The sequence below is a fragment of the Massilia sp. 01N410 genome, assembly GCF_056399665.1.
In genome coordinates, this window is sequence record NZ_JBFTRV010000005.1 from 57,672 (window position 1) to 115,342 (window position 57,671).

Annotated in this window: 45 protein-coding genes and 1 tRNA gene (2 of these 46 cut by a window edge); 23 read left to right on the forward strand and 23 right to left on the reverse strand. The window is 66.3% G+C overall.

Annotation, left to right across the window (positions count from 1 at the left end):
• On the reverse strand, window positions 1–1,219 hold the 5' portion of the coding sequence (dnaE, locus tag AC1DOP_RS08450; RefSeq protein WP_477250756.1) for a DNA polymerase III subunit alpha. 2,276 nt of this gene lie to the left of the window's left edge; the window shows 1,219 of its 3,495 coding nt (coding positions 1–1,219); its start codon is at window positions 1,217–1,219; its stop codon lies beyond the left edge, outside the window.
• 52 nt (window positions 1,220–1,271) lie between these two features.
• Window positions 1,272–2,396, reverse strand: coding sequence for an acyltransferase family protein (locus AC1DOP_RS08455; protein WP_441934794.1), 1,125 nt, complete (start codon window positions 2,394–2,396; stop codon window positions 1,272–1,274).
• A gap of 136 nt (window positions 2,397–2,532) precedes the next feature.
• On the opposite strand from AC1DOP_RS08455, the gene AC1DOP_RS08460 reads away from it, so the two are divergent.
• Window positions 2,533–3,405: a sulfurtransferase gene (locus AC1DOP_RS08460; RefSeq protein WP_441934793.1), complete on the forward strand. Its 873-nt coding sequence runs from the start codon at window positions 2,533–2,535 to the stop codon at window positions 3,403–3,405.
• Window positions 3,406–3,482: 77 nt separating this feature from the next.
• Here AC1DOP_RS08460 and AC1DOP_RS08465 read toward each other — a convergent pair whose 3' ends face one another.
• The 6 genes from AC1DOP_RS08465 to AC1DOP_RS08490 all read right to left on the reverse strand — a co-directional run bounded on the left by AC1DOP_RS08465 (window position 3,483) and on the right by AC1DOP_RS08490 (window position 12,888).
• Complete coding sequence (locus AC1DOP_RS08465; RefSeq protein WP_441934792.1) at window positions 3,483–4,097, reverse strand: DUF4214 domain-containing protein; 615 nt, start codon at window positions 4,095–4,097, stop codon at window positions 3,483–3,485.
• A gap of 217 nt (window positions 4,098–4,314) precedes the next feature.
• On the reverse strand, window positions 4,315–5,703 hold the full coding sequence (locus AC1DOP_RS08470; RefSeq protein WP_477250757.1) for a TolC family outer membrane protein: 1,389 nt from the start codon (window positions 5,701–5,703) through the stop codon (window positions 4,315–4,317).
• Window positions 5,704–5,705: 2 nt separating this feature from the next.
• Window positions 5,706–7,058, reverse strand: coding sequence for an HlyD family type I secretion periplasmic adaptor subunit (locus tag AC1DOP_RS08475; protein ID WP_477250758.1), 1,353 nt, complete (start codon window positions 7,056–7,058; stop codon window positions 5,706–5,708).
• A 3-nt stretch (window positions 7,059–7,061) separates the two neighbouring features.
• Window positions 7,062–8,900 (reverse strand): type I secretion system permease/ATPase, encoded by a 1,839-nt coding sequence (locus AC1DOP_RS08480; RefSeq protein ID WP_477250759.1) that lies wholly within the window; start codon window positions 8,898–8,900, stop codon window positions 7,062–7,064.
• Between the two features lie 249 nt (window positions 8,901–9,149).
• Window positions 9,150–11,162, reverse strand: coding sequence for a DUF4214 domain-containing protein (locus tag AC1DOP_RS08485; protein WP_441934788.1), 2,013 nt, complete (start codon window positions 11,160–11,162; stop codon window positions 9,150–9,152).
• 370 nt (window positions 11,163–11,532) lie between these two features.
• Window positions 11,533–12,888 (reverse strand): FecR family protein, encoded by a 1,356-nt coding sequence (locus tag AC1DOP_RS08490; RefSeq protein ID WP_477250760.1) that lies wholly within the window; start codon window positions 12,886–12,888, stop codon window positions 11,533–11,535.
• Window positions 12,889–13,081: 193 nt separating this feature from the next.
• Here AC1DOP_RS08490 and AC1DOP_RS08495 point away from each other — a divergent pair, with 193 nt between their 5' ends.
• The 14 genes from AC1DOP_RS08495 (at window position 13,082) to AC1DOP_RS08560 (ending at window position 33,701) form a co-directional block, all read left to right on the forward strand.
• On the forward strand, window positions 13,082–15,001 hold the full coding sequence (locus tag AC1DOP_RS08495) for a CHASE2 domain-containing protein (RefSeq protein WP_477250761.1): 1,920 nt from the start codon (window positions 13,082–13,084) through the stop codon (window positions 14,999–15,001).
• Complete coding sequence (locus AC1DOP_RS08500) at window positions 14,998–16,248, forward strand: outer membrane protein assembly factor BamD (RefSeq protein ID WP_441934785.1); 1,251 nt, start codon at window positions 14,998–15,000, stop codon at window positions 16,246–16,248. Before AC1DOP_RS08495 ends, AC1DOP_RS08500 begins: the two co-directional genes overlap by 4 nt.
• Window positions 16,249–16,264: 16 nt before the next feature.
• Window positions 16,265–17,008 (forward strand): Crp/Fnr family transcriptional regulator, encoded by a 744-nt coding sequence (locus AC1DOP_RS08505; RefSeq protein WP_477250762.1) that lies wholly within the window; start codon window positions 16,265–16,267, stop codon window positions 17,006–17,008.
• A 135-nt stretch (window positions 17,009–17,143) separates the two neighbouring features.
• Complete coding sequence (locus tag AC1DOP_RS08510; RefSeq protein WP_477250763.1) at window positions 17,144–17,950, forward strand: ABC transporter permease; 807 nt, start codon at window positions 17,144–17,146, stop codon at window positions 17,948–17,950.
• Entirely contained in the window at window positions 17,950–19,173 is a 1,224-nt protein-coding gene (locus tag AC1DOP_RS08515; protein ID WP_477250764.1) for an ABC transporter ATP-binding protein, read from the forward strand. The genes AC1DOP_RS08510 and AC1DOP_RS08515 overlap by 1 nt, the downstream gene beginning before the upstream one ends.
• On the forward strand, window positions 19,170–20,441 hold the full coding sequence (locus tag AC1DOP_RS08520; protein WP_477250765.1) for an FkbM family methyltransferase: 1,272 nt from the start codon (window positions 19,170–19,172) through the stop codon (window positions 20,439–20,441). Before AC1DOP_RS08515 ends, AC1DOP_RS08520 begins: the two co-directional genes overlap by 4 nt.
• Window positions 20,442–20,443: 2 nt before the next feature.
• Window positions 20,444–24,562 (forward strand): glycosyltransferase, encoded by a 4,119-nt coding sequence (locus AC1DOP_RS08525; RefSeq protein WP_477250766.1) that lies wholly within the window; start codon window positions 20,444–20,446, stop codon window positions 24,560–24,562.
• 49 nt (window positions 24,563–24,611) lie between these two features.
• Window positions 24,612–25,658 (forward strand): glycosyltransferase family 2 protein, encoded by a 1,047-nt coding sequence (locus AC1DOP_RS08530; protein ID WP_477250767.1) that lies wholly within the window; start codon window positions 24,612–24,614, stop codon window positions 25,656–25,658.
• Window positions 25,655–26,032 carry a GtrA family protein gene (locus AC1DOP_RS08535; RefSeq protein ID WP_441934779.1) on the forward strand — a complete coding sequence of 126 codons (378 nt, stop codon included), beginning with the start codon at window positions 25,655–25,657 and terminating at the stop codon, window positions 26,030–26,032. Before AC1DOP_RS08530 ends, AC1DOP_RS08535 begins: the two co-directional genes overlap by 4 nt.
• A complete protein-coding gene (locus AC1DOP_RS08540; protein ID WP_477250768.1) occupies window positions 26,029–26,907 on the forward strand; it encodes a GNAT family N-acetyltransferase in 879 nt (292 codons plus the stop codon). Before AC1DOP_RS08535 ends, AC1DOP_RS08540 begins: the two co-directional genes overlap by 4 nt.
• On the forward strand, window positions 26,897–27,688 hold the full coding sequence (locus tag AC1DOP_RS08545; RefSeq protein ID WP_441934777.1) for a PIG-L deacetylase family protein: 792 nt from the start codon (window positions 26,897–26,899) through the stop codon (window positions 27,686–27,688). Before AC1DOP_RS08540 ends, AC1DOP_RS08545 begins: the two co-directional genes overlap by 11 nt.
• A complete protein-coding gene (locus AC1DOP_RS08550; RefSeq protein ID WP_441934776.1) occupies window positions 27,685–29,766 on the forward strand; it encodes a DUF7024 domain-containing protein in 2,082 nt (693 codons plus the stop codon). The genes AC1DOP_RS08545 and AC1DOP_RS08550 overlap by 4 nt, the downstream gene beginning before the upstream one ends.
• 2 nt (window positions 29,767–29,768) lie before the next feature.
• Window positions 29,769–31,874, forward strand: coding sequence for an ArnT family glycosyltransferase (locus tag AC1DOP_RS08555; RefSeq protein ID WP_477250769.1), 2,106 nt, complete (start codon window positions 29,769–29,771; stop codon window positions 31,872–31,874).
• A gap of 132 nt (window positions 31,875–32,006) precedes the next feature.
• Window positions 32,007–33,701, forward strand: a complete 1,695-nt coding sequence (locus tag AC1DOP_RS08560) for a histidine kinase famiy protein (protein ID WP_441934774.1) — start codon at window positions 32,007–32,009, stop codon at window positions 33,699–33,701.
• A gap of 140 nt (window positions 33,702–33,841) precedes the next feature.
• Here the strand turns inward: AC1DOP_RS08560 and AC1DOP_RS08565 are convergent, their stop codons facing one another.
• Window positions 33,842–35,320 (reverse strand): DEAD/DEAH box helicase, encoded by a 1,479-nt coding sequence (locus AC1DOP_RS08565; RefSeq protein WP_477250770.1) that lies wholly within the window; start codon window positions 35,318–35,320, stop codon window positions 33,842–33,844.
• Between the two features lie 314 nt (window positions 35,321–35,634).
• Between AC1DOP_RS08565 and AC1DOP_RS08570 the strand changes: the two genes are divergently transcribed.
• Complete coding sequence (locus AC1DOP_RS08570; RefSeq protein WP_441934772.1) at window positions 35,635–36,318, forward strand: EF-hand domain-containing protein; 684 nt, start codon at window positions 35,635–35,637, stop codon at window positions 36,316–36,318.
• Between the two features lie 2 nt (window positions 36,319–36,320).
• Here AC1DOP_RS08570 and AC1DOP_RS08575 read toward each other — a convergent pair whose 3' ends face one another.
• Window positions 36,321–37,058 carry an anti-sigma factor family protein gene (locus tag AC1DOP_RS08575; protein WP_441934771.1) on the reverse strand — a complete coding sequence of 246 codons (738 nt, stop codon included), beginning with the start codon at window positions 37,056–37,058 and terminating at the stop codon, window positions 36,321–36,323.
• Window positions 37,055–37,576, reverse strand: coding sequence for an RNA polymerase sigma factor (locus AC1DOP_RS08580; RefSeq protein WP_477250771.1), 522 nt, complete (start codon window positions 37,574–37,576; stop codon window positions 37,055–37,057). Before AC1DOP_RS08580 ends, AC1DOP_RS08575 begins: the two co-directional genes overlap by 4 nt.
• Before the next feature lie 69 nt (window positions 37,577–37,645).
• Here AC1DOP_RS08580 and AC1DOP_RS08585 point away from each other — a divergent pair, with 69 nt between their 5' ends.
• Window positions 37,646–38,935 (forward strand): S8 family serine peptidase, encoded by a 1,290-nt coding sequence (locus tag AC1DOP_RS08585; protein ID WP_477250772.1) that lies wholly within the window; start codon window positions 37,646–37,648, stop codon window positions 38,933–38,935.
• Between the two features lie 111 nt (window positions 38,936–39,046).
• Complete coding sequence (locus AC1DOP_RS08590) at window positions 39,047–40,078, forward strand: hypothetical protein (protein ID WP_477250773.1); 1,032 nt, start codon at window positions 39,047–39,049, stop codon at window positions 40,076–40,078.
• A 29-nt stretch (window positions 40,079–40,107) separates the two neighbouring features.
• On the opposite strand, the gene AC1DOP_RS08595 is transcribed toward AC1DOP_RS08590, so the two are convergent.
• Together AC1DOP_RS08595 and AC1DOP_RS08600 are read right to left on the reverse strand one after the other, a co-directional pair.
• A complete protein-coding gene (locus AC1DOP_RS08595) occupies window positions 40,108–40,725 on the reverse strand; it encodes an LON peptidase substrate-binding domain-containing protein (RefSeq protein ID WP_441934767.1) in 618 nt (205 codons plus the stop codon).
• 42 nt (window positions 40,726–40,767) lie between these two features.
• Complete coding sequence (locus tag AC1DOP_RS08600; RefSeq protein WP_477250774.1) at window positions 40,768–41,244, reverse strand: cupredoxin domain-containing protein; 477 nt, start codon at window positions 41,242–41,244, stop codon at window positions 40,768–40,770.
• Window positions 41,245–41,352: 108 nt separating this feature from the next.
• Between AC1DOP_RS08600 and AC1DOP_RS08605 the strand changes: the two genes are divergently transcribed.
• Window positions 41,353–43,629, forward strand: coding sequence for a CHASE domain-containing protein (locus AC1DOP_RS08605; protein ID WP_477250775.1), 2,277 nt, complete (start codon window positions 41,353–41,355; stop codon window positions 43,627–43,629).
• A gap of 14 nt (window positions 43,630–43,643) precedes the next feature.
• Window positions 43,644–44,903: a cytochrome P450 gene (locus AC1DOP_RS08610; protein WP_477250776.1), complete on the forward strand. Its 1,260-nt coding sequence runs from the start codon at window positions 43,644–43,646 to the stop codon at window positions 44,901–44,903.
• An 8-nt stretch (window positions 44,904–44,911) separates the two neighbouring features.
• On the opposite strand, the gene AC1DOP_RS08615 is transcribed toward AC1DOP_RS08610, so the two are convergent.
• Window positions 44,912–45,361, reverse strand: a complete 450-nt coding sequence (locus AC1DOP_RS08615; RefSeq protein ID WP_441934763.1) for a glycine zipper 2TM domain-containing protein — start codon at window positions 45,359–45,361, stop codon at window positions 44,912–44,914.
• A gap of 190 nt (window positions 45,362–45,551) precedes the next feature.
• Here AC1DOP_RS08615 and AC1DOP_RS08620 point away from each other — a divergent pair, with 190 nt between their 5' ends.
• A complete protein-coding gene (locus AC1DOP_RS08620; protein ID WP_477250777.1) occupies window positions 45,552–46,217 on the forward strand; it encodes an endonuclease III domain-containing protein in 666 nt (221 codons plus the stop codon).
• 61 nt (window positions 46,218–46,278) lie between these two features.
• Here AC1DOP_RS08620 and AC1DOP_RS08625 read toward each other — a convergent pair whose 3' ends face one another.
• From AC1DOP_RS08625 to AC1DOP_RS08660, 8 genes are all read right to left on the reverse strand, one after another.
• Window positions 46,279–46,737 (reverse strand): nuclear transport factor 2 family protein, encoded by a 459-nt coding sequence (locus AC1DOP_RS08625; RefSeq protein WP_477250778.1) that lies wholly within the window; start codon window positions 46,735–46,737, stop codon window positions 46,279–46,281.
• 99 nt (window positions 46,738–46,836) lie between these two features.
• Window positions 46,837–47,271, reverse strand: coding sequence for a nuclear transport factor 2 family protein (locus tag AC1DOP_RS08630; RefSeq protein WP_477250779.1), 435 nt, complete (start codon window positions 47,269–47,271; stop codon window positions 46,837–46,839).
• Between the two features lie 129 nt (window positions 47,272–47,400).
• Window positions 47,401–47,479, reverse strand: a tRNA-Ile gene (locus AC1DOP_RS08635).
• 124 nt (window positions 47,480–47,603) lie between these two features.
• Window positions 47,604–49,811, reverse strand: a complete 2,208-nt coding sequence (gene rpoD / locus AC1DOP_RS08640; protein ID WP_477250864.1) for an RNA polymerase sigma factor RpoD — start codon at window positions 49,809–49,811, stop codon at window positions 47,604–47,606.
• 249 nt (window positions 49,812–50,060) lie between these two features.
• Window positions 50,061–51,863, reverse strand: coding sequence for a DNA primase (dnaG, locus tag AC1DOP_RS08645; protein WP_441934759.1), 1,803 nt, complete (start codon window positions 51,861–51,863; stop codon window positions 50,061–50,063).
• A gap of 163 nt (window positions 51,864–52,026) precedes the next feature.
• The gene (locus tag AC1DOP_RS08650; protein ID WP_441934758.1) at window positions 52,027–52,476 is read right to left on the reverse strand and encodes a GatB/YqeY domain-containing protein; all 450 of its coding nucleotides are present in this window, start codon (window positions 52,474–52,476) and stop codon (window positions 52,027–52,029) included.
• A gap of 136 nt (window positions 52,477–52,612) precedes the next feature.
• Window positions 52,613–52,825: a 30S ribosomal protein S21 gene (gene rpsU, locus AC1DOP_RS08655; protein WP_005665410.1), complete on the reverse strand. Its 213-nt coding sequence runs from the start codon at window positions 52,823–52,825 to the stop codon at window positions 52,613–52,615.
• A 117-nt stretch (window positions 52,826–52,942) separates the two neighbouring features.
• Window positions 52,943–54,169, reverse strand: coding sequence for a BaiN/RdsA family NAD(P)/FAD-dependent oxidoreductase (locus AC1DOP_RS08660; RefSeq protein ID WP_441934757.1), 1,227 nt, complete (start codon window positions 54,167–54,169; stop codon window positions 52,943–52,945).
• 113 nt (window positions 54,170–54,282) lie between these two features.
• Between AC1DOP_RS08660 and AC1DOP_RS08665 the strand changes: the two genes are divergently transcribed.
• Entirely contained in the window at window positions 54,283–55,737 is a 1,455-nt protein-coding gene (locus AC1DOP_RS08665) for a ComEA family DNA-binding protein (RefSeq protein WP_477250780.1), read from the forward strand.
• 2 nt (window positions 55,738–55,739) lie between these two features.
• On the opposite strand, the gene ybiB is transcribed toward AC1DOP_RS08665, so the two are convergent.
• Complete coding sequence (gene ybiB, locus AC1DOP_RS08670) at window positions 55,740–56,714, reverse strand: DNA-binding protein YbiB (RefSeq protein WP_441934755.1); 975 nt, start codon at window positions 56,712–56,714, stop codon at window positions 55,740–55,742.
• A 142-nt stretch (window positions 56,715–56,856) separates the two neighbouring features.
• On the opposite strand from ybiB, the gene AC1DOP_RS08675 reads away from it, so the two are divergent.
• Window positions 56,857–57,671, forward strand: partial view of a 3-deoxy-7-phosphoheptulonate synthase gene (locus tag AC1DOP_RS08675; RefSeq protein ID WP_441934842.1) — the 5' portion only. The gene runs 244 nt beyond the window's last position; only the first 815 of its 1,059 coding nucleotides appear in the window; it begins with the start codon at window positions 56,857–56,859; its stop codon lies off the right edge, out of view.

The window sequence follows — 57,671 nt, forward strand, 5'->3', positions numbered from 1 at the left end:
GGTTCAGGAAGCGCTCGAACAGCAGGTTGTATTTCAGCGGATCGAGGTCGGTGATCTTGAGGGCGTAAGCGACCAGCGAGCCCGCGCCGGAACCGCGGCCCGGGCCGATCGGCACGCCGTTGTTCTTGCCCCACTGGATGAACTCCGCCACGATCAGGAAGTAGCCCGGGAACTTCATCTTGATGATGGTGTTGTTCTCGAACTCCAGGCGCGCTTCGTAGCGCGGGCGTTCCTTTTCGCGCTGCTCCGGATCCGGGAACAGCTGGACCAGGCGTTCCTCCAGTCCCTTCCTGGTCTCGGCGATGAGAAACTCGTCGATGGTCATGCCCGGGGTCGGGAAGTTCGGCAGCTGCGGCTTGCCCAGCGTGAGCGTAACATTGCAGCGCTTGGCGATTTCGACGGAATTGGCGAGCGCGCCCGGCAAATCCTTGAACAGCTCGGCCATCTCGTCCTGGGACTTGAAGCACATGTTCTCGTTGAAGCGGCGCACGCGCTTGGCGTTGGCCAGCATCTCGCCTTCCGCAATACAGACGCGCGCTTCGTGGGCGATGAATTCTTCCTTCTTGATGAACTGCACCGGGTGGGTCGCCACCACCGGCAGCCCGAGGCGGCCGGCCAGCGCCACCGAGTGGCGCACCTGCTGCTCCTGGTTGGGCTGGCCGGCACGCTGGATCTCGACGTAGAAATGGCCCGGGAAGATGCGCGCCCAGCGCTGTGCGCAGGCCTCGGCCTTCTCGATGTCGCCGTTGTCGATGGCCTGGGCGACGTCGCCGAAGGGGCCGCCCGACAGGACGATCAGGGCGTTCGACTGCGGCACGTCCGGCTCCAGGGTCGATACCGACGTCGCCAGAGCTTCCAGCCACTCGACGCGGATTTCCGCCCTGCCCTTGTACTGGTTGGTGAGCCAGGCCTTGGACAGCAGCTCGCACAGCTGCAGGTAGCCGGTCTTGTTCTTGCAGAGGATCAGCAGGCGGAACGGCTTGTCGCGGTTCTCGTCGTTGGTGATCCAGGCGTCGACCCCGACGATGGGCTTGAGGCCCTTGCCGCGCGCGGCCTTGTAGAAGCGGACCAGGGCGAAGGCGTTGGCCAGGTCGGTCACCGCCAGCGCCGGCTGCTGGTCCTTCACGGCCGCAGCCACCAGGTCGTCGATGCGGACCAGGCCGTCGACGATCGAGTATTCGGAGTGTACGCGCAGGTGGGTAAAAGTCGGGGCAGTCATCCCATCATTTTACCGCGCCCGGCCCGCTGCTGCGATGCCAGGTTTCTTTATGTCATTGTGTTGTGGCAATTTCACCAATCCGCGTCGACTTGTCTTTTCCATAATGACGGCGCATGCGCAGGAAGGGTTCTTCGATCGTGTTATAGCTCAGGGTTGCCAGCAGCCAGGTGGCGACATAGGTGATCAATATCATGATGGCCGCATCGATCCAGCCGTTGCCGACCAGCCTCACCATGCCGACTTGGGTTGCCAGCAAATGCAACAAAGCCATGTGCAAGAGGTAGAAGGAAAAGCTGACCTTGCCGCCATGGCAAAGCACGCGTTCGATGGGTGCCGGAAGGCGTGGCTGGAAGGATACCCAGGCCAGGATGAAGATCGCCCAGCCCAGGCTCTCGATCATCGACCAGAAGATCCAGAACACCGATTTCGGCGTCGCCCCGAAGGGTGCGATACGGTGCAGCGCGGCGGTGTCGCAGACCACCAGCGCAAAGGAAATCAGCAGCAGCCAGGGCGAAAAAGCGTGCAGGCGTCCGCGGATCCGCGGCTGCTGGTACAGCATGGCGGCCAGCATGCCGATCAGGAACTGGTCGAAACGGCCGACGAAGGTGCAGAAATACATCAGCGTGCTGTTTTCGTTGACGGTATAAGCGCTGAGTTTAAAAAAGAACATCAGCAACAGCAGATTGAGCAGATAGCCCGGACCGCGTTCCATGGCAAAGCGCGCCAGGAAGGGGAATACCATATAAAACAGGAATTCCAGCGAAATGGTCCAGGCCGCGCCCGTGATCGGCGTGCCCGAGGTCGGCGCGTGGCCGAGATTGGTCGCGAACACGTACAGCAGGTCCTGGGGCTGGAAATTGTCGCGCCCGATCGAGGTGGCGACCAGGAAGATGGTCAGGAACAAGGGAAAGATGCGCAGCACGCGGTTGCGCACGAAGTCGCCGTAGACGATCCCTTTCTGATGCAGGGCGATCTGCATGAACAGGAAGCCCGACAGGGTGAAGAACAGGCCGACCCCGGTATGCCCTTCCGTGATCAGGCCGGCCCACGGCGTCACCAGCGCCGGCCCGCCGAGGCCCCGGTACTCGAGTTGAAAATGAAACAGGAAGACAATGGTCGCGGCCAGCCAGCGCAATTGATCGATGCGCGGGTTGTACTGCAGATTGAGCGAGTTCATAAGGGCCGGCTGAGGTTGCGCAAAAAATAGCATTTTAATTCGAACTACCGCGAAACTACACCTTATCCACATCCCGGCTGACCTCACGCCGGCACTGTCTTATAATTGCTGGCTGTCTTCCTGTATTTGCTCCCCAATGAACATGCACGTCAATATCGCCGCCTACAAATTCGTCACCCTCGAGAACCTCGAAGAGATGCGCCAGCAATACCAGGCGCTGTGCAATGAGCTCGGCTTGAAAGGCACTGTGCTGCTGACGCCGGAAGGCATCAATATGTTCGTCTCCGGTCCGCGCGAGAACATCGACCAGTACCTGGCCTGGGTACGCAGCGACGCCCGCCTGGCCGACCTGGAATGGAAGGAAAGCCTGTCGGAGGAACAGTCGCACCGCCGCATGCTGGTACGCATCAAGAAGGAAATCATCACGATGCGCATGCCCCTCATCAAGCCGGAACTGGGCCGTGCGCCCTCGGTGGCGCCGAAGACGCTCAAGCGCTGGCTCGACCAGGGACATGACGACGACGGCGTGCCGGTGGTGATGATGGAAACCCGCAACGCCTTCGAAGTGGACGTCGGCACCTTCGAGAACACGCTCGACTACCGTATCGACAAGTTCAGCGAGTTCCCGGACGTCGTCGCCAGGCACAAGGATGAGCTGCAGGGCAAGACTGTGGTGACCTTCTGCACCGGCGGCATCCGTTGCGAAAAGGCCGCAATCCACATGCAGAACATCGGCTACGAGCGCGTCTACCAGCTCGACGGCGGGATCCTGAAATACTTCGAGGAAGTCGGCGGCGACCACTACAAGGGCGACTGCTTCGTCTTCGATTACCGCACGGCGCTCAACCCCAAACTGGAGCCGACCGAAACCGTGCAGTGCTTCGCCTGCCGTGCAGTGGTGACGCCGCGCCAGCAACTGGCGCCCGAGTACGTGGTTGGCGTTTCCTGCCCGCATTGCTTCGACCATCAGGCCCAGGACCCGCAAGCGCAGGGCCAGGCACAGGTTTAAGGTTGCAGAACGACACACCGCCGGTCATGCCGGCGGTGATTTTTTATTTCATTCACGCGGCTTGCGTGAAATAAAATTCAGCCGAACAGCGGATGTGCGGGATCGGCAACGCCGATCAGGCCCACAGGATGGTCTGCCAGACCGGTCGCGGCCTTGACCATGTTCTCGATGGTGATGTCGATATTGCCCGGGTCGACGGCAGCCGCGCCCGATGCCAGGTCGTGGATGGCGGCAAGATAGTCCGATGCCATCTTGAGGCCGGCCGGGGTCGAATACGCCTGCTGCTCGGCGGGCTGGTCCAGGTGTGCCGTGAAGACGCTGGCAGTCGCCACTTTCCCGTTATAGGCGACACCGTCATTGCCCTGGGCGCCACCGGCGATCTGGGTCACGACGTTATCGATGCTGATCGCTTTCTTGTCCAGCAGATTGGCCCAGTAGTCGGCACCGGCAGTCTCGGCGGGGCGTCCGAACAGATGCTGGTACACCGCGTTGACCGTGGCGTGGCTGTCCATGCCCGCATACATCGCCTTGTATTCCGGCGAAGCGGCAAAGCTTGCCGAAATCTGCTGATAGCCGGTCGGATTATTCGCGAGGATATTGGTCCAATAAGCCAGGCCGGCAACGTCCGCCGGACGGCTGAAATATGCAACGTAAAGCTTCTGGACTTCTGTTTGCGTCGTAGTCGCCATCATGGCCTCCTTTTAGATAAGTGTAAAAAAATATACCGTATCCGTCTTTTTGGAGGCGCACTCAACCGTGCAGCATGCTTCGTAAGTTCTTGAAAGAAAAAGATTTTTTCCCAGAAATCCACGTCGCATAAGCAGAAGTGTTAAATATCTAACCCAAGCGGGCCGTAAAAAAGACCCCGGTGCTCGCGCAGCGGGGTCTTATATCAGGTATGGCGCAGGATCAGTGGAAGTAAGCCGCCACCTCGCGCACGCTGGAGGCATCCAGCGTTCCGGCCGCGGCGCGCAGGCGCAGCAGGCCGATCAGGTAGGAATAGCGGGCCTGGGCCAGGTCGCGCTGGCTGGTGTACAGCTGCTGCTGGGCATTGAGCAGGTCGAGGTTGATGCGGACACCACCCTTGATGCTCTGCTCCGTGGCCTTCATCAGCTCCTTGCCGGAGGCAACCGCCTTCTCCAGTGCCTCGATCTTGCGCACGCTGGACAGCACGATGCTGTGGGCTTTGCGCAACTCGACCATGACCTTGCTGGTGCGTGCGTCGTAATCCGACTGGGCACGTCCATAGGCGTCGGCGGCCTGGCGCGCGCTGGCGCTGATCGCCCCGCCCTGGTAGATCGGGAGGCTCACCTGCAGGCCGATAGCGCGGTCAACCGTTTTCTGGTTGTAGGTGTTGATCGATGCGGCATCGCTCTTGTCGTAGACGGCAGTGAGGTCGACGCGCGGATAATGCCCGGCCTTCTGCTTGCCGATCTCCAGGCGCGCGGACTCGATCGCCAGGCGCGCAGCCGCCAACTCATGGTTGTGCTCGCGTGCGATTCTGGCCCAGTCCTCGTAGCCGGCGGTCGGCAGCGCGGCCGGATTGAAACCGTCGCGCAGCTTGTCCAGCTGGCCCGGGTCCACGCCAATGATGCCGATCAAGGTTTCGCGCGCGGCGACCACATTGTCTTCGGCCTCGGTCACCTGGGCTTCGGCGATATCGAGCCGGGCCTGGGTTTCCAGCATGTCGGTCTTGGTGCCCTCGCCCTTCTCGAACAGGCGATTATTGACGTGCATCTGCTCCTTGTACATGTCGCGCGACACCCTGGACAGTGCCAACTGGTCCTCAGCAAACAAGGCGTCCATGTAGGCGCTGGCCACGCGCACCGCGACGTCGTCGCCGGCCGCCTCGTAGGCGGCTTCGCCCTGCTTCGCCTGCACCTTGCCCTGGCGGTAGCGCGCCACGCCGTCCAGGTTCAGGATCGGTTGGCGCAGCTGTACCGCGCTCGTACGGCTGATGTAGCGCGGCTGCGTCGGCGTCCAGGTCGCCGGAACCGATTGGCCGAAGATATTCGTATAGCCGGGCTGCCAGGTGTTGACGTCGGTGATGTTGCGGCTGGCCGAAAAACTCGCCGACACCTGCGGCAGCAGGTAGGAACGGCCGATCACGCGGTTTTCCTTGGCCGACTCCTTCTCGTAGAAGCTCATCTTGTATGTCGGATCGTTCTTCAGGGCCGCCTCGTAGGCCTGCTGCAGCGTGATCGCGCTGGCCTGGCCGGCCGCCAGCAGGGCCGACATCGCCGCGGCGAGCGCGGCAGCCGTGCGGCGCAAGCCGCTCATGTTGACTGGTCGCGCCACACTCACTCCTCGCTCAGCGCCGACGAAGCGCGGTCGAATATCGGCTTGAGCAGGTAATTCATCATCGTGCGTTCGCCGGTCTTGACGAACAGCGACACCGGCATGCCGGGACGAATCGCCATCTTGTGCTTCGCGATCAGCCTGGCGCCTTCCGGCGTTACCTTGACGCGCACCTTGTAGTAGGCATTGCCGGTGCGCTCGTCCAGCGTGCGGTCGGCCGCCACTTGATCGACCTCGCCCGGGATGTGCGGTGTGCGGTTGGTGTTGAAGGCGGCGAACTGCAGCTCGGTCGGCAGGCCCGGGTGCACGCGGTCGACCAGGTTGACCGGCAGCTGGCCTTCGACCACCAACGGATCATTGGTCGGTACGATGTCCATCATCTTGAAGCCGGGCTGGACCACGCCGCCCGGCGTGAACACGGCCAGGTTGACCACGGTACCGTCGGCCGGCGCCTTGACCTCGACGTTGGACAGCTCGAACTTCTGGGCCTGCAGGCGCGCCTGCTCCGTCTCGGCCTGCTTCTGCACCTCGGTCAACTGGGTACGCACTTCCTTCTGGTAGTCCTCGACACGCTGCGATTTGCGCAGCATGAGTTCGGCAACCTGGCGTTGTGCGCGCCCGATGTTGCCGATGTCTTCCGAAATCGAGCCGGTCAACTGGGCATAGGTGCGCTCGAGGTCGAGCAGGCGGTTGCGCGCCACATAGCCTTCCTTGGCCAGGTCGCGCATGCCGGACAATTGCTCCTTGAGGAACTCGACCTGCTCTTTCTTGCTCTGACGTGCTTCCTGCAAACCCTGGATCTGGATCTTCAGGCCGGCGATGCTCTCATCGGCGCCTGCCAGCTCATTCTTCAGCGAAGCCTGGCGCGACGCCAGCAGCTGACTCTGCAATGCCATGATGTCCGCCACGCGCGGGTCGCTGCGGCGCTGCTCGAGCTCGGCCGGGAACTTGATCGCATGCGCGCCGTCGCGCTCGGCGGTCAGGCGGGCCATGATCGCCAGGTCGGTCAGGTAGCCCGAATCGGTCATCTCGACCGCGGCCTTGGCGACGATCGAGTTCATGCGCACCAGCACCTGGCCGGCCTTGACGACGTCGCCGTCACGCACCAGGATTTCCTGGATGGTACCGCCGCTCAGATGCTGCACGGCCTGGCGGTTCGACTCTTTCGCCACGGTGCCGCCCAGCGGCACACCCTTGTCGAGCGGGGCGAACAATGCCCATAACAAGAAGCCGCCGAATCCCAACAGGACGATCAGCCAGCCCACGCGCGCGAACGGGCGCGCATCCGTATTCACTTCCAGCGGCGTGACGTCGTGCGAGACGACTTCTTGCGGCTTATTGGAAATCAACTTCATCGATTACTTTCCTTCTTCGGTGGTAGCGTCGGCCGGGGTATTTCCCTGGGCCGCCGCGGCTTCCTGTGCGCGCTGGGCTGCGGCCTGGGCGGCTGCCACCTGCGCCTGGGCAGCGGCGTACTGGGCCTGGGCCGCGGCCTGGGCCTCGGTCGCCTTCTTGCTCGCCTCCTGAAGGGCGGCGAGTACCTGCGGGGTCGGCCCGAACATGTGGACCGCACCGTCGCGCAGCAGCAGCAACTTGGTGGTCACGTTCACGACACCCGGGCGGTGGCTGATCATGACGATGGTCTTGCCGCGCTGGCGCAGGTCGAGCACGGCTGCCAGCAAGGCTTGCTCGCCGACATCGTCCAGGTTCGAATTCGGTTCGTCGAGCACAATCAGCGAGGGGTCGCCGTACATCGCGCGCGCCAGGCCGATACGCTGTTTCTGGCCGCCGGAAAGGCCGGCGCCGCCGTCGCCCAGTTTCGTGTCATAGCCTTCCGGGAACTGCAGGATCAGCTCATGGACGCCGGCGCGCTTGGCTGCCTGGACCACCTGCTCGGCAATCACCTCGCCGAAGCGCGCGATGTTTTCACTGATCGTCCCCGCGAACAACTCGACGTCCTGCGGCAGGTAGCCGACATGCGGCCCCAGCTCGGCCTTGTTCCATTGATAGATATCGGCGCCATCCAGGCGCACCTTGCCCATCATGGTCGGCCACACGCCGACCAGCAGGCGCGCCAGCGTCGACTTGCCCGAACCGCTCGGACCAAGGACGCCGAGCACGTCGCCCGGCGTGATTGCGAAGGATACGCCCTTGACGACCGGCATTTTCGCGCCAGGAGGCGCGGCGGTGACACCGTCCAGGGTCAGGACGCCTTGGGGCTTGGGCAGGGCCATGCCGGCCGGACGGGCGGGGTTCGCTTCAAGCAGGGCATCGAGACGTTCGTAGGCGCTGCGGGTGCTGCTGAACGACTTCCAGACGGCGATCACCTGCTGCACCGGCTGCAGGGTACGGCCGAGCAGGATCGAGGCTGCGATCATCATGCCGGGAGTGATCTTGTTATCCAGAACCAGCAATGCACCCAGGCCCAGCACCAGCGAGGACATCGACATCTGCACGAACTTGGTCAGTGCGGAAATCAGCCCCGCCTTCTGGCTGGCGTTGGCCTGCAGGCCGAGGAATTTGCCGTGCAGCTTGAACCAGCGGCTCATCAGGTTCGGCAGCATGCCCATCGACTCGATGACCTCGGCGTTACGCAGGTTGTTCGTGGCCAGGGTATTGGCCTGGATCGACATCGAGTTCGCTTCCGCCAACGGCTCCTTGGTGACGCGCTCGTTGACCACCGCCAGGATGATCAGCAGGATGGTGCCGCCCAGCGCAAAGAAGCCGAGAACAGGCTCGAATAAGAAAATGACGATCAGGTAGATCGGGAACCAGGGCGCGTCGAAAAATGCGAACAAGGCATTTCCCGTCAAGAATTGGCGGAGGCTGGTCAGGTCGGCCAGCGCCTGGCCGGCATTGCCGCCAGCCTGCTTCAGGTTCTGCTCGAATGCCGCGGTGTAGATGCGCTTGTTGAGCACCATGTCGAACTGCGCACCGACGCGCACCAGCACGAAGGAGCGGATCAGCTCGAGGCCGCCCATGAACAGGTAGGCGCCGACGATCAGAAGGCTCAGCATCAGCAGCGTGATTTCGTTGCGGCTGCCCAGCACACGGTCATACACCTGCAGCATGTACAGCGAAGGCGCCAGCATCAAGAGATTGATGATCGCGCTGAACGCGCCAACCGTGAAGAAGGTGCTCTTGAAAGACCGCAGCACCAGATCGATTTCGTTGCGTTTTTCTAGCAGTTTTTTCATAGGGCCTTGCGCACTTCAATCATTCCCGATCGCAGCACGCCATGATTCGAAGAAATTTGTCCGGGCACATTATGTACCAGATCTGTTCAAAAATGTGACGTGTATCACACTTTTTACGATATTCGGTCGCGTACTGGTCACAAAACCCTTCAGCTCTGCAGTTACAGGCAGCAAAAGAAAAACCCCGCTGCCTTGCGGCAGCGGGGTTTTCGAAGACAGGCCGGTTGCCCGGCCCGGCATTCGACTGAATTACGACACGGTGATGATGCCGTTGTTCAGGTGCACTTTGGTCGAGTCCACACCGGTCAGGGTGATGGTGACCAGGTCGGTACCGCTGCTCGAAGCGTAGGCCTTCTGCTCCAGAACGATGTTGGTGTCAGCACCGTTCTTGACGATGAAGGCTTCCAGCACGGCGTCGTTACCTTTGGTGGTATCGCCGGTGGTGTTCAGCGTGTACTTGCTGCCCAGGTACAGAGCGTCGTTGCCCAGCAGACCGAAGTTGGTGATGGTCGCGTTGGTCTTGCCTGCCACGAAGATGTCGGCGCCAGCGGTTGCCAGCGGAGCAGCGTGGGCTGCGTCCAGGGTGACCGGCTGCAGCAGGTTGTTGGCGGTGAACGCGTCGGAAGCGGCCTTGATCTGGCCGTTGACTGCATCCAGCTGAGCCTTGCTTGCGTTGGCGGTCGACAGGTCAGCCAGGGCCTTGGTCAGGGCCGAGACTGCGTCGCTATCGGTCTTGACAGAAGCGGTAGCGTCAGCTTGTGCCTTGATCAGCGGGTCTGCATTGTCATCGGTCTTGAACGTGGTAACCAGGGAATTGAAGTCGTTGTACGCTTTGGCTGCGGCAACGGCTGCGTCTTTCTGAGCCTGAGTTGCGCCGGTCTGGGCAGCGATCGATTCAGCCGAAGTCTTGATTGCTTGCAGGCTCGACAGCTCGGTGGTGATCTGAGCCGAAGTCGGGGTTGCACCGGCATCCAGCTTGACGATGGTCATTGCCGAAGCGATGGCCTTCAGGTCGGTCTTGGCCTGGTCGGTCAGGTCGAGGCCGCTGACAGTTGCCTGGGCGGTGGTTTGCGCGGTGCTTGCCGAGGTCAGGGACGCGTCAGCGGCTTCCTTGGCGACGCTCGAAGCCAGCAGAGCGGTGACGCCCGGGTTGGTGGTTTCGGTCACGCCGGTTGCCAGCACCAGGTTGCCCTTGGTGTCGAGGGTGATCAGGCCGGTCACGGTGCCGTCGGCAGCGACGGTCACGGCAGTGTTCTGCGCGTTGAAGGCGCCCAGCTTGGCAGCCAGGTCGATACCGGCAGCCTTGACGGCGGCGTTGGCGTTGTCCACAGCGGTGTTGGCGGCGGTCAGTTGTGCCAGAGCGTCGGTCAGGCCAGCGACCTTGGCGACAGCGGCGTTGGCGTCGGCCAGGGTCTTCTGGTCGGCGGTCAGCTTGGCAGCCAGGTTAGCCTGGGCTTCGCTCAGCAGGGCAGCCTTGACGGTAGCCGAGGTGGTCGATGCGCCGTACAGGCCCTTTTCGTTGGCCGGCAGAGCAGCGTCAACCAGGCCAGCGACCTTGGTGGTAGCGGTGGTGACAGCGCCGGTCACGTCAGCGTCGGTCTTGGTGATCTTGCCGTCGGCCTTGCCGTCGAACGCGTCCAGGAAGTTGTTGTGCGCGGTGTTGGCGGCGTCCATGGCAGCCAGGCCGCTCTGCAGGGTGAACGGGGTGCCGGCAGCGTTGACCTTGGCGATGGTTGCGCCCAGGGCATAGGTGTCGGTCGCGGCAGCGAACGAAGCGTTGTCGGTGATGCCCGACAGGAATGCCTTGGCAGCAGCGTTGGCCTTGTCGCCCGAGTAGGCGTTGGTGGTGCCCAGCGCGTTGGTGAATGCCAGCGAAGCGGCAACCTTGTTGTTGTAGGCGGTCAGGTCCGAACCTTGCGCGCCGCCAGCGACTTGGGTCACGACTGCGTCGATGGTGATTTTCTTGGCATCCAGCAGGCCAGCCCAGTATGCCTTGCCTGCGTCTTCTGCAGGACGGCCGAACAGGTTCTGGTAGACGGCGTTGACGACGTCGGCGTTCGACATGTTGGCGTAAGCAGCCTTGTACTCGGCGGAGGCAGCGAAGCTGGCCGAGATCGAGGCCATGGTAGCTGCGACAGCTTTGGCGTCGCCCTTGGCGTTTTCCAGAACGCCTTCGTAGTAGGCCAGACCAGCGGTGTCAGCCGGACGGTTGAAGTATGCGACGTACAGCTTTTGCAGATCGTTGTAGTAGGTGGTTGCCATTTATTGCTCCAAGTAGATCGATCGATCGATTATTGTCTCTATTGTTCAGCTGCAGGATGCCCTTGCTGTCCAACGGGCCGAATAATGACATGCGGAACATTCAACCTAATGTGATCGCCATCACAAAACTTCAAAACTGCTTCAAAATTACGACAATTTTTTACATCGGCAGCAGTTTTTAACAATGCATATGCGCTTTTTTCCTATGAAGGAAAAAAATTTGCCCAAAAATTCGGCGCTTACGCCATCCCAACCGATGTAACAATTGGTGAGAATTTAGAATGCCGCCAGGCAAGAAAATCACGCAACAATGTTGCAGCCATAAAAAAATGCCCCGGGAACCCGGGGCATTCTTTTCTGGTACAGCTGTTCAGTTCTTCAACCAATAAGTTGCACCATTGATCGTGCGCTGGGAATCGATACGGCCATCGAAAATATACGAAGCACTGCCACCCTTGTCGTTACTCAGCAAGCCTTGCACGTTCAAGTAGCCGGGGCGTTCGTTGGCCTGATCGCCGGTAAGGCGGCCGTCGTCGCGAACCGTTCCGACGGCGCGGAAGGGAATCGATTCGCTGCCGCTGATGATGTCGAAACCGGTCGCGAAACTGCGCTTGCCGAAATCCACGTTCAGTGTCCCGTTGGCCACCGTGGCGGCGACGGCGGTACGGATACCGTAGCCATAATTCGTATTGATGATGGCATCGCTGTCACGCAATGCGAAGCCGACGCTGCCGTTATTCGGTGCGACGAACTCGGCGCCCGGGCTGCGCAGCAGCGCATAATCACCGTTCTGCGCGATCAGGGTTGCCTTGTCCATCTCCTGCGCCAGGTAGATTTTTGGATTGAAGGCATCGAAGCGCACCCAGCGCCCCCAGATGAGGCCACTGGGAGGCTGCTGCGGCGTAGTCGGCAATTGCGGCTGCTCGGGCACGACCGGCGGCGTCGGCACCGCGGGCGGCGGCAATACCGGTGGCTTGACGGCCGGCTGGTCGACGTTCGCCGCCAGCGCCCCTACTTTCTTGACTTCCAGGCTGGGCCCTGTCGCGGCCCCGCCATCGGCCTTTGCCACCGGCTCATCGTTACGCGGCGGCGACACCAGGTCGGGCGACAGCGGGCTGCCGCTCAGCAGCTGCGGCGCAGCCTGGCCGCGCGTCACCTGCAGCAACTGGCCACGCTGGGCGGCCGACAATTCGCGGCTGGCCGCGCCCTGGCAGGGGCCGACCCCGTCCCGGCTGCAGGCATCGGCAAAACCGCTGACCACCACCGCGCCGGTCAGCACGGCCACGCGCGAAGTCTGCTCGTCGGTGAAGACGGTAAAGTCGGTGCCGCGTACGCCAATCGCCGCCACCGGCGTATTGAAGCGGAAGTTCTGGCGCGCCTGCTTGACGGCCTCGCCCGACTTGCTGCGCGCCACCCCATGCAGCAGCTCGAATTTGACCTGCGTATTGGCCGGGTTCGCCTTATCGATGCGATAGGTGGCGATGCGCGCCTGGCTGCCCGGGCGCAGGATGAACAGGCCGTTGTCGGCAGTCTTTATATAGATGTAGCCGTCGCTGCCCGTGGCCAGCAGCTGGCCTTCCTGCACCGTGCCGCCTTCCAGCGCCGGCTGCTCGCCGACGCTTGCCTTGCCGGCGGCGAAAATGATGCGGCCGGCATCGGCTGCGCTGGCGGACTGGCCGAGGCAGGCAACTGCAAGAACAGCGGTGGCAAGTAGGTTACGCGACATAGTGGGTCCTCTCCTGCCCGCGAGCTTAGCGGGTCCTGCAAGAAATTGGATGTGACAGCGATCACAATTATAATTGAACACTTGAGTCCGCTTGTCACTAAATTGTCTTAACCCATTCTTACAGTGCACATAAGCAACTTTTCAGAGTTATAATTTTTCTTTAGTTACAATTTCCAACGAACCGTTTATCCGCGTGGCAGTCCCTTTCAAACAATCCACTGCTACGCCGCAAGCATCCCACCGTGCCGCCCTCGTTCGCTGGCTGATCGCGGCGCTGGCGCTGCTCTTGACGGCCGGGCTGGAATGGTTTCCCCCATCGCACTTCTCTTTCGTCGCCAACGAATGGATGCGTGACGCCTTTGTGCGCCTGCAGGTCAGCGACGCGCCCGAGTCGCGCGTGCTGGTGGTCGATATCGACGAAACCAGCCTGGCCCGGCTGGGCCCGTGGCCCTGGCCGCGCGAGCGCCTGGCCGACATGGTCGAGATCCTGCTGTCGCATTACCAGGCGCGCGGCGTCGGGCTCGACATCCTGCTGCCCAAGGAAGGCGGCCAGCTGGGCGACACGCGCCTGGCCCTGCTGGCACGGCACGGTCCCGTGGTGCCGGCCCAGGCCTTCGACTTCGACCTGGCCCACGTACGTCCCGAAGCGGTACGCGACGGCGTGCTGGGCGGCGCCATCGACGGCTACACGGACGGCGTCGACGCCACCGGCTACATCGCCAACTATGCGGCCCTGGCGCAGGCGCCGAACATCGGCGCGATCGGCTTCATCCCCGATCCCGACGGCACGCTGCGCCGCGTGCCGATGATCACCCGCTACGAGGGGCGCGCCTACCCGGCGCTGGCGCTGGCCATGGTCAACTGCTGCGCCGGCAAAGGCAGGCTGGCGCTGGCCGATACCGGCTTGATGCGCGTCGGTTTCAAGCGCGACTGGAAAGCCTATACCGTGGTCTCCGCCGCCGACGTCCTCGACCAGGCGATCGATCCGGCCGGGGTGCGCGGGCGCCTGGTGCTGGTCGGCTCTTCGTCGCTCGGCACCGGCGACCGTGTGGCGACGCCCCTGGCGGCCAGCCGCCCCGGCCTCGGCGTACAGGCGGCGATGCTGTCGACCCTGCTCGATCGCCAGGCCGGCGACACGCCGGCGCGCTGGCCGGGCGCCTGGCTGGCGCTGGGCTGGACCCTGCTCACCGCACTGCTGGTGCCGCTGGCCTTCCCCTACCTGTCGGCCATGGCCAGTGTCGCGCTGCTCGGCGTGAGTTCGCTCGCCTGGATCGGCCTGGCCTGGCTCGCCTGCAGCCATGACCCGGACTTCAACACCGTCGCGCCTTTCGCCGCCAACCTGCTGTTGCTGGCGGTGGCCGTGCCCTACCAGTGGCAGCAGACCCAGCGCCGTTCGCGCTACCTGCTCAGTACGCTGCGCCAGTATGTCGCGCCGGCCGTGGTGACGGAACTGCTGCGCAGCGACCTCGAGGATCCGCTGCTGCCGCGCCAGCTCGAGGTCACCACCTTGATCGCGGACATGGAAGGCTATACCGCCCAGGTCGAGACCCTGCCGATCGAGGACGCGGCACGTCTCACGCGCGACTTCCTCGATTGCCTGACCGGCCCGGTGATCGAGCGCCAGGGCACCCTCGACAAGTACACCGGCGACGGCCTGGTCGCCTTCTTCGGCGCGCCGCTTCCACTCGAGCACCATGCGGACCTGGCGCTGGACGCCGCCCGCATGATCGTCGAGCGGGTCGCCAGGTTCAGCGCCGCGCGCGAGCGGGCCGGCCATCGGCCGCTGCGGGTGCGCATCGGCATCGAGAGCGGTCCTGCCATGGCAGGCGATTTCGGCACCAGCTTCCGCAGTATCTACACCGCGGTCGGCGACAGCGTGAACACCGCCTCGCGCCTCGAGCAGGCCGCGCGCGACTATCCGCACGACATCATTGTCGGCCCCGGCACCGCCGCACGCGCACGCGCGCATCGCTTCCTGCGGCTGGGCGAACGCCGCCTGCGGGGCAAGGAACAACTTACCACCGTATTCACTCTTCAGGACAGCATGAACCAAGCGGGCAGCACCACCAGCACCCCGATCGCCGGCGCCGCCGCGGAGGGGCCTGCCGCATGACCAGGCGTTTTACCTTGCCGGCGCTGTTCGCCGTCCTGCTCGCAGGTGCGGGCGCCACGGCGCGCGCGGACACCCCCGAGCAGCAGGCCTATCGCGAAGCCGTGGAGGCGCGCATGTACCAGGAGGCGATGGAAGCGCTGGCCGAAGGCCGCCGCAAGGACGCCTCGGCGATCCTGCGCCGCCTGGTTGCCAACCCCCAGCAGGCAGGCGCCCTGCTCGACCTGGCGCTGACCCAGTGCGGACTGGGCAACGCCGACGAGGCCGAGCGCCTGTTCGCAATGCTCGAGACGCGCGTCCAGCTCACGCCGGACATGCTGATCCTGATCGCAGAGACCCGCGAAACCGGCTGCAAACCCTGGAAGCCGACCGCCACCACGACCCTGACCGTGGGCCGCGGCATCGACCAGAACGTCAACCAGGGCGCCAGCGTGTCGACGCTGGTGGTCGATGCCGGCGTGCCGGTCGAGCTGCCCCTGCTGCCGGACTTCCTGCCGCACCACGACCAGTACAGCGTGCTCGGCATGGAACACATGCGCGAGCTGACGCCCAACGGCAGCATCGCCTACCTGCAGTACCAATGGCGCCGCAACGACAGCCTGCGCCAATACGACACGGCAGTCCTGTTCGGCGGCGTCGAAGTCCCCTGGCGCGTGCTGCGCACGACGGTCAGGACCAGCGTCAACCTGGGTGCGGTCAAGCTGGGCGGGCATCTCTACCAGCGCCTGGGCCAGCTGCAGGCACGCGTCTCGCCCCAGATACCGCTGCCCGCGAATACCCAGCTCAGCCTGATCGCCAGCGCTTCGTGGTACGACTATCCGACGCTCACGCACTTCAATTCGGCCACACTCGAAGGCCGCGCCCTGTTGTCCTACCGCGACGGCCCTTGGTATGCCGGCGCCAGCGCCGCACTGCTGGACGACCGTGCGCATACCGGCAGGCCGGGCGGCGACCGCCATGGCAACTACGCCAGCCTGCTGGTACGGCGCGCGCTGCCGGCCGGCTTCATCGGCGAGCTGGCCGTCACGCGCCAGAGCTGGAACAGTGAACGGCCCTACGCTCCGGCACTGCTGATCCCTGCCGTGCGCGCGCAGCGGACCGCGGTCGTGCGTACCGCCTTGTCTTATCGGTTTGCCAAGGACCAAACGCTACAACTGGAAGCACGCGCCGTTCAAAATAAAGAAAACATACCGATCTTTCAGTACAATGACCGGGTTTTGCAGCTGAGCTGGCAATGGCAGCTGCCTTGAAGCAGGAAACCCATCGATGACCTCCGCGAGCAAGCTCTCCGCCCGGACCGACGCCGCGACGGCGGCCGAGGTGCAGGCACAGATCCAGATCAACCTGCGCAAGATCCCGCTGCTGTCCGAGCTGAGCGAAGAGGACATGCGGCGCGTAAATATGGAAATCCGTATCCGCCACTTCAACCGGCGCGAAGTGGTCCTGCACAAGGGCGGCAGCGGCGACGCCCTGCTGTTCCTGCTCTCCGGCCAGCTGCAGGTGGTCGACATTACCGAGGACGGCCGCGCGATCGGCCTGCGTATGCTGGCGCCGGGTGATTTCTTCGGAGAAATTGCTCTCATCAACGAATCGACCCGCTCCGCCTCCGTGGTGGCGACCAGCGACGTGCTGGTGGCCTTCCTGCCGGCGGCCACCGCGATGCACCTGTTTTCGCATTCGCCCAGTGTGGCCAAGCAGATGCTCAAGCACCTGGCGCAGAAGATCCAGCGTGATTCGGAATTCCGCGCCGTGCTCAGCATCAACAATACGGCGCGCCGCATCTATACGTATTTATCGCTGCTGCAGAAGAAGCCGGAAGACGGCGGTTCGCCGGCCGTCGTCGAAAACCTGCCGACCCACCAGGACATTGCCAACATGATCAATACCAGCCGCGAAACGGTCACCCGCGCGCTGCTGACCCTGGTCCAGCAGGGGATCGTGCAAAAGGAGGCGAACCGCCTGGTGATCCTCGATTCACAAGCCTTGCAAAAGCTGATTCAAGGGCCCTGATTGGCGACATCCTTGCCAAACTTGCTTACAACTGTACCAATTGTGTGGCAATACCGTAGAGTATAATTTTGCGCTCGAACGGCCTTGCCACTATATGAAGAAACACCTCACGCACATTTCCGTGCCTGCTGCGACATGATCGCGCCGCCGATGCTGCGGGGCCTGTGGGCTTACCGCGGCTTCGTACTGGGCAGCGTCAAGCGCGAATTCCAGTCGAAATACATGAATGCGATGCTGGGGGCGCTGTGGTCGCTCCTGTCGCCGCTCGCCATGATCGTGGTGTATACCGTGATCTTCTCCGAAGTCATGCACAACAAGCTGCCCGGCGCCGGCGGCAACGCGCCCTTCGCCTACAGCATCTACCTGTGCGCCGGCATCCTGACCTGGGGCCTGTTCGCCGAAATCGTCGCGCGCGGCCAGAACATGTTCATCGAGCAGGCCAACCTGATCAAAAAGATCAGTTTCCCGCGCATCTGCCTGCCGCTGATCGTGGTACTCAACGCGCTGGTCAACTTCGGCATCATCTTCGGCCTGTTCACGCTGTTCCTGCTCGGCTCCGGCACCTTCCCGGGAGCGGTCTTCCTGGCCATCGTTCCGGTGCTGCTGATCCAGCTGCTGCTGGCGATCGGCATCGGCATGATCGCCGGCGTGCTCAACGTGTTCTTCCGCGACGTCGGCCAGTTCGTGACGATCGCGATGCAGTTCTGGTTCTGGTTCACGCCAGTGGTCTATCCGGTCACGATCCTGCCGCCCGAGGTGCGCGCCCTGCTCGGCTGGAATCCGATGGCGCGCCTGATCGAGGCCTACCAGCAGGTGCTGGTGAAAGGCGTGGCGCCCGACTGGGCCGCGCTGTTGCCGGTGCTGCTGCTGTCGCTGCTGCTGTGCGCGCTCGGCCTGCGCCTGTTCCGCCGCCGCGCCGGCGAAATGGTGGATGAACTCTGATGGGCCGGATCGTCGTTTCCAACCTCGGCAAGGCCTATCGCCAGTACCCGACGCGCTGGTCGCGCCTGGCGGAATGGGTGCTGCCCGGCGCCGGGCCGCGCCACAAGCTCAAGTGGGTGCTGCGCGACATCGGCTTCACCGTGGAGCCGGGCGAAGCCGTGGGCCTGATCGGCATCAACGGCGCCGGCAAGAGCACCCTGCTCAAGCTGATCACCGGCACCACGCTGCCGACCACCGGCGCCGTCCACATGGAGGGCCGCGTGGCCGCCCTGCTGGAACTCGGCATGGGCTTCCATCCCGACTTCACCGGGCGCCAGAACGTCTTCATGGCGGGCCAGCTGCTCGGCATGACGGTCGACGAGATCCAGCAGCTGATGCCGGAGATCGAAGCCTTCGCCGAGATCGGCGACTACATGGACCAGCCGGTGCGCGTCTACTCGAGCGGCATGCAGATGCGGGTCGCCTTCAGCGTCGCCACCGCGCGCCGTCCGGACATCCTGATCGTCGACGAAGCGCTGTCGGTGGGCGATGCCTATTTCCAGCACAAGAGCTTCGACCGCATCCGCAGCTTCCGCCGGCACGGCACCACGCTGCTGCTGGTCTCCCACGACAAGCAGGCGATCCAGTCGCTGTGCGACCGCGCCATCCTGCTCGACGGCGGCCGCCTGGCCAAGGAAGGCCCGCCGGAAGAGATCATGGATTACTACAACGCCATGATCGCCGAGCGCGAGAACGAGACCGTGCGCCTGAATGCGACCCCGGAGGGCAAGGTGCAGACCGTGTCCGGCACCGGCGAGGCGACCGTCGCCGACATCGCCCTGCTGGACGAGCACGGCGAGCGGATCGAAGTGGTCGACGTCGGCGCGCCGGTCACGCTGGAGGTGCGCGTGCTGGCCAAGGCCCCGATCCCGCGCATGGTGCTGGGCTATATGATCAAGGACCGCCTGGGCCAGCCCATGTACGGCACCAACACCCACCTGAAGGAACTGCCGCTCGAGAACGTCGGCGCCGGCGAGGAAGTCGTCTTCCGCTTCCGCTTCCCGATGAACCTGGGGGCGGGCACCTATTCCGTCGCCACGGCGATCGTCAGCACCGAGACCCACCTCGTCAACAACTACGAATGGCGTGACCTGGCGCTGGTGTTCACGGTGATGAACATGCGCCGGCCGCATTTCGAGGGCTCGGCCTGGCTCGACCCCGACATCGACATCCAACGCCCATGAGATTCATTTCCTACGCCCAGAACAACGAAGACGTCCTGCTGTGGCGCGCCCTCGGCCACGTGCAGGACGGCTTCTACATCGACGTCGGCGCCAGCGACCCCGAGGAGCATTCGGTCACCCGGGCCTTCTACGACGCCGGCTGGCACGGCATCAACATCGAGCCGCTGCCGGCCCATATCGAGGCCTTCCGCGAACAGCGCCCGCGCGACATCAACCTGGCGCTTGCCGCCGGCAGCAGCGAAGGCAGCCTGACGCTGTACGACGTGCCGGCGGTGCGCGGCTGGGCCTCGCCCGAGGCGGCGATCGCCGAACTGCACCGCGCCGAAGGCCACACGGTTGCCGAGCTGACGGTGCAGGTGCGCACCCTGGCGTCGATCTGCGCCGAGCACGTGGGCGGCGACATCCACTTCCTGAAGATCGACGTCGAGGGCTTCGAGGGCGAGGTCCTGCGCGGCATGGATTTCGCGCACTGGCGCCCATGGGTGCTGGTGATCGAAGCGACCCTGCCGAACAGCCGCGAGACCAACCACGAAGCCTGGGAGCAGCTGGTCACCAGCCAGCGCTACCGCTACGCCTGGTTCGACGGCCTGAACCGCTACTACGTGGCCGAGGAACACCAGGAACTGATGCGCCACTTCGGCATCCAGCCGAACGTGTTCGACGACTACATCTCCTGGCACCTGGACCGCGCCTGGATCGCCAACGCCGCCGCCGGGCGCGCGCTGCACGAGCGGGAGCAGGAAATCGACGCCGTGCGCGCGGAACTGCACGACATGATCCAGTTCGCCGACGCGCTGGAACTGGAAAAGCAGGATGCGCAAGCCGAGATCGCCCGCCTGAGCGGCGAGCTGGCGCAGGCCCATGCCAGCGGCCAGCAGGCCACGCTGTGGGCGCGCGACCTGGAGCAGCGCCTGATCGCGACCCTGAACAGCACCTCGTGGCGCATCACCGCGCCGCTGCGCTTCATCGCGCGCCGCGGCCCGGACAGCATGGCGGGGATCGCCCGCCGCAAGGCCAAGGGCGCCGCGCGCCGCGGCCTGCGCTGGCTGACGTCGCGCGAGGCGCTGCGCCGCGCCGTGCTGCCGCTGGTGATGCGTTCGCCCCGCCTGCAAGCACTGGTGGCGCGCACCCTGGCCGCCGCCAAACGCGCCTCCGCCGACGCCGCGGCGCCGGCCAGCGCCGTGCCGCCCGCCCTGCGTGAACTGCCGCAATCGGCGCGCGAGGCACTCGACCAACTGCGCAGCGCCTACGCACCGCGCCAGGAATGACAATGCGCCTGATTATCGATTTCAACGCGCCGCAGACGGCGCCTTCGTCCGACACGGCCGCGCTGCGCGCGCTGGCCCGCACCCTGCTGCGCGACAGCGGCCCCCACGAGGTCCACGTGACGGTCTGCGGCCGCGACCCGGCCGACGCCGACGCCCTGCGCCATGCGCTGGACGGCCTGCTGCCGCCCGGCCGCTTCCACATCTACGCCCAACCGGCGGCCGGCGACCCGTGGCGCCGCCATGCCGCCGCCGCGCTGCGCGCCGGCTTCCTGGCCTCGCTGGCGCCGGACCGCATTCTCGACACGGCGCAAGCCGCCGGCCTCCAGGCCGCGGGCAGCGACGACGCGGCCGCACTGTGGCGCGCGATCGAGCGGCTGCCGAGGGTAGCCGCCACCGCGATGCCGGCGGCCGCAGACGGTGCCGCCAAGCCGACGCTGGCGCTGGTGTCGCCCCTGCCGCCCGAGCACTCGGGCATTGCCGATTACAGCGCCGAACTGCTGCTCGAACTGGAGCGCCATTACGAGGTCGAACTGGTGCTGACCCCGGGTGCGACGCCCGACGGATCGCTGCAGCGCTTCGTGCAGCGCGACGTCGCGTATTTCGAACGCCATGGCGCGTCTTACGACCGGGTGCTGTACCACTTCGGTAATTCGAATGCGCACAAACACATGTTCGCGCTGCTGCGGCGCCATCCCGGCACCGTGGTGCTGCACGACTTCTTCCTCAGCGGGGTGCTGGACAACATGGAGCGCGACGGCGACGTGCCGGAAGCCTTCCTGCAGGCGCTGTACGCGTCGCACGGCTACACCGGGCTGCGCGACCACCGCGAGCAGGGCCGCAACCCCACGATCTGGCAATACCCCTGCAACAAGGAGGTGCTGGACCGGGCCGCCGGCGTGATCGTCCACAGCGACTTTTCGCGCCGCCTGGCGGAGCAGTGGTACGGCCCCGGCAGCGCCGATGACTGGCGCACCATTCCGCTGCTGCGCGGCCAGGTGGCGCCCGGCGCCGACCAGGACGCCGCGCGCCGCGCCGCCCGCGAACGCCTGGGCATCGAGGCCGGCGACTACGTCGTCAGCAGCTTCGGCATGCTCGGCCAGACCAAGCTCAACCATCGCCTGCTGGATGCCTTCCTGGCGTCGCCGCTGGCGGCGGATCCGCGCTGCCGCCTGGTGTTCGTCGGCGCCAACGACCCCGGCACCTACGGCATCGAGCTGCAGCGCAAGATCGCCGGCAGCGGCGCCGCCGCGCGCATCCGCATTACCGGTTTCGTCAGCGCCGCCGACTACCAGGACTGGCTGGCCGCCAGCGACTGCGCGGTGCAGCTGCGCGCCCAGACCCGCGGCGAAACCTCGGCCTCGGTGCTGGATTGCCTGATGCACGGCCTGCCGGCCATCGTGAATGCCCATGGCGCCGCCGCCGACCTGCCGCCCGACACGCTGTGCATGCTGCCCGACCAGTTCGAGGACGCCGAGCTGAGCGCCGCCCTCGCCTCGCTGCACGCCGAACCGGGCCGCCGCGCCGAGCTGGCCGCGGCCGGCCGGGATCACATCGCGCGCGAGCACGCGCCGGCCGCGGTGGGCGCGCTCTACCATGACGCGATCGAAGCCTTCGCCCGCGACAGCGCGCCCGCGCAGCGGCGCCGGCTGGTTACCGCGCTGAGCGCGCCCGGCACCCCGCGTCCACCCGACGAGGCGGCGCTGGTCGAGACCGCCGCCATGATGGCCGCGAACGCCCTGCCGGCCGCGCCGCGCCAGCTGCTGGTCGACATCTCGGCGCTGGTGCAGGCCGACTACAAGACCGGCATCCAGCGCGTGGTGCGCAGCATCGTGCTGGCGCTGATCAAGGAACCGCCGCCCGGCTACCGGATCGAACCGGTGTACAGCGAAGGCGGCAACCACTGCTACCGCTATGCGCGCCGCTTCACCTGCGGCATGCTGGACGTGCCGCCGCTGGCGCTCGAGGATGCGCCGATCGAAGCCCGCGCCGGCGACCTGTTCCTGGGCCTGGACCTGGCCTCCAGCCTGACCACCCAGAACCAGCCGCAGCTGCAGGCCCTGCGCGGCAAGGGCGTGAAAATCTGGTTCACGGTGTATGACCTCTTGCCGCTGCTGCGGCCGGACTGCTTCCCCTTCGGCTCCCAGAAATACTACGGCGACTTCATCGACACCATCGCGCTGGTGGCCGACGGCATCGTGACGATCTCGCGCGCCGTGGCGGACGAGCTGGCCGCCTGGCTGGCGCAGCGTCCGAACCGCCGGGTGGCGCCGCTCAAGCTGGCCCATTTCCACCTCGGCGCCGACATCGACGCCAGCGCGCCGACCAGCGGCCTGCCCGACAACGCCGCCCACACGCTGCAGGCGCTGCGGAACGCGCCGAGCCTCCTCATGGTCGGCACCCTCGAACCGCGCAAGGGCCAGGCCCAGGCGCTGGCCGCCTGCGAGCTGCTGTGGGCCAAGGGCGTGGCGGTCAATCTCGTCATCGTCGGCAAGAACGGCTGGCTGGTCGACGCCCTGGCCGAGCGCCTGGCGTCGCATCCCGAGCGTGAAAAACAGCTGTTCTGGTTCAACGGCGTCTCCGACGAGATGCTGCTGAAGCTGTACGAGCGCAGCTCGGCGCTGCTGGCCGCGTCCGAAGGCGAAGGCTTCGGCCTGCCGCTGATCGAGGCGGCCCAGAAGGGCCTGCCGATCATCGCGCGCGGCATTCCCGTGTTCCGCGAAGTGGCCGGCGAACACGCCTTCTACTTCGAGGGCACCCAGCCCCAGGACCTGGCCGCGGCCATCGAGGAATGGCTGGCGCTGCACGCGGCCGGCAAGGCGCCGGCCTCCACCGGCATGCCGTGGCTGACCTGGCAGCAGAGCGCCCGCCAGCTGATGGACGCCGTCGTCCACGACCGCCATCACGCCAGCGTGGCCGCCGACCGGATGGCGGCGCAGCTGCTGGTGGACATGTCGGCGATGGTGCGCGAAGACCTCAAGACCGGCATCCAGCGCGTGGTGCGGGCCCAGCTGCTCGCGCTGCTGAAGCTGCAGAACCGGGACCGCCAGGTGCTGCCGGTCTACCTCAGCGACGAAGGCGGCCGCTGGCATTACCGCTACGCGCGCCGCTACCTGCACGAGCTGGGCGGCACCGACAGCTACGGCGTGCACGACGACGAAGTCCAGGTCGCCCGCGGCGACGTGTTCTACTGCCCCGACCTGTTCCCGGGCGCGGTGAACGAGGCCGCAAGGATCGGGCTGTACGGGCGCTGGCGCGACATCGGCGTGCGCATCTGCTTCATGGTGCACGACATCCTGCCGGTGCTGCGCCCGAACTTCTTCCCGCCCCGCGTCGAGAAGGTATTCGGCGACTGGCTGCGCACCGTCGGCAAGGAAGCCGACTGCCTGGTCTGCATCAGCGCCGCCGTGGCCGAGGAAACCCGTGCCTGGCTCGCCGCCAAGACCTCGGCCCGCGCACTGCCGCAGTTCGCCGTGCTGCACCACGGCGCCGACATCGACGCCTCCAGGCCGAGCACCGGCCTGCCGGAAGATGCCGCTGCCGTGCTGGCCGCCATCTCCGCCGCGCCGACCTTCGCCATGATCGGCACCATCGAGCCGCGCAAGGGCCATGCCCAGGCGCTGGACGCCTTCGAGCGGCTGTGGGCGCAAGGCCTCGACGTCCGCCTGGCGATCGTCGGCTCGGAAGGCTGGAAAGGCCTGCCGGACAACCAGCGCCGCACCATTCCGGCGCTGATGGCGCGCCTGCGCGAACATCCGGAGCTGAACCGCCGCCTGTTCGTGCTGCACGGCGCCAGCGACGAATACCTCGACCGCATCTACGCCGCCAGTACCTGCCTGCTGGTGGCCAGCGAAGGCGAAGGCTTCGGCCTGCCGCTGATCGAGGCCGCGCGCCATGGCGTGCCGCTGCTGGTGCGCGAGCTGCCGGTGTTCCGCGAAGTCGCCGGCGAGCACGCCAGCTACTTCAGCGGCGACAGCGGCGCGGCCCTGGCCGCGGCCATCCAGGACTGGCTGCGCCTGCAGGCCGCAGGCCGGGCCCCGGCGTCGATCGGCATCGCCTCGCGCACCTGGGCCGACAACGCCGCCGAACTGATGGCGATCCTGTTCCCGCCGCAGCGATCCTGAGGCGAACTGACGTATCCTGTCCACCATGAACGCACCCGCAGACCCCACCATGAATACGCTCGACACCCCGGTTGCCGGCGCCCCGGTTGCCGGCAACCCGGCAGCCCTGGCCGCGCCGGTCGCGGTCGTGATTCCGAGTTATCGCGTCACCCGCCACATCCTCGGCGTCATCGCCGGCATCGGTCCGGAGGTCGCGCGTATCTATGTAGTCGACGACAAATGCCCTGACGGCTCGGGCGCCTTCGTGCGCGCCAACTGCCGCGACCCGCGCGTGACGGTCATCGAGCACGAGCAGAACCAGGGCGTGGGCGGCGCCGTCATGACCGGCTACCGCGCCGCCATCGCCGACGGCGCCGCCGTGATCGTCAAGGTCGACGGCGACGGCCAGATGGACGCCAGCCTGATCCCGCAATTCGTCGCGCCCATCCTGGCCGGCGAGGCCGACTACACCAAGGGCAACCGCTTCTTCAACCTGGAGCGGATCGGCTCGATGCCGCCGATGCGCCTGTTCGGCAATGCGGTGCTGTCCTTCCTCACCAAGCTGTCGTCCGGCTACTGGGACCTGTTCGACCCGACCAACGGCTATACGGCAATTCACGCCGATGCCGCGCGTTACCTGCCCTTCGACAAGATCAGCCGCCGCTACTTCTTCGAGACCGACATGCTGTTCCGGCTGAACACGCTTGGCGCGGTGGTCACGGACGTACCGATGGACGCCGTCTACGGCGACGAGGTCAGCAACCTGAAGATCTCGCGCATCGTCACCGAGTTCGCGGCCAAGCACGTGCGCAATTTCTTCAAGCGCCTGTTCTATAACTATTACCTGCGCAATATGTCGCTGGCCTCGATCGAGCTGCCGCTGGGCGTCGCCAGCCTGCTGTTCGGCTCTGTCTTCGGCATCGTCCACTGGATCGGCGCCGAGCGCCACAACCTGGCCACGCCGGCCGGCACCGTGATGCTGGCCGCCCTGCCGGTCATCATGGGCGTGCAGCTGATCCTGGCTTTCCTGGCCTACGACATCGCCTCGGTGCCGCGCAATCCGCTGCACAAGAAGATCCTGTTTCGCAAGCCGCAGGCCGCAGGCCCAAGCTCATGAGCCATTCGCGCCAGTTCGCTACCTTCGTCGCCGGCGGCCTGTTGTGCGCCCTGGTGGATATCGGCATCATGCAATTGCTGCTGCGTGCCGGCGCGCATTTCACCGGCGCCACCACCGCCGGCTTCCTGGCCGGCCTGCTGGTCAACTACGCCTTCCACAGCCGCGTGACCTTCGAGGCCGCGGCCAGCGCCTCGAGCTTCGCGCGCTACCTGTGCGTGGTCGGCCTGAACTACCTGCTGACCATGGGCTGCGTGTCGCTGGCGGTGTCGCTGGCCGGCATGCCGCTGCTGGGCAAGATCGTGTCGCTGCCGCTGGTCTCGATCAACGGTTACCTGCTGAGCAAGTTCTGGATTTTCAGGAAGAGCACGCCATGAGCACGAACGAACTGCGTTTTGCCCCGGTCCGGACGGACGCCGACGCCATGGCGCGCTACGGCGAGCTGTTCAGCGCCTGTTTCCCGATGACCGACAAGTTTACGCCGCGCTACCTGGCGTGGCTGTACGCCGAGAATCCGGACGGCCGCGCGGTCGGCTACGACGCCTGGGACGGCGACCGCCTGGCCGCCCACTACGTCTGCATTCCGGCCCGCGCCTGGGTCGAGGGCAGCGAGGTGCCGGTGCTGCTGTCGCTGAACACCGCCACCCATCCGGACTACCAGGGCAAGGGCCTGTTCACGACACTGGCGGCGAAGACCTTCGAGGCTGGCGCCGCCCAGGGCTTCGACGGCGTGTACGGCGTGGCGAATGCCAACAGCACCCCCGGCTTCGTGCGCAAGCTGGGCTTCCAGCTGGTGCGCCCGCTGGAGGCGCGCATCGGCATCGGCGGCCTGCGCCATGGTATGAAAGCCCCCTCGTCCGCGCTGTCCTTCGAGCGCAGCTGGAGCCCGGCCGCCCTGCGCTGGCGCTGCGCCAACCCGCACAACCCGGTGTTCATGCGCATTGGCGGCGCCAAGCTGCGCTTCCACGCGGCGGCCAGCGGCAACAAGCTGCCGGCCTATGCCGAACTGGCTGCGGACGGCATCGCGCTGTCCGATCTGGAACAGGCACGGCCGGCGCCGCCGCTGTCGCCGCTGCGCCTGTTCATCGGCCTGGCGCCGGACGCTTCCAGCAGCTACTGGAACTATGCCAGCATCCCGATGTCGCTGCGCCCGTCGCCGCTGAACCTGATCTACCGCTCGTTCGCGCCGCGCGTGTCCGGACTGGATCCGGCCCGAATCGCCTTCTCCTTCCTCGACTTCGATGCCTACTGAGCGCGCGCGGCCGACCGCCCTGTTCCTGTTCGCCCACCAGGACGACGAATTTGGCGTGTTCCAGCGCATCGCCGACTGCCGCGCCCAGGGCCTGCGGGTCGCCTGCGCCTACTTCACCGACGGCGCCACGCCGAAGGCCACGGCGGCCCAGCGCAACCTGGAATCGCTGGCGGTGCTGGCGCGCCTGGGCGTCGAGGGCGAGGACGTGGTTTTTGCCGGCCAGCAGCTCGGGATCGGCGATGGCCAGCTGCCGCAGCACCTGGAGCGCGCCGCGCGCTGGCTCGGCGGCTGGCTCGACGGCTTCGACGACATCGACTCCCTGCACGTCACCGCCTGGGAAGGCGGACACCACGACCACGACGCCCTGCATGCGCTGGCGGTGACGCTGGCGGCGCGCCGCGGCCTGCTGGCGCGCACCTGGCAGTATTCGCTGTACCAGGCCGCGGGCCTGCCCGGGCCGCTGTTCCGCGTGCTGGCGCCGCTGCCGCAGAACGGTCCGGTCCGAAGCACGTCAATTCCCTGGCGGGCGCGCCGAACCTACCTGGGCCATTGCCTGTCCTACCCCTCGCAGCGCGGCACCTGGATCGGCCTGTTTCCCTTCGTGCTGCTGCACTACCTGCTGCGCGGCACCCAGTCCCTGCAGCCGGTCGACCCGGCGCGCCTGGACCAGCGCCCGCACCCGGGCCCCTTGTACTACGAAAAACGCAGGTTCTTTAGCTGGGACCGCATGACCGGCGCACTCGACGCCTGGCGTAACAACCATCCTGAAGAGACAAAATGAAGAGAGAGAACATCGTTGTGACGAGCTCGCCCGGCGTGCGCCGGCATGTCTTCCCGCTGGCTTTCGGCCTGGCGCTGGCGTTCATCGGCTGCTGGCTGGTGCTGCGCACCCAGGGCATCAATCCGACGGTGTTTGCCGACGAGTGGTACTACAGCAAGATGGCGCGCCTGCAGCCGCTGGCGGAGGCCATCGTCCCCTCCTACCTCTACCTGTGGCTGTTCGGCGCCACCAATGCCTGCGGTACCGAGTTCCTGCAATGTGCGCGCGCCGGCAATGCGCTGGCCTTCGTTGCCGCCGCGCCCTTCGTCTACCTGATCGCGCGCACGGTCACCACGCGCAACATCGCCGCCGCGATCGCGCTCCTGGCCACCCTGGCCCCGCTGAACCTGCACACCAGCTACTTCATGCCGGAGTCGCTCTACTACTTCGGCTTCTGCGTGCTGAGCTGGGTCGCGCTGACCCGCGGCCACTGGCACTGGGCGCTGCATGCGCTGGCCTGCGGCGTCCTGCTCGGCCTGATGAGCCAGGTGAAAGTCCACGCCGTCTTCCTGCTGCCGGCCCTGCTGCCCTTCCTGGCCTACGCCCGCTGGATGAAGGGTAAGGCCTGGCTGGGCAGCGCCGTGCTGTCGATGGCGGTCGCCGCCGCCGCCATGTTCGCGGTCAAGTTCGGCCTCGGCTACCTGCTCGCCGGGGAAGCCGGCCTCAGCCTGTTCGGTCCCTTCTACGGCGGCGGCGCCAACGCCGTCGGCGCCCGCGACAAGCTGCAATTGTTGAAGCCGGCCTTCGTCATCGGCCGCGCCCACCTGATGCTGCTGGTGCTGGCCTTCGGACTGCCGCTGGCGCTGCTGGTGCAGAGCGTGCTGCGTCCCAGCAAGCGCGCCGAGGCCGGCCAGGCCGACCTGGTCGGCATCTACACGCTGCTGATGCTGGGCGCGGGCGCCGGCATGACCATCTTCTATACCGCCACCCTGGCCGCCCCCGGCAGCACCGAAGGCCTGCGCGTGCACGCGCGCTACTACAGCTTCGTGTTCCCGCTGCTGTGGGTGGTCGCCGCGGCCGCGCTGGAACGCCGCAGGGAAGCGCCGGCGGCGCTGCGCTGGACGCTCGCGCTGCTACTGTCCGCCGTGCTGGCGGTCGCCATCGTCAAGCTGCCGTCCTACACCATCCATGCGGTCGACGGCGCGGAAACCTACGCCCTGCGCCTGACGCTTCCCGGCGGCCAGATCGTGCTCGCGCTGCAAGTGCTTGCGCTGCTGCTGTGGGCGGCCGGCCGGGACTCGGCGCTGCGCCTGTTCCTGTTCGTCCTCACGCCCTTGTACATCGCCAGCGGCATCGCCAGCAATGACAGGCAGCTGGCTGCGTTCAGGGACGATCGCGACGCCGACATGGCCGGCAAGGCCGCCGCCCGCCTGGTGCCGCCGGCGGAGCGCGGCCTGGTCACGGTTGCCGGCGCGGACGTGGGCCAGATCATGCGCGCCCAGTTCTATGTCGACAGCAAGGATTCGGCGATGCTGGAACTGATGCCCAATGCCCCGATCGAGCCCTACCAGGTGCCGGTACACAACAAATGGCTGCTGGTCTTCGGCAACCACGCCTTGCCGCCGGGCCTGGCACCGGTCGCCCAGAATGATTCTTACAAGCTGATACGCATAAACAACGAGCGCCGCATCATCGGCAGCGCGCACCTGAATCAGCCGCCCAATCCGGGCAGCCTGCTGGCCGGGGTCGAAGGTTTGTCCAGCATCGAAGAATTCGGACGCTGGTCCGATGCCAAGCAGGTCGTGCTGCACTTCAATGCGCCCCTGCCGAAACATACCGTCATCGTGTTCAAGGCCTGGGCCTACGGCGACAACACCGAGCGTCCATTCACCATGCGTATCGGCGACAGCAGCGTGCCATTCCGCCTGAGCGGTTCGCCGCAGGAAATCGGCCTGCACTTCGACACCGACGGCACCCAGCGCAGCCTGACGATCGAGGTGCCGCATCCGGTATCGCCGCAGGAATACGGCGATCCGCGCGATCCGCGCAAGCTCGGCATCGCGCTGGCGGACATCGAGATCTCGACGCCGGCGAACTGATCATGGACAGATTTCCGACCACGCCGCCGGCCGCCACGACCCCGCTCCGCCGCCGCCTGCTCCCGGCCGCCGGCCTGCTGGCCTTGTGCGGCGCCGTCTTCGTCTGGCTGCTGCTGCGCAACCAGGGCCTGAATCCGGCGATCTTTTCCGATGAGTGGTACTACAGCAAGATGTCGCGCCTGCAGCCGCTCGGCGACGCCATCGTGCCTTCGTATCTCTACCTCTGGCTGTTCCGCGCCACCAATGCCTGCGGCGACGGCTTCCTCGATTGCGTGCGCATCGGCAACGAGCTGTTCTTCGTCGCCTCGGCGCCCTTCATCTACGCAGTGACGCGCCGGGTGGCGTCCAGGCCGCTGGCGCTGCTGGTCGCCATGGTGGCGCTGCTGACGCCCCTCAACATCTACACCTCCTTCTTCATGCCGGAGGCAACGTATTACTTCGGCTTCGCCGTGCTGAGCTGGGTGGTCCTCGCCTGGCGCGACCGCGATACGCTCGGGAACGCGGCGCTGCAGGGCCTGGCGGCGGGCACCGTGCTCGGCCTGATGAGCCTGGTAAAAGTCCATGCCCTGTTCCTGCTGCCCGCGCTCTGCCTCTACCTGGCCGCCGCCGGCTGGCTGGCGGGCCGGGCGCACTGGCTGGCCAGGGGCGCGCTGGCCGCGCTGCTGGCGGCGGCCGTGACGCTGGCGATCAAGTTCGGCCTCGGCTACCTGTTCGCCGGCAACGAAGCCCTGAGCGTGTTCGGCAGCTTCTATACCGGCACCGCCAACGCGCACGCGCGCCGGCCGCTGCTCGAGCTGCTGCGGCCGGCATGGACCAGCGGGTCCGGCCACCTGATGGCGCTCACGGTGCTGCTGGCGCTGCCGCTGGCCCTGCTCATCCAGGCCGTGGCCAGCCGCAAGACTCGCCAGCAAGCCAGCCCTACGCTCCTGCAGCTCCAGCTGTACGCCCTGCTGATGCTGGGCGCGGCGGGCGGCATGACGGTGATGTTCACGGCATCGATCGCGGACGTCGCCCCGACCGAAGTGCTGCGCCTGCATCTGCGCTACTACAGCTTCGTGTTCCCGCTGCTGCTGGCCGTTGCCGCCGCCGCGACCGGCGCACCTCGCGCGGATGCGCCGCCCGCGCGCGCCTGGCCGGTGGCCCTGCTGCTGGCCGCCGTGCTCGCCTGCGCCGTCTGGAAGCTGCCGGGCTATGCCACCAATGCCGTCGACGGCCCGGAGATCCACGCCGTCGGCATCGACCGCCTGCCCGGCCGCATCGCGGTCGGCATCGAGCTGCTGGTGCTCCTGCTGTGGGCGCGCGGCAGCCGCCTGGCCGTGCCGCTGTTCCTGTTCGTCGCCGTGCCCTGGATGACGGTGCAGGGCATGCTCGGTACCGCCGCCTATCTGCACAACATCGATCCGAATTCGCAGCCGGATGCGGCCGGCAAGTTCGCCCATCGTTACGTGCCGGCGGCGGAGCGCAACCAGATCACGGTGGTCGGCAACGACGTCCTGCAGGTAATGCGCGCCCAGTTCCATGTCGACGCCCCGGACACCGGCATGATCGACCTGCCGCCGGATACACCGCTGCAGCCTTACCATATGCCTCTGCGCAACAAATGGCTGCTGGTGATCGGCCACCATCCGCTGCCGCCCGGCGTGCAGCCGGAGGTCGCCACGGCCGGCTACACGCTGGCGCGGATGGACACGCGCCGCCGGGTGATCGGCGTCACCCGTTTCAAGGAGCCGCTTCCCTCCGGCCCGGTGGATGCCGCCGAGGGCCTGTCTCACCTCGAGTCCTGGGGGCGCTGGTCGGAAGCCAAGCGCATCGTGCTGCATTTCTCCCGCCCCTTGCCCGAACACGTCAATGTCGTGATCAAGGCCCAGGCATTCGGCCCGAATACCGGCCTGCCGTTCACGATGCGCATCGGCGGCGAAGAGCAGAGCTTCCGCGTCCAGGACCTGCCCCAGGACGTGACCCTGCGCTTCAGCACCGACGGCAGGCAGCGCAGCCTGGAAATCGAGGTCCCGAAGCCGACCGCGCCGCACGACGTCAGTCCCTCGATCGACACCCGCCCGCTGGGCCTGGGCCTGACCGACATCGAGATTTCCACGCCCGACGCGTAGCCGGCAAGGCGCCGCGTGGGTGCGTCGGCTAACAGTACATGCCGCCCGGCTTCTCTAGAATTGCCATGGTCAATGTATTAACGGCCGGGCGCCTTGTCTCCACAACGCCATGGCGCCCACAAGGACTCTGCGATGACGACCGGAAGCAGCAAGGAAGAAGGGCTGGAGAAACCACTCGACCGGCAGGGCGGCCAGAGCGCCGGCGTGCCGGCCGAGGGCGAAGTCGAAGGCAATGCCTACAGCCCGCTCGGCACCGCCGGCGTCAAGCACTGGCAGGCGACCTACATCACCGAGGACGGCCTCCAGGACCGCGGCAACATCTTCTTTGCCGCCGTCGAGATGACGCGCATGCCGATGGTCGTCACCGATCCGCGCCAGCCCGACAATCCGATCGTGTTCGCCAACGGCGCCTTCTTCGACCTCACCGGCTACACGGATGAGGAGGTGATCGGCCGCAACTGCCGCTTCCTGCAGGGCCCGCAAAGCGATCGCCGCACCGTGGAAGAGGTGCGCAATGCGCTCAAGGAAGAGCGCGCGGTCGCGGTCGACATCCTGAACTACAAGAAGGACGGCAAGCCATTCTGGAACGCCCTGTTCATCGGTCCGATCTTCGACCAGGACGGCAAGCTGCTGTATTTCTTCGCCTCCCAGATGGACATCACCGAGCGCCGCACCACGCAGGAAGCCTATCTGCAGGCGCAGAAGATGGAAGCGATCGGCCAGCTGACGGCCGGCATGGCCCACGACTTCAACAACCTGCTGCAGGTCATCAACGGCAATCTCGAAGTTGCCTTGATCAGCCTCGACCGCCCGGAGGTGGCGCGCGCGCAGCTCGGACGCGCCCAGCGCGCCGCCATGCGCGCCGGCAAGCTGACCCAGCAGCTGCTGACCTTCGCGCGCAAGCAGCGCCTCGAACCGAAGCCGGTCAACATCAACAACCTGGTGGTGGATTTCTCCGAGATGCTGGTACGCACCCTGGGCGGCAAGATCGAGCTGCGCCTCGACCTGCGTCCCGGGCTGCCGGTCTGCATGCTGGACCCGACCCACCTCGAAATGGCCCTGCTCAACGTCCTGATCAATGCGCGCGACGCCATGCCGGACGGCGGCGAGGTGACGGTCGCCACCGCGATCGTGCGCGGCGAGGACCGCCTGAAAGTGCATGGCCTGCCCCACGGCACCTATATTTCCCTGTGCGTGATCGACCACGGCCCCGGCATGGCGCCCGAGGTGTTGCGCCGCGCGACCGAACCCTTCTTCACCACCAAGGGCCCCGGCACCGGGCTCGGCCTGGCGATGGTGCACGGCTTCGTCCAGCAGTCGCACGGCCGCCTCGAGATCGACAGCCACCCCGGCGAAGGCACCAAGGTCACGATGATCTTCCCGGCCGCCGACAGTGCCGCCAGCCGCGCCGACGCCGCGGCGGGAGCGAACGATGCCGCTGCCGACCAGGCCGAAGCCGCCCGGAGCAAGCCCTGCGTGCTGGTGGTCGAGGACAACGACGACGTGCGCGAGCTGGCCGAACAGGTCTTGGGAATGGAAGGCTATGCGGTGCAGTCGGCGGGCAGCGGCGAACAGGCGATGCACCTGCTGCGCGAAGGCGCCCGGGTGGACCTGCTGTTCACGGACGTGATCATGCCGGGCGGGATGAACGGGCTGGAACTGGTCGAACAGGCCCGCGCCCTGCGTCCGGGACTGCCGGTGCTGGTCACGACCGGCTACATGGACGAACTGCCGCAGGGCGGGCGCGGCGGCGGGCTGGACATCCTGGCGAAGCCTTACCGGCAGGATGATTTACTGGAGCGGGTCAGGCAGGCGTTGGAACGCTAGCGCGTAAACGTCGTCCCCGCGAAGGCGGGGACCCAAGTTCTGCGTGCGTCATCGAAACGCATACAAACTTGGATCCCCGCCTTCGCGGGGATGACGTGCGAATGTAGCGGGCCCTACCGACCTGACCGCCCTTCGAATGTTTACTGCTTCGGCAACCCACCCAACAAAGCCGCCAGCTTCTGCTTCGGCTTGGCCGAAGCCACCTGCACCGCTTCGGCCGGGTCCTTGCGCGGGACGGCAGCGGGCTCGTAGGGCTTGAGGAACCACGGATCGATCTTCTCGCGGCGCGGGGCGCCCGGGCCGCGCGGGCCGCGTTCGCTGCGTTCGCTCCGCTCGGCGCGCTCGCCACGGTCGCTGCGCTCGAAGCTGCGGCCATCGGCCTCGCGGCGGCCGCCGCCGCGGCGTTCGCTGAAGCGCTCGCCGCTGCTCGAACGGCCCGGCGCGAAGCCGGTCAGTTCGGCGCGCGTGATGGTCTGCTTGATCAGCTTCTCGATGTCGACCAGCAGGCGCTCGTCCTTGTCCGAGTAGACCGACAGCGCATCGCCGGTGGCGCCGGCGCGGCCGGTGCGGCCGATGCGGTGCACGTAGTCCTCGGCGTTGTACGGCAGGTCGTAGTTGATCACGCACGGCAGGTCGGTGATGTCGAGGCCGCGCGCGGCGACGTCGGTCGCGACCAGCACGTCGATCTCGCCCTTCTTGAAGGCGTCGAGTGCGGCGATGCGTTCCTGCTGGGTCTTGTCGCCGTGGATGGCCGAGGCCTTGATGCCTGCCTGCTCCAGGTAGCGCGCCAGGCGCGAGGCGCCGATCTTGGTGTTCGAGAACACCAGCACCTGCTTCAGGTCGCGCGAGCGGATCAGGTGCTCGACGACGTCGCGCTTCTGCTCTTCCGCCACCTTGTACAGCACCTGGGTGATCGCGGTATTCGTGGCATTGCTGCGCGCGACCTCGATGGTCAGCGGATCGGTCAGGAAGCTGGCGGCCAGCTTCTTGATCTCGGGCGAGAAGGTGGCCGAGAACATCAGGTTCTGGCGCTTCTTCGGCAGCAGGTTGATGATGCGCTGCAGGTCGGGCAGGAAGCCCATGTCGAGCATGCGGTCGGCTTCGTCCATCACCAGCATCTGCACCTGGGCCAGGCTGATGTTCTTCTGTTCGACGTGGTCGAGCAGGCGGCCCGGGGTCGCGATCACGATCTCGACGCCGCGGCGCAAAATCTCGGTCTGCGGCTTCATGTCCATGCCGCCGAAGACGACGGTGGAACGCAGCGGGGTGTGCTGGGCGTAGGCCTTGACGTTCTCGGCGACCTGGATCGCCAGTTCGCGGGTCGGGGTCAGGACCAGCGCACGCACGGCGTGACGGGCCGGCGACATGCTGGTATTCGCATGCGGCAGCAGGTTCTGGATGATGGGCAGCGAGAAGCTCGCGGTCTTGCCGGTGCCGGTCTGGGCCGCGCCCATGACGTCGCGGCCCTGCAGGACGACAGGAATGGCCTGGGCCTGGATCGGGGTCGGGTGGACATAGCCCTGGTCCGACAGCGCGCGCTGGATCTCAGGCGCCAGACCGAAATCGGCGAAGCGCACGGTCGGCGCGCCGCCAGCATCATTGGTGGTCGTTTCAGACATTTCTTCTTTCGGGCGTTAACAATTGCGCTCTACGCCGGGCTGCGACCTGGCATGGCCAACGCGGGAAACTCCGGGGTGACGGGACGCGCCTGGTGCGGCGGTGGCGGCTTGGACGGACGTAGAGATACTAAACCGCGCTCAATTTACCTCAAATCCACACCTCTGTATATGAAATCCTGTACTTTTGGGCCCCGATTTGCGCGCATTTACGCGATTTTCTCTTTACATTCCTTTACCTGGCTTTACCTTTTCCGCCCTCCCCCACTGGGGCTTGCGTTCGATAATTGATGCAGTGCATTAATAAAGGAAGCAATATGGTCGCAAGCATCAGCAGCAACAGCAACAGCGTGTCGAACTGGGCCGACGCCATCTTTTCCAGGCTCGATACCAGGAACCAGGGCTATATCGACAAGACCGACCTGCAGGACGCCCTGTCGAAGGTCGGCGGCAAGGACAAGGCCGGCGGCCAATCGGTGAACGTGGACGACACCTTCAGCGCCCTCGACGGCGACAACGACGGCAAGATCACCAAGAGCGAACTCACCGACGCGATGACCAAGCTATCGGACCAGCTCAACGCGCAGTTCGACGCCTCGCGCGCCGGCCGCGGCGGCGGCGGACAACCACCGGCGGGTCCGCCGCCCGGCGCCCAGGGTGGTGGCGGCACAAGCGGTACGAGCGCCACCGACAGCAGCAGCAGCAGCGACTACATCGCCGCCGCCGACACCGACGGCAACGGTAGCGTCAGCGAGGCCGAAAAAGCCGCCTACGACAAGAAGCTGGCAACTGCCCAGTCCGACGGCGGCGGCAGCGGCGCCTCGGACGGCACCCGGCACGCCCGGCACCAGAAGGATCCGGTGCGCGAACTGGCGCACGCCATGCACCTGCTGAAGGCCTATGCGGAGAACAGCGGCGGCAGCAATGGCTCGACGGCTTCGACCGGCAGCACCGATGGCGCGAGCGATACGGGCAACGTCAGCGTCAGCGTCGAAGCCTGATATCAGCGGCGCTGCCAGCCGTGTTCGCGCGCCGCGCGCTCGGCGGCGGCATCGAGCGAAGCGCCGGCGATCCGCTGGTCGATCGCATCGAGCACCGCGGCCGGCATGTCGCTGCCGGCCTGGCGGTAGCCGGCCTGTTCCGGCGCCTGGCCCTGCGCCAGCACCGGAATCCGCCAGCTTCCGGCCTCCCGGCAGGCCAGGCCCGCGGTCGCCCCCAGTTTGAAGCTGCGGCAGTATGCCCCTTCTTTCGTCTGGAAGCTGAGGCCAAGGCGCAGCTGTCCCGCCGGCGCGTCCGACGCCAGCCGCTGCGACAGGGCATCGGCCAGCTCGCCGCGCGCCACGAGTTCGCCGCCCTGCTGGGCGATGGGCGAGGCCTCGCCGCTGCGCAGCTGTTGCCAGCCCAGCGCGCCGGCCAGTACCCCGGCCGCAAGCGAGGCCGCGATCGCGCCCCACTGGGGCCAGGCCCAGCGCGCCGGTAGCGGACGCGCGTTCGCCTGCGCCAGCACGTCCACGCGCACAGGGCTGCGTGGCGCGAGCGCACCCGCTTGCAGGCGCTCGGGCACCGGCTCGTCGAGCACGCCGGCAAACGCGGCAAAGACATCGGCGCGCAAGACCCGATGCCGCTCGACCGCCGCCGCCACCCGGGGATCGTCGCGCATGGCCTGCTCGACGCGCGCGCGCTGCTCCGGCGCCAGTTCGCCGTCGGCATAGGCCATCAGGGTTTCATTATCAACATTCATGTCGGTTTCCTTGCCCGGTCGGACAACAGTTCCTGCAGGGCTTCCCGGGCGCGGGCCAGCCGGCTGGTCAGGGTGCCGATCGGTATATCCAGAACTTCCGCCGCTTCCTTGTACGGCAAACCGTCGACCAGCACCAGGCCGATGACCATCCGGTGATCGTCGGACAGCAGGCTCACCGCCTTCTCGACTGCCATCCGCTGCTGGTGCGCGGCCGCGTAATCGTCGCCCACGTGCTCGCCCTCCTCTTCCGGAGCAAACAGCTCGCTGCGGCGCGCACGCGAACGGACTTCGTCGATCCAGGCGTTCTTCACGATGCGGAACAGCCAGCTGTCCAGGCGCGTGCCCGGCTCCCATTGCTCGGCGCGGGTCAGCGCGCGCTCGACGGCGATCTGCACGAGGTCGTCCGCGTCTTCACGGTGGAAGGTAATGGAACGCGCGAACCGGCGAAGGCGCGGCAACAGCGCGGCGATGTCGTTTTCCAGGTCGGCGCTCATGGTCATCATGATAGAACGGTTCAAGCAGGGATTTTCTTCCCTGCCCCGTTCGTTTTATTTTTCAGGACAACTCATGCATATTATCATCGGCCCATGAAGCGCATTTATTTCCTGATCGCACTCAGCATCGTTTGCAATGCCGCCTCGGCACAGCTGCGCCTGCCGTCGCTGGGACTGCCGCCCGGCCTTGGCCAGCTCGACACGCTCCACGCGCCGGTGCAGCGGCTCGCCGACCGCATCGACCTTCCCGACCTGCGCGCGCTGCGCCTCGACACGGTCGGCAAACTGCTGCGCGAGCATCCCGACGTGCTGGAAGCCGATCCGCATGGCGAGCCGGCCGTCCGGGCCCAGATCCTGGCATGGTCGCCTTCCGCAGCCGGTCTCGAGGCGGCGCGCCAGGCGGGCTTGCGGGTGCTGGCCGAGGAGCGTTTCGAGGAACTCGGGCAAAGCCTCGTCGTGCTGGGTGTGCCCGCGGGGAGCGCCACCGAGGCACTGCTGGAACGCCTGCGCGCGCTCGACCCCGAAGGACACTATGACTTCAACCACGTCTATACAGGCAGCGGCGCGGCGCCCGCCGCGGAGCTTCCGCGCGCGTCCGTGCCATCCTCCACGGACGGCAGCCCGGCAAACGAGGCTAGGCTCGGGCTGATCGACAGCGGCATCGATACCGGCCACCGCGCCTTGCGCGATGCCAGGATCCGCGCCTGGGGCTGCGATGGCGTGGCGCATCCCGATGCGCATGGCACGGCGGTGGCCGCGCTGATGGTCGGGCGCGACGAGCGCTTCCGCGGCGCCCTGCCCGGCGCCCAGCTGTTCGCCGCGGACATCTACTGCGCCAGCCCCACCGGCGGCTCTGCGGGACAAATCGCGGCGGCGCTCGGGTGGCTGGCGCGCGAACAGGTCGGCGTGATCAATATGAGTCTGGTCGGTCCGCCCAACCAGGCCCTCGAGCGCATGGTGGCGGCGATGGTCGCGCGCGGACACCTGCTGGTCGCCGCGGTCGGCAACGACGGACCGGCTGCGCCGCCGCTCTACCCGGCCAGCTATCCCGGCGTGGTCGGGGTGACGGGAGTCGACCGCCGTGGCCGGCCGTTGCCGGAAGCGGCGCGCGGTCCGCAAGTGCTGTTCGCGGCGCCCGGCAACAACATGGCCAGCGCCAGCCCCGGCGAACCGCCTTACCGCCCGGTGCGCGGCACCTCGTTTGCGGCCCCCATCGTCGCCGGGCTGCTGGCGCCGGCACTGCCCCGGCCGGACCGCCGGCAGGCGCGCGATGCCGTCACCGCGCTCGCGCACCGGGCCGGCGACGGCAGGACCGTCAGCAATGCATTCGGCTACGGCATCGTCGGCGCCGACTTGCGTACCGATCCGGCGCAGCTGCGCTAGCGGCAAAAAAATTTTTGGATTTTTTTTGGGAACGATGGAATAAACGGCTGAGCAGGATCGTTTTCCTGATAACGGCGGCGGACAGTCCCCGCCAACTCAAGGAGAACAGACATGAACACCAAAACGATCGCCCGCCACATCGCCCTCATCGCTTCCATCGGCTTTGCCGCCTCGGCGCACGCCCAACTGCTCGGCGGCGGCCACCTCGGCGGCTCCATCGGCGGCATGCTGGGCGGCGGCGGACAATTCCGCTCCATGGGCGTGCCGGTCACGCGCGTCGACAGCCTGGCGGAAGCGCGCCGCACCGTCCGCGTGCCGGATACCGACAGCGTGCGCAACGGCGCCGCGCTTGTCGGCAATGCATCGGGCAATGCAGCCGGCAACGCCGGCGCCGGCGCGCTCGGCAAGAGCGTCGCCGGCGAAGCGTCCGGCGCCCTGAGCGGCGCCGTTTCCACAGCCGCCGGCCAGAGCGCCACTGCGGCGGCACCGGCCGCAGGCAGCGCCCTGCCCGCCAGGGCGATCGCCGGCGAAGCTTCCGGGACGCTGTCCGGCAGCGCCGCCGCGGCACTGCGCCAGACCGCTTCGGCCGCCGCGGGCGCGGGCAATCCGGCGACGGCGCCGCAGGCCGGCGTGCCGGCGGCTCCCAAGCTTCCCGCCATGCCTGCCATCTCCGCCGCACAGGACGCACAGCAGGGCGGCGCTGGCCTCGGCAGCCTGTCGTCCGCTGCCGGCAAGGCGCAGGCCGGCCAGCTCGCCGCCATTGGACACGGCGGCCAGGACGGTAACGGCGACGTGGCGCTCGGCGGCCGGGGCACGGGCGCCGCGAAGAACGCCGCCACCCAAGGCGCGAAAAATCAGCTGGCCACCACCCGTGGCTACGGCGCCGCCAGCACCGCGAACACGAAACATACCCTTCATTCCGCTCACCAGGGCACGGCAAGCGGCAGCAAGCAGGCGCCGGCCCCGGCAAGCAGCACCGGCGGCACGCACGGCGGCGGCGGCGGCCTGGCCGGCAGCGGCAGCGCAAATGGAAACGGCAGCGGCAGCGTGGCCGGCAATGGCGGCGCGGGCAAGGCTGGCGCCGTGAGCGCCAGCCTGTCGATCGGGGGCAGCGCTTCGGCGAACGCCGGCGCCGGGCAATAAACAGGCGGGCCCGGCCCGTCCGGGCCGGTTCAGGACGTGATCAGACCGTGCTCGTCGAGCACGTCGTGCAGCAGCTCGAGCCGGATCATCGGGTTGTCCAGCATTAGCATGTTCTGCTTCTGCTGGTTCGGCAGCGGCAGCAGTTCGCACCAGCGGTTGGCGACCCAGCCGCAGTCGTCCAGGCGGAACGGCGGCTGCACCGGCCAGCGGCTTTGCGGCACGTCGTGCAGCGAGGCCAGCACGCGGTCGAGGGCGTCGGCCGCGCCCTTCAGGTCGGACGGGATGCGCACCGCGTGGTCGTCTTCCAGCAGCTCGGCCTCGGCCATCCACAGGCCATTGCTGCGGCGCTCGGTGGAGAGCAGCCGGAAGCGCGAACCGCCGCGGCATACCACCTGCAGCAGGCCCGGGGTCGAGGCCGTGGTGTCCTGCACCGACGCCAACGTCCCCAACGCCACGAAGCGTTCCATTCCTTCCGGCGTGCGCACTTCCTGTCCCTGGGTCAGCAGCACGACGCCGAAGGGCGCATCCTCCGTCAGGCAATGGCTGATCATGTCGAGGTAGCGGACCTCGAAGATCTGCAGCGGCAGCACGCCATCCGGAAACAGGACCGTGCTGAGCGGGAACAGCGGTAAGGAGATCGTGGCCATGCGCGCATCATGACAGATTCGCTTCGCGGGACGGAGCACGATTCAATCGTCCGGACCCCGCAAGGGAAGATCGCGGACGGCGTCGAGCAGCGCCGCCAGGCGCCAGCGCAGACGGGCCCAGCCGGGGTCCGGCTGGGGCAGCACCTTCACCGTCACCTTCGAGGCAGGCGCGACGTCGCAGGCGAAGGGATAGTCGCCGGCCTGCTCGAAAGGCAGGCGCACCTCGTGGCCCGGCAGCACCAGCACCTGGCCGAACACGTGCGGCGCCAGGTCGCGGTTACGCAGCAGCAGGACGTCGCTCACGCCCAGCGTCAGCCGCAGCTCCGCAGGCACCAGCAGGGGGCCGGCCTGGCCGCGCAGGACCGCGGCCCCATGCGGGAATTCAAGCAGGCGTTCGCGCGTCGGATAATGCAGCGGCGCCAGCGCGGCCCACAGCAGCGCGGCGAACAGGGCCGCGGCCAGGGCCCACTGCAGGCGGCGCGGCAGGCTGGCATGGGAGAGGAAGGGCAAGGCGGGCATGGGCGTCGTGGAATGGTGCCGACATTGTAGCCGGAGCAATATCGGCACGCCATCGGCGCCGACTGTTGTGCGCCTTGCCACAGCATGGACGGGTATTCTCTTGCCACCATGACGCTTTTCGATCAGTCAACCAATGCCGCCTCGTCACGCAGCCCGGCTTCCGTCCCGCTGCTCCTGGCCGCGCTGGTGTTCCTGGCGTCGCTGATCGTCACCTACGTGGTGGCCAACAAGGTCGAACATAGCGCCGAAAACGAGCTCGAGGCCACCTTCAACTACCGCGCCCGCGACCTCACCGCCAGCGTGGTGCGCCGCCTGGCGGTCTACGAACAGGTGCTGCAGGGCACGCGCGGCTTCCTGCGTGGCTCGGTTGACGTCAGCCAGCACGATTTCGCCGACTACTACGCCATCCTCAGGCTCAACGAGCGCTTTCCCGGCATCGAGGCGCTGGGCATCGCCGCCATCATTCCGCCGGCCCGGCTCGAGGCCCATGTCGCCGCCATGCGCGCCGCGGGCTTCACCGAGTACGAAGTCAAGCCGCCGGGGCCGCGTCCGCTGTACACCTCGGTCACCCACATCCAGCCCTTCGAAGGCCGCAACCTGCGCGCCTTCGGCTACGACATGTTCAGCGAGCCGGTGCGGCGCGCGGCGATGGAGGCGGCGCGCGACAGCGGCGCGGCGGTCGCCACGGGCCGCGTCACGCTGGTGCAGGAGGGCGCGAACAGCGCGCAGCCCGGCTTCCTGATGTACGTGCCGGTCTACCGTCGCGGCGAACCGCGCGCGACCCTGGAGGAACGGCGCGCCGCCATCGCCGGCTGGGTCTATGCGCCCTTCCGCATGAACGACCTGATGCGCGATCTGGGCGGCGAGCATGCGAGCGACCTCGACGTCGAGATCTACGACGGCCGCCAAGCCGTCGACGCCGCCCTGCTCTACCGCTCGCCGGGCGCCCGTCCCGCGCATGCGCGCGCGAGGTTCACCCACACCGACGTGGTCGATACCGCCGGCCGCACCTGGACCCTGGCGATCCGCTCCGCGCCGCGGCTCGAGGCCACCCTCGACAAGCGCCCGACGGCGGCGATCGCGGCGACCGGCATTGGCCTCGGCCTGCTGCTCAGCCTCGTGGTGTGGCTGCTGGCGACCGAGCGCCGCCGCGCCCTGCAGCTGGCCGGCGGGATGACGCTCGAACTGCGCGAATCGCGCGACCGCATCGATGCCGACCGCCGGCGCGTCCGCCTGATCCTGCAGAACGCCTACGACGCCTTCCTGGCGGTGGGCCCGGACGGCCGCGTCACCGACTGGAATGCCCAGGCCAGCAAGCTGTTCGGCTGGAGCGAAGAAGAAGCGCTCGGCCGCGAAGCCGTCGAACTGATCACGGCGCAGGAACAGCGCGAGCGCTGGCGCACCCATTTTGCCGCCTTCACCGCGCGCGGCGAATGCGCGCTGCTGGCCCAGCCCACCGAGATCACGCTGGCGGACCGCCACGACCGCAGCTTCCCGGTCGAGATCGCGGTCACCGCCCTGCCCTCGGGCGGCGGCTTCGGCGCGGTCGCCTTCGTGCGCGACATCCGGCCGCGCAAGGAGCAGGAGGAGCGCGAGCGCGAGCGCCAGCAGCGCCTGGTCGATGCGCGCGCGGCGCTGCATCGCTCGCAGAAGCTGGAGGCGGTCGGCAAGCTCACCGGCGGCGTGGCCCACGACTTCAACAACATCCTGCACATCATCAGCGCCAACGTGCAGCTCATGATGCGCAACGAGGAGAACAGCCGCAAGCGCCTGCTCGGCATCATGGACGCGGTGGAACGCGGCAAGAAGCTGACCACGCAGCTGCTGGCCTTCGCGCGCCGCCAGCCGCTGCACCCGAGCGTGGTCGCCCCGGCGCAGCTGATCGAGCGCATGGACAGCCTGCTGCACCGCGCGGCCGGCGACGCCATCGAGATCCGCTTCGACATCTCGCCGGAACTGTGGAACACCCTGGTCGACCCCAACCAGCTCGAGAACGTGCTGCTGAACCTGGTGATCAATGCGCGCGACGCCATGAACAACCAGGGCCGCATCACGATCGCCCTCGACAACATCGGCGTCGAGGAAGGCAGCGCGCTGGCCGTCAACAACATCCGGCCGGGCGAGTACGTGAGGATCGCCGTCAGCGACACCGGCAGCGGCATGCCGCCGGAAGTGATGGAACGCGCCTTCGAACCCTTCTTCAGCACCAAGCCCGAGGGCAAGGGCACCGGCCTGGGACTGTCGATGGCGCACGGCTTCGTCAAGCAGAGCGGCGGCCATATCCGCCTCGCCAGCGTGCCGGACCAGGGCACCACGGTTACCATCTTCCTGCCGCGCGCGCTGCAGGACAAGCCGGACCCGCTGTACATCCCGACCCCGCACTGAAAGGAATGATTCCGATGCGCCCCAACAGCCCGATTCCTGCGGACGGCGGCTTCGACCACACGCTGGCGCTGCTGTCCGAAGGCTACCGCTTCCTGACGGGACGCTTCGAGCGCTTCGGCGCCGACATCTTCACCACCCGCCTCATGCTGCGCAAGGCGCTGTGCGTGCGCGGCGAGGATGCCGCGCGCATGTTCTACCAGCCGGGACGCTTCACGCGCCGGCACGTGTTGCCGCCGACCACGATGGCGCTGCTGCAGGATGTCGGCAGCGTGATGGCGCTGGACGGCGAGGCCCACCGCAAGCGCAAGGCGATGTTCATGTCCTTGCTGGGACCGCTGGAGCGCCAGCGCCTGGTGGGACTGACGGTGGCGCAGTGGCGCGCCCGGTTCGCGCACTGGGCCAGCCTGCCTTCGGTGGTGGTGCACCAGGAAGCGGAACTGGTGCTGTGCCGCGCGGTATGCCAGTGGGCCGGCATCCCGGTCAGCGCCGACGAGGCGCGCGAACGCACCGCGGAATTGTCGGCGATGATCGACGGCGCCGCATCAAGCGGGCCGCGCACCTGGAAGGCGCTGATGCTGCGCCACCGCACCGAGCGCTGGGCACGCGCCCTCATCGACGCCGTGCGCGCCGGACAAGCGCAGCCGCCCTTCGACAGCGCGCTGAATGTCATCGCGCGCCACCGCGACGCCGACGGCCGCCCGATCGACCGCAAGCACGCGGCGGTGGAGCTGATCAACTTCCTGCGCCCGACCGTGGCGGTGGCGCGCTACATCGCGTTCGCGGTGCTGGCCATGCACGAGCATCCGGCATGCCGCGAGCGCATCGCCGCCGGCGACGATGCCTGGCTGACGATGTTTGCGCAGGAAGTGCGGCGCTACTACCCCTTCCTGCCGGCGATCGGCGGACGGGCGCTGCACGATTTCGACTGGCACGGGCTGCACATCGCGAAAGGCACCTGGGTCCTGCTCGACCTGTATGGCACCGACATGCATCCGGCAATCTGGGGCGACCCCGGCGTGTTCCGGCCCGAGCGCTTCGAGCGCCACGAGAGCAGCGGTTTCGACCTGGTGCCGCAAGGGGGAGGAGATCACTATGCGGGCCACCGCTGCCCCGGCGAGGCGGCCACGGTCGACCTGCTGAAATCGGCGGCGAAGCTGTTCGCCACCGAGATTGTTTACGAAGTACCGCCCCAGGACCTGACGATCGATCTGGGGCGGATTCCGACCCTGCCGGCCAGCGGCATGGTCATCGGGAAGGTAAGGCCGCGAGCCTAGACGCGGACTCAGTCGCGGATCAGGCGGCCCTGCTGCACGCGCACGCGCTCGCCGTTGCCGAAGCGCGGACGGCCCTGCTCGGTGAAGGTGCGGTAGCCGCCGGCGGCCATCTTGACGCGGACGTCGGTGTAGGTGACCTTGTTCATGTTGCGCTCGACGCGGTTGCCGGCATAGGCACCGCCGACGGCGCCGGCGATGGTGGCCAGGGTGCGGCCATTGCCGCTGCCGACCTGGTTGCCCAGCAGGCCGCCGACCACGGCGCCGCCGCCGGCACCGAGGCCGCTGCCACGCTCGGCCGCGCGTTCATAGGTATGGGTCGAGACCACGGTGCCGCAGTTATGGCATTGCGCGGACGCGTGATGGTTCGGTGCGGCCTGGGCGGCCAGCGGTGCGGCGCCGGCGGCGGCGAAAGCGGCGATCATGGCGAGGCGGGAGCCGTATGCAGAGATGTTTTTCATGATGTTCCCCTTTTTGTATGTTGTGTTAAGCATGGGCACAGGTTAACGGTGGCGGCCTGTTCCGGAAAGAGTAAAACCGTATCAAATGCAAGCGGTTGTAACGGGACCATTGTTCAAACGATGAGCCGTGCGCCCGATTTGGGCGCCTCCTGCGTATCCTTGGGCCATCCACCGAGCGGAGGCCGGGTATATGGAAAAGCGACCGTTCGACGTCGGCATCGCATTCGAACGCATCGAAGAAGCGGTACGGCCCTGGCCGAAGGCGGCGCTGTTCCAGCTGGCCGAGGAAGGCCATACCTCGGTCTTCGAGCAGCTGCTGGCCTGCATGATCTCGATCCGCACCTACGACGAAGTGACCTTGCCGGTATCGCGCAAGCTGTTCGCGCAGGCCCGCACGCCTGCGGAGGTTTGCCGCTTGTCCTGGGAAGAACTGGACGCCTTGATCAGTCTCAGCACCTTTCACGAGCGCAAGGCGCAACAGATCCTGGCCATCGCGCGCGAAGTGGAAGAACAATTCGGCGGCATCCTGCCCGGCGACCGCGAGGTGCTGCTGTCCTTCGCCGGCGTCGGCCCCAAGTGCGCGAACCTGGTGCTGGGCGTGGCCTGCGGCACGCCCGTGATCAGCGTCGACATCCACGTGCACCGGGTGACCGGGCGCTGGGGCTATGTTTCGGCCTCGACGCCTGAAAAGACCTTATTGGCGCTTGAAAAGAAGCTCCCTCAGCAATACTGGATCGACATCAACCGGCTGCTGGTGCCGTTCGGGAAGCACATCTGCACTGGGAACCGTCCGCGTTGTTCGACTTGCCCCGTGCTGGACATGTGCCGGCAGGTGGGGGTGACGGAGCATCGGTAAGCGCCATCACGACGAAGCGGCCACGCCCGGAGGCGCGGCCGCATGGCTTGAACATGCAGTGTCAATGGATGGCCGGACGCGTAGCGCCCTTGCCGGCAGCGGCGCCGGTACCGGCACCCCGCGGTTGATAGGCCTGGGCGGCCTTGTTGCTATCGAAGTACTCCTTGAAGCTCGCGATCTTGCCGCCCGCGATGCTGAACACGTGGCACCAGTCATCGCTGTATTCAGCGCCCGTCGCCTTGACGGTATAGGTGCCGTGGCCCAACACGATCACGTGGTCGCCCTGCCCGATGAAGCGGTCCGCCTTGAATTCGCGCGGCTCCTGGCACTCGGCCAGGATGCGGAAGAAGTCGGACACCTGGGCCAGGCCGTGGCGCTTGCCGGTGAACGGGATGCCTTCCACTTCCGGAAGCTCCCATTCGATGTCCTGCGCAAGCAGGCTCAGCAGGGTCTGGATGTCGCCCTTGTCATAGGCGGCGTACGCCTGTTTGAGCAGGCTGATGTTTGCTTGCTCGCTCATGATCCCCTCCATGGTTGTCGGATGATCGGACTTTCAGTATCGGTTTTTTGGAGGGAAATGCAATGGTGCGCGAGTAATTGGGGGAACGGGAAACCGTGTTCAGCCTGCCGCATCCAGGGCCGTGGATACCGGAAATGCCTGATGAGCCTGTACGACCTTGAGGGTGTCCATCGATTGGCGGAAAGCGGCGATGCGCCCGTCCCTGATCGTGAAGATGTGCACCCAGTCGCTGTCGAAGGGTGTGCCGCTGGCCTTGACGATCCACTCGTGATGGCCCAGCACGACCACGCGGTCGCCATCGCCGAAAAATTCTTGTGGTTCGAAGGAGCGTAACTGCTGCGCCTGGGACACTGCACCGAAGAACTGGCTTACCTCCTCGCGTCCATGACGTGGGCCGGAAAATGCGAGGCCGCTCATCTCTGGGATATTCCAGTCGATGTCGTCTGTCATGTACGACAGCAGCAGGTCCTTTTGGCCCTTCAGGTACGCGTCGTAGAACTGCTTTACCAGTTCGATGTTTTGTTGAGCGCTCATGAGCGTGCCTCCTCCGCTGGAATAGGTACAGCATAGGATGGGCTTGGGCCGGTTCAAGTTCGCGCGGCTACGCGGTGGGTGCGGATACAACAAAGCCCGGTCGAACTGACCGGGCCAGGTTGAATGTGATGGTAGGCCTCCCCGGAGTCGAACCGGGCACCAACGGATTATGAGTCCGCTGCTCTAACCAGGCATGAGCTAGAGGCCCGAAACTGGTACGTCGTAGGGACGTTGAAAACTCGCCACTATCGCATGCACATCAACTAAGGAGCATGCAAAGTGGCGAGAGGATATTGTTTTAACGAGAACCCGTCAAGGCTCAACGAACAAGATCAGCTGCTGCCCTCGAGGAAGCTCTTCAACTTGTCCGAGCGCGACGGGTGGCGCAGCTTGCGCAGGGCCTTGGCTTCGATCTGGCGGATGCGCTCGCGGGTGACGTCGAATTGCTTGCCGACTTCTTCCAGCGTGTGGTCGGTCGACATCTCGATGCCGAAGCGCATGCGCAGGACTTTCGCCTCGCGCGGGGTCAGCGAATCCAGCACGTCCTTCACCACGCCGCGCATCGAGGCATGCAGGGCCGCGTCGGACGGCGCCAGCGTGTTGTTGTCCTCGATGAAGTCGCCCAGGTGCGAATCGTCGTCGTCGCCGATCGGGGTTTCCATCGAAATCGGCTCTTTCGCGATCTTCATGATCTTCCGGATCTTGTCTTCCGGCATTTCCATTTTGATCGCGAGGGTTGCCGGATCGGGCTCGGCGCCGGTCTCCTGCAGGATCTGGCGCGAGATCCGGTTCATCTTGTTGATCGTTTCGATCATGTGCACCGGAATACGGATCGTGCGCGCCTGGTCCGCGATCGAACGGGTGATGGCCTGGCGGATCCACCACGTCGCATAGGTCGAGAACTTGTAGCCGCGGCGGTATTCGAACTTGTCGACCGCCTTCATCAGGCCGATATTGCCTTCCTGGATCAGGTCGAGGAATTGCAGGCCGCGGTTGGTGTACTTTTTCGCGATCGAGATCACCAGGCGCAGGTTGGCCTCGGTCATCTCGCGCTTGGCCTTGCGCGCCTTCATTTCACCGGCCGCCATCTGGCGGTTGATGTTGCGCAGGTCCGGCAGCGGCAGCACGACGCGCGCCTGCAGGTCGATCAGGCGCTGCTGCAGCTCCTTGATCGTCGGGATATTGCGGCCGAGGATGGCGCTGTAGGCGTGGCCGGCGTTCACTTCGCCGTCGACCCAGTCGAGGTTCGTCTCGTTACCCGGGAAGACCTTGATGAAGTGGGCGCGCGGCATGCCGCAGCGGTTCACGGCCACGTCCAGGATCTGCTTCTCTATGTGGCGCACTTCGTCGACCTGGCCGCGCAGGGTGTCGCACAGCTTCTCGACCACCTTCGCGGTAAAGCGGATGCCCAGCAGCTCGGCCGAGATCGCATCCTGGGCCTTGACGTAGTCCTTCGAGTTGTAGCCCTGCTTCTCGTAGGCCTTGCGCATCTTGTCGAACTGCTGTTCGATCGTGTGGAACTTGTCGAGGGCGGAGACCTTCAGCTGCTCGAGCTGCTCGGCGGAATAGCCGGCCGCGCCGGAACTGGCGCTGGCTTCTTCTTCCTCTTCCTCTTCTTCCTCTTCCTCTTCTTCCTCGTCGTCTTCATCGGTGTCGGACGCGGTCGGCGCGACCGCGGTCGGCGAGGTTTCCTCGGATTCGTCCGCGTCGACCATGCCGTCGACGATCTCGTCGATCTTGATCTCGTCGTTCTCGATGCGGCGCGAGGCGTCGATGATCTCGGCGATCGTCACCGGGCAGGCGGAGATCGCCTGGATCATGTCGCGCAGGCCGTCTTCGATGCGTTTCGCGATCTCGATCTCGCCTTCGCGGGTCAGCAGCTCGACCGAACCCATTTCGCGCATGTACATGCGGACCGGGTCGGTGGTGCGGCCGAAATCGGAGTCGACGGTCGACAGCGCGGCTTCGGCGGCGGCTTCGGCTTCGTCGTCGCTGGTGACGGTGGCGACATTGTCGGACAGCAGCAGGGTCTCGGCGTCAGGGGCGTGCTCGTAGACGGCAATGCCCATGTCGTTGAAGGTGCCGATGATGCCTTCGATCGCTTCCGGATCGACGATATTGTCCGGCAGGTGATCGTTGATCTCGGAATAGGTCAGGAAGCCGCGCTCCTTGCCCGACTTGATCAGGGCCTTGAGCTTCTGGCGGCGGATTTCGAGCTCTTCTTCGCTCGCTTCGGTATCCGACGAGAACGCGTCTTTCAGCAGCGCTTTTTCCTTGGCTTTGCGGTCCTTGGCCTTGGCCTTGTCCGCAGCCTTCAGTTCGGCGCGCTCGACCGCGTTCAGCGCGGCGACTTCGTCGTTCTCGGGCGTGAATTCCTTGGGCTTGCGACCACGCCGTCCGGGTACCTTGACGGCCGGCAGCACGTAGCCCGACGTATCGATCGCGGCGAGTGCTTCCGCGTCGGTCGTCTGGCTCACAGGCGCAACACCCGCAACGCGGGCTTCCGCCTTGTCTTGAGAATTGTCCGCCTTGGCGGACATCCTGATGGATTTGGTAGCCACTTTGGGTTCGGGTTTCTTGGTTGGCACAGGCGCTTTCGAAGTCACAACGACCTACTTTACTAAGTTAAAGATAAAGTTTTGTTACCCGCTTTTACTGCCCACTAACTGAAACTCCACGCCGCGTTTGAGACGAAAAATCGTTTCAAAGCTTGCAATAGTTAGCGTTTTATTATAGCACGCACCCCCATATTTTCCAGTCGAGAACACCCATGTCGCCCAGTAGGTCCATCAGGCAAATTTTGCGGGGGTGTCGTTCGCGGCTTCGCGCATCAAGAGGTCCTGCTGTGCTGTGATTTCACGATAGCGGGCACTCACCTGATCTGGGGTCAAGCCGGAAGAAAACAACTGGTTCAACTCCTGTTTTAAGACATCCATCTTGATTTGCCGCACAGCACTTATGATCCACACGCGGTCCGTGTCGATATCCGATTCGGGTTCCGAAGCGATCTCGGCGACCAGGTGATCGAACTCGGTGCTGGCTTCCTTCAACTGCTGGGACAAGGCCGCGAAGCTGGCGTTCGCTCCCAGCGCCTGGGCCTGGGCCACCAGCCAGCGCAGGCGGTCGGCCGGCTCGGCGCCGAAGTGATCGAAGGCGCGCAGCGCGGCTTCGTCGAGGTCCAGGGCCAGCGAAGGATGGGCCACCAGCATGCGCATGATCTGCAATTCCAGCCCGACCGGCTCCGGACGCCCCTGGCGCGGCGGCGCCTTGCGCGCGACCGATACCGGCTTGGACAGTTCGAACAACGCTTCGATCTCCGCCGGGGTTGACTGGGTCATGCTGGCCAGGCCGCGCACGATCTGCAAGCGCAGCGCGGTCGGCGCCATCGCCTGCAGCAGCGGCTTGGCCTCGAACTGGGCATGCGCCCTGCCCTCCGGCGTGTCGAGGTCGTGCTCGGCCGTGATTTCGCGCAGCAGGAAGGACGACAGCGGCATCGCCTCGTCGATCTCGCGGGCAAAGGCGTCGCCGCCGAACTCGCGCACATAGCTGTCCGGGTCGTGTTCCTGCGGCAGGAACAGGAACTTGATGGTCTTGTCGTCCGTCACTTGCGGCAGACAGGCTTCCAGCGCGCGCCGGGCGGCGCGGCGGCCGGCCTTGTCGCCGTCGAAGCTGAAGATCACGTTGTCGGTCTGGCGCAGCAACTTTTGCACGTGGGTACTGGTGCAGGCCGTGCCGAGCGTCGCCACCGCCTGCGGGAAGCCGAGCTGGGCCAGGGCGACCACGTCCATATAGCCTTCCGTCACCAGCACATAGCCGGCGTCGCGGATCGGCTGGCGCGCCTCGAACAGGCCGTACAGTTCCTGGCCCTTGTTGAACAGCGGGGTTTCCGGCGAGTTCAGGTATTTCGGTTCGCCGCCATCCATCACGCGGCCGCCGAAGCCGATCACCTGGCCCTTGGTGTTGCGGATCGGGAACATCACGCGTTCGCGGAAGCGGTCGTAGCGTTTCTTGTTGCCGCCGTCCTCGTCCACGCGGTCGATCACCAGGCCGGACTCGACCAGCGCGAGAGCCTCGTAGTCCTTGAACACCGAGCGCAGATTGTCCCAGCCTGCCGGCGCATAGCCCATGCCGAAGCGCGCGGCAACCTCGCCCGTCAGGCCGCGGCCCTTCAGGTAGGCGATCGCGTTCGGCGCCTGGCGCAGCTGGGCGCGGTAGTAGTCGCAGGCCTGGTTCAGCGCATCGGTCATCGCCAGAGACTGGGCCTGCTGGGCGGCGCGCTGGGCCGGCGGAATCTTGTCGTCCTCGTTCGGCACGACCATGCCGACGCCTTGCGCCAGGTCCTTGACCGCGTCGACGAAGCCCATGCCCGAGTATTCGATCAGGAAGCCGATGGCGGTGCCGTGCGCGCCGCAGCCGAAGCAGTGGTAGAACTGCTTGGTCGGGCTCACCGTGAAGCTGGGCGACTTTTCATTGTGAAAAGGGCACAGACCCATGTAGTTGGCGCCGCCCTTCTTCAGTTGGACGTAACGGCCGACCACATCGACAATATCAACGCGGTTGAGCAGATCGGTAATGAATGATTGCGGAATCACTAGATAGATAACAGTGTTTGTCTAAACGCAGACTATACCGCAGCGCTCGCTACAGGTTGATTTGCAGCAAGGCAACAGGGCATTGCCACCCTGAATCGGAGAAAGCTGACGCGGCCGTGGCAAAGACACCTCAGCCGCGCCAGCCGGCAAGCGCATCGACTAGTTACGCGCCCGCCAGCGCCTTCTTCACTTGTGCCGACACGGCCGTCATATCGGCGCGGCCTGCCAGCCTGGGTTTCAGGATACCCATCACTTTGCCCATGTCCTGCGGACCGGCGGCGCCGGAAGCAGCGACTGCGGCTTGCACTTCGGCGGCGATTTCCTCGTCCGACAGGCCGGCCGGCATATAGGCGGTCAGGATGCCCAGTTCCGCCTTTTCGATATCGGCCAGGTCCTGGCGGCCGCCGGCCTCGAACTGGGTGATCGAATCCTTGCGCTGCTTGATCATCTTTTCGACGACGGCGGTCACCTGGGCATCGTCCAGCTCGATGCGCTCGTCCACTTCCTTGCGCTTGATTTCGGCAAGGACGAGGCGGATGGTGGCCAGACGTCCGCTTTCCTTGGCGCGCATCGCGGCTTTCATGTCGTCGGTCAGTTGTGCTTTCAAGCTCATGGATTCTCCGTGTTCTTTTTGGATTGGGAAAAAGGCAAAACCCGCTGCGGTATCGACCGGAGCGGGCTTCGACATATTCAGGCCTCGAAAGCCGGGACTGGCACAGGCCGTCGCCGGATCAGGCAGCTGAATGGAATTAGTACAGCTTCTTCGGCAGCTGTTGGCTGCGGATGCGCTTGTAGTGACGCTTCACGGCGGCGGCCAGCTTGCGCTTGCGCTCTGCAGTCGGCTTCTCGTAGAACTCGCGTGCGCGCAGTTCGGTCAGCAGACCGGTTTTTTCGATAGTGCGCTTGAAGCGACGCATAGCGACTTCGAACGGCTCGTTTTCTTTAAGGCGGATAGTGGTCATGTAAAAATGAAACCGTTGGATTTAGGGAAGAACGAAATTCTAACAGCTTTTCAAGATGCGTGGTAGGTTTTCTCATCATGCCCCAGGCATGTCCCTGAATTGCCACACGTGGGGAAATCACTCGATGCTGGCGCCCGCCACATACCCGGAAGCCCAGGCCCACTGGAAGTTGTAACCGCCCAACCAGCCCGTCACGTCGACCGTCTCGCCGATGAAATACAGGCCCGGCACCTTGTTCGCCATCATCGTCTGCTGCGACAGTTCGCGCGTATCGACGCCGCCCAGGGTCACCTCGGCCTTGCGATAACCTTCCGAACCGGTCGGCACGATGGCCCAGCGGTTGATCGCATCGCCCAGCTTGCGCAGTTTGGCGTCGGCCATGTCAGGCAGGCGCGCGTCCGGGGCAAAGCCGTTGGCGATCAACAAACCTTCGGCCAGGCGCGCCGGCAGCCATTGCGACAGGATATTGCCGAGCTGCTTCTTCACGCTCGTCTTGGCAGCGATCAGCTCTTCGGCCACGTCGAGTTCGGGCAGCAGGTTCAGCACGATGGGCGTGCCCGGCTGCCAGTAGCTGGAAATCTGCAGGATCGCCGGGCCGGACAGGCCGCGGTGGGTGAACAGCAGGTCTTCGCGGAAGTGGCCGAATTTAGCTTCCCCTTTGGCGCCCTTCCCTTTCCTCGACCCCGTCTCGACCTCGACCTCCAGCGCAATGCCCGCCAGCGGCACGAAGGGCTGCCAGCTCGGGCCATCGAAGGTCAGCGGCACCAGGCCGGGGCGCGGCTCGATCAGCTTGAGGCCGAACTTCTTCGCGATGCGGTAGCCGAGGTCGGTGGCGCCGATCTTCGGGATCGACAGGCCGCCGGTGGCCACCACCACATTCGCGGCCCCGATATCGCCACTGTCGGTGCCGACGATGAAGGCGCCGTCTTCCAGCTGCTCCACACCGCTCACCTTGCAGGGCATGCGCCACTCGACGCCGCCGACCTCGCATTCGGCCTTCAGCATGCGGATGATCTGTTCCGACGAGTCGTCGCAGAACAGCTGGCCGCGGTGCTTCTCGTGGTGGGCGATGCGGTATTTTTTTACAAGTGTCAAAAAATCCTGGGCCGTGTAGCGCGACAGTGCGCTGCGGCAGAAGTGCGGATTCTCCGACAGGAAGTTCTGCCAGCCCGCATTGATGTTGGTGAAGTTGCAGCGGCCGCCGCCGGAGATGCGGATCTTCTCGGCCAGCTTGGCGGCATGGTCGACCAGCAGCACGCGCTTGCCGCGCTGGCTTGCCACGGCCGCGCACATCATGCCGGCCGCGCCCGCGCCGATCACCACCACATCGTATCGTCTTGCCATACCAACCGTCCCGCCCTGCCGACAAAAGACGAGATTGTAAGCCGGCAGGCCCATCCACGCATACATATCCGATTTTGAACACGGCGGCTCGACGGGACGTTATGCTTTCCGCCATGAACATCGTCCAGCGCTGCTTCCTGACCGCCGCCACGCTCCTGTCCATCGACGCCAGTGCCCAGGCCGCCGAACTCGGCGTGCTCGCTCCCGTCATCCAGGACAAGGTCGTCCTGATGCGTCCCGCTCCCGGCAGCGCCGGCCCGGCGCCGGTGGTGACCCGGGTCCGCGACGGCCGGCTCTACGAGGCCCTGCAGCGCGAAGCCGCCAGCGGCACGACCGCCGCCGTCCTCGCCCTGGACGAGCTGGCGATGAAGACCGCCGGCGCACCCGCCGGCACCACCTGGCTGTACCTGTCGCAGGAAGACGGCGGCTTCGCGCGGCGCGGCTTCTGGCTGCGGGAAGGCGGCGCCACCCGCTGGGTCGACGAAGCCATGGTCGACCTGGTGGTCGATGCCGGCAGCGTGGACGACGGCAGCTTCGAAGAGATCTTCGCCCACGAACTGGGCCACGTGATGCTGCGCCGCCTGCTCCCTGGCCTTCCCGCCGGCTATTCGCGCACGCCCCACCACAGCTTCAGCGTGACCGACCAGCAGACCGCCTTCGACGAAGGCTGGGCCACCCACTTCCAGGGCCTGGCGCGCCTGCTGACGCAAAACGCCCGCCTGCGCGCCCAGGACGCCGGCCTGGAAGGCAAGGCGGACACCGCGCTATGGCTCAGCAACCTGGACCGCACGATGCGCATCGACGGCATGCGCCGCAACTGGTTCGTCTACCGGCAAACGGCGCAGCCGGGCGTATCGGCGCAAGCCTTCGACCTCTCGCCGTCCTTCGACCCGGCCCGATTGAAGAGCGCGGCCCAGATGCTGGCCAGCGAAGGCGCCTTGTCCACCTTCTTCTACCGCCAGCTGGCCACGCCCGATGCGGCGGCCCTCGGCGCGCGCTATGCGCCGATGTTCCGTGCCCTGCATGCGATGTCGCGGGAAAAGCTGGACGCCGCGACACCGCTGCTGCCGCTGCTGGCGCGTACGCTGGCGCGGGAGGCGCCCGAAGATGGAAAACGCTTCATCGCCGTCCTGGCCGAGACCAGCCACGGCGCGCTGGTCTCGCCTGAACTGGCGGCCGCGAGCCAGGCCAGCTTCGCGCCCGCGCTGGCCGGCGACGGCGAGGCCTTCGTCCCCATGCTCAAGCCCTTGCGCACCCGCTTCGCGCAGGCCGTCGCCGAAACGCCAGCGCAGCCGGAGCGCCTGGCCCGCCACGTCAAGCCGGCGATCTGGCTGCTGGCCTCGCCCACGCTGGCAGTCGACCTGAACACGGCCGAGCGCCCTCACCTGCTGGCCCTCGGTCTGGACGAGAAGACGGCCGGTCGCGCCCTCGCCAGCCGGCGCAAGGATGGCGATTTCAGTAGCCTGGAAGATTTCAACACGCGTGTGAAAGCGGCGCCGGCGGCCGCACGCAGGCTCGCCGCTCAGCAGGAAGCGCTCAAGAAACTCGGCCCGAACCGGCGCGACTGAGTTCAGGCTGCGCGCAGCGCCGCCGACACCCGCAGGCAATGCGCCACCTGGGCCGCAATCGGCGCCGGCACCGGCTGTTCGCCGCGCAGGGCGCGCTGGATCCAGTCGGCGGTGGCGGCCGCGTCGCGCCCTTCCGGCGCCGGCGCCAGTTCATCCGCCGGCGGATCGCGCTCGGCCAGCAGGGTCTGCGTGCCGGCATGGAACCAGTCGATCTGCTGGGCGCGGTTGGCGTTCGCCACCGTCTCGCCCTCGGTGCCGCGCATCAGGAAGGCGTCGCCGCGCGCGGCCGGCGCCGCGTTCCGGAAGTACTCGGTCAGCATCGCCAGGTATTCGGGGTGGGTGTAGGAGACCAGGCGCAGCGCCGGCCCTTCGAAGGGCTGCAGGATCTTGACCAGCGTGTGCGTCGAATTGCGCACGCCGAGGATGCGGCGCAGCGAGAGCTGGTGGGCCAGCCTGGGCGCCAGGGTCTCGATGGGCATGAAGCAGGGCTTGCGCTTGCTGAAGGCGTCCAGCATGTCGGCGGTGGAACCGGTCGGGCCAATGCCCATCTCGGCCAGGATCTCGGCGGTGGTCACGCGTCCCGGGTCCTGCTGCACGCCGTGGATCAGCACCGGCACGCCTTCGCGCGCCAGCAGCAGGGCCAGCAGGGGCGTCAGGTTGGCCAGCTTGCGCGCGCCGTTGTAGCTGGGAATCAGCACCGGCGCATACGGTCCCGGCGGCGACGGCAGCGGCGTGAAGGAGCGCTCCGCCGCATCCATGAAGCCGGCGATCTCGTCCACCGATTCGCCCTTGATGCGCATCGCCAGCAGGATCGCGCCCAGTTCCAGGTCGGATACGCGGCCGTCCAGCATGGCGCCGTACAGCGCGCCGGCATCCTCGCGCGACATGCTGCGCGCGCCCTTCACGCCGCGGCCGATCTCCTTGATGAAATGGGCGGCCCGGAAGGGTGCGAGATCGGGTTCGTGATTGGTCGTCATGGCGATAGCATACCGCAGGCGCTTGGCGCGAATGCATCGGCGCCCGGCGAATTTTTCTCGCATTGCAGTGCAACATATGCGATTTCCGGCTAGACTGGTCCTCTTCCAACGACAACAACGCCCGGAAAATCGTCTAGCCATGCTGATCACGCCCGATATCGAAAATACCAACGTTACCTCGTTCGCGACCATGCCGTCCCCGGTCGAGCTGCACCAGAAGCTGCCGCTGACCGACACGGCCTTCACCACCGTGATGAAGGGCCGCGAAACCCTGCGTAACATCCTCGACCGCAAGGACAAGCGCCTGTTCGTGGTGGTCGGCCCCTGCTCGATCCACGACCCGGTCGCCGGCCTGGATTATGCGCGCCGCCTGAAGGCGCTGCAGGCCGAAGTGCTTGATACGATGGTGCTGGTGATGCGCGTGTATTTCGAAAAGCCGCGCACCACCACCGGCTGGAAGGGCTATATCAACGATCCCTTCATGGACGATTCCTTCCGCGTCGACGTCGGCATGGAACGCGCCCGCCAGTTCCTGCTCGACGTCTGCGAGATGGGCCTGCCGACCGCCACCGAAGCCCTCGATCCGATCTCGCCGCAATACCTGGGCGATTTGATCGCCTGGACCGCGATCGGCGCGCGCACCACCGAATCGCAGACCCATCGCGAGATGTCCTCGGGCCTCTCGACGCCGGTCGGCTTCAAGAACGGCACCGACGGCGACGTCAGCATCGCCGTCAACGCCGTGCTGTCCTCGTCCAGCCCGCACTCCTTCCTGGGCATCAACGGCCAGGGCGGCGTGTCGATCGTGCGTACCCGCGGCAACGCCTACGGCCACGTGGTGCTGCGCGGCGGCGGCGGCCGTCCGAACTACGATTCGGTGTCGGTGGCGATCGCCGAACAGGCGCTCAGGAAGGCCAAGCTCCCGGCCAACCTGGTGGTCGACTGCTCGCACGCCAA

Coding starts and splice junctions, on each gene's coding strand:
- AC1DOP_RS08665 (WP_477250780.1), top strand. CDS start 54,283: ATGAACATCGTCCAGCGCTGCTTCCTGACCGCCGCCACGCTCCTGTCC.
- AC1DOP_RS08510 (WP_477250763.1), top strand. CDS start 17,144: ATGATCGCGCCGCCGATGCTGCGGGGCCTGTGGGCTTACCGCGGCTTC.
- AC1DOP_RS08465 (WP_441934792.1), bottom strand. CDS start 4,097: ATGATGGCGACTACGACGCAAACAGAAGTCCAGAAGCTTTACGTTGCA.
- AC1DOP_RS08625 (WP_477250778.1), bottom strand. CDS start 46,737: ATGAGCGAGCAAGCAAACATCAGCCTGCTCAAACAGGCGTACGCCGCC.
- AC1DOP_RS08650 (WP_441934758.1), bottom strand. CDS start 52,476: ATGAGCTTGAAAGCACAACTGACCGACGACATGAAAGCCGCGATGCGC.
- AC1DOP_RS08575 (WP_441934771.1), bottom strand. CDS start 37,058: ATGAATGTTGATAATGAAACCCTGATGGCCTATGCCGACGGCGAACTG.
- AC1DOP_RS08595 (WP_441934767.1), bottom strand. CDS start 40,725: ATGGCCACGATCTCCTTACCGCTGTTCCCGCTCAGCACGGTCCTGTTT.
- AC1DOP_RS08540 (WP_477250768.1), top strand. CDS start 26,029: ATGAGCACGAACGAACTGCGTTTTGCCCCGGTCCGGACGGACGCCGAC.
- AC1DOP_RS08615 (WP_441934763.1), bottom strand. CDS start 45,361: ATGAAAAACATCTCTGCATACGGCTCCCGCCTCGCCATGATCGCCGCT.
- AC1DOP_RS08570 (WP_441934772.1), top strand. CDS start 35,635: ATGGTCGCAAGCATCAGCAGCAACAGCAACAGCGTGTCGAACTGGGCC.
- AC1DOP_RS08535 (WP_441934779.1), top strand. CDS start 25,655: ATGAGCCATTCGCGCCAGTTCGCTACCTTCGTCGCCGGCGGCCTGTTG.
- AC1DOP_RS08475 (WP_477250758.1), bottom strand. CDS start 7,058: ATGAAGTTGATTTCCAATAAGCCGCAAGAAGTCGTCTCGCACGACGTC.
- AC1DOP_RS08605 (WP_477250775.1), top strand. CDS start 41,353: ATGACGCTTTTCGATCAGTCAACCAATGCCGCCTCGTCACGCAGCCCG.
- AC1DOP_RS08500 (WP_441934785.1), top strand. CDS start 14,998: ATGACCAGGCGTTTTACCTTGCCGGCGCTGTTCGCCGTCCTGCTCGCA.
- AC1DOP_RS08460 (WP_441934793.1), top strand. CDS start 2,533: ATGAACATGCACGTCAATATCGCCGCCTACAAATTCGTCACCCTCGAG.
- AC1DOP_RS08520 (WP_477250765.1), top strand. CDS start 19,170: ATGAGATTCATTTCCTACGCCCAGAACAACGAAGACGTCCTGCTGTGG.
- AC1DOP_RS08555 (WP_477250769.1), top strand. CDS start 29,769: ATGGACAGATTTCCGACCACGCCGCCGGCCGCCACGACCCCGCTCCGC.
- rpoD (WP_477250864.1), bottom strand. CDS start 49,811: ATGTCCGCCAAGGCGGACAATTCTCAAGACAAGGCGGAAGCCCGCGTT.
- AC1DOP_RS08530 (WP_477250767.1), top strand. CDS start 24,612: ATGAATACGCTCGACACCCCGGTTGCCGGCGCCCCGGTTGCCGGCAAC.
- AC1DOP_RS08600 (WP_477250774.1), bottom strand. CDS start 41,244: ATGCCCGCCTTGCCCTTCCTCTCCCATGCCAGCCTGCCGCGCCGCCTG.
- AC1DOP_RS08565 (WP_477250770.1), bottom strand. CDS start 35,320: ATGTCTGAAACGACCACCAATGATGCTGGCGGCGCGCCGACCGTGCGC.
- AC1DOP_RS08545 (WP_441934777.1), top strand. CDS start 26,897: ATGCCTACTGAGCGCGCGCGGCCGACCGCCCTGTTCCTGTTCGCCCAC.
- AC1DOP_RS08590 (WP_477250773.1), top strand. CDS start 39,047: ATGAACACCAAAACGATCGCCCGCCACATCGCCCTCATCGCTTCCATC.
- ybiB (WP_441934755.1), bottom strand. CDS start 56,714: ATGACGACCAATCACGAACCCGATCTCGCACCCTTCCGGGCCGCCCAT.
- AC1DOP_RS08455 (WP_441934794.1), bottom strand. CDS start 2,396: ATGAACTCGCTCAATCTGCAGTACAACCCGCGCATCGATCAATTGCGC.
- AC1DOP_RS08620 (WP_477250777.1), top strand. CDS start 45,552: ATGGAAAAGCGACCGTTCGACGTCGGCATCGCATTCGAACGCATCGAA.
- AC1DOP_RS08515 (WP_477250764.1), top strand. CDS start 17,950: ATGGGCCGGATCGTCGTTTCCAACCTCGGCAAGGCCTATCGCCAGTAC.
- AC1DOP_RS08610 (WP_477250776.1), top strand. CDS start 43,644: ATGCGCCCCAACAGCCCGATTCCTGCGGACGGCGGCTTCGACCACACG.
- rpsU (WP_005665410.1), bottom strand. CDS start 52,825: ATGACCACTATCCGCCTTAAAGAAAACGAGCCGTTCGAAGTCGCTATG.
- AC1DOP_RS08550 (WP_441934776.1), top strand. CDS start 27,685: ATGAAGAGAGAGAACATCGTTGTGACGAGCTCGCCCGGCGTGCGCCGG.
- AC1DOP_RS08490 (WP_477250760.1), bottom strand. CDS start 12,888: ATGTCGCGTAACCTACTTGCCACCGCTGTTCTTGCAGTTGCCTGCCTC.
- AC1DOP_RS08480 (WP_477250759.1), bottom strand. CDS start 8,900: ATGAAAAAACTGCTAGAAAAACGCAACGAAATCGATCTGGTGCTGCGG.
- AC1DOP_RS08505 (WP_477250762.1), top strand. CDS start 16,265: ATGACCTCCGCGAGCAAGCTCTCCGCCCGGACCGACGCCGCGACGGCG.
- AC1DOP_RS08585 (WP_477250772.1), top strand. CDS start 37,646: ATGAAGCGCATTTATTTCCTGATCGCACTCAGCATCGTTTGCAATGCC.
- AC1DOP_RS08485 (WP_441934788.1), bottom strand. CDS start 11,162: ATGGCAACCACCTACTACAACGATCTGCAAAAGCTGTACGTCGCATAC.
- AC1DOP_RS08630 (WP_477250779.1), bottom strand. CDS start 47,271: ATGAGCGCTCAACAAAACATCGAACTGGTAAAGCAGTTCTACGACGCG.
- AC1DOP_RS08660 (WP_441934757.1), bottom strand. CDS start 54,169: ATGGCAAGACGATACGATGTGGTGGTGATCGGCGCGGGCGCGGCCGGC.
- AC1DOP_RS08525 (WP_477250766.1), top strand. CDS start 20,444: ATGCGCCTGATTATCGATTTCAACGCGCCGCAGACGGCGCCTTCGTCC.
- AC1DOP_RS08560 (WP_441934774.1), top strand. CDS start 32,007: ATGACGACCGGAAGCAGCAAGGAAGAAGGGCTGGAGAAACCACTCGAC.